This window comes from Paenibacillus sp. JT22N15 (assembly GCF_059383755.1).
Genome location: NZ_JBXENV010000001.1, coordinates 1 through 57,671, shown reverse-complemented (window position 1 = coordinate 57,671; position 57,671 = coordinate 1). Strand labels below are relative to the sequence as shown.

Annotated in this window: 43 protein-coding genes, 1 tRNA gene and 1 pseudogene (1 of these 45 running past the window's edge); 34 read left to right on the top strand and 11 right to left on the bottom strand. The window is 47.9% G+C overall.

Annotated features, from left to right (window positions below):
• Together AC50X8_RS00225 and AC50X8_RS00220 are read left to right on the top strand one after the other, a co-directional pair.
• Positions 1-1,853: the 3' portion of an endo-1,4-beta-xylanase gene (locus tag AC50X8_RS00225; protein ID WP_494878022.1), read on the top strand. 850 nt of this gene lie to the left of the window's left edge; only the last 1,853 of its 2,703 coding nucleotides appear in the window; its start codon lies beyond the left edge, outside the window; its stop codon occupies positions 1,851-1,853.
• 53 nt (positions 1,854-1,906) lie between these two features.
• Complete coding sequence (locus tag AC50X8_RS00220; protein WP_494878659.1) at positions 1,907-2,911, top strand: endo-1,4-beta-xylanase; 1,005 nt, start codon at positions 1,907-1,909, stop codon at positions 2,909-2,911.
• Between the two features lie 83 nt (positions 2,912-2,994).
• On the opposite strand, the gene AC50X8_RS00215 is transcribed toward AC50X8_RS00220, so the two are convergent.
• The gene (locus AC50X8_RS00215; protein ID WP_494878020.1) at positions 2,995-3,747 is read right to left on the bottom strand and encodes a response regulator transcription factor; all 753 of its coding nucleotides are present in this window, start codon (positions 3,745-3,747) and stop codon (positions 2,995-2,997) included.
• 283 nt (positions 3,748-4,030) lie between these two features.
• Here AC50X8_RS00215 and AC50X8_RS00210 point away from each other — a divergent pair, with 283 nt between their 5' ends.
• The 14 genes from AC50X8_RS00210 (at position 4,031) to AC50X8_RS00145 (ending at position 22,838) form a co-directional block, all read left to right on the top strand.
• Positions 4,031-5,443: an extracellular solute-binding protein gene (locus AC50X8_RS00210; protein ID WP_494878018.1), complete on the top strand. Its 1,413-nt coding sequence runs from the start codon at positions 4,031-4,033 to the stop codon at positions 5,441-5,443.
• A gap of 96 nt (positions 5,444-5,539) precedes the next feature.
• The gene (locus tag AC50X8_RS00205) at positions 5,540-8,428 is read left to right on the top strand and encodes an extracellular solute-binding protein (protein WP_494878016.1); all 2,889 of its coding nucleotides are present in this window, start codon (positions 5,540-5,542) and stop codon (positions 8,426-8,428) included.
• A gap of 16 nt (positions 8,429-8,444) precedes the next feature.
• Positions 8,445-9,404 carry a carbohydrate ABC transporter permease gene (locus tag AC50X8_RS00200; protein ID WP_494878014.1) on the top strand — a complete coding sequence of 320 codons (960 nt, stop codon included), beginning with the start codon at positions 8,445-8,447 and terminating at the stop codon, positions 9,402-9,404.
• A gap of 8 nt (positions 9,405-9,412) precedes the next feature.
• Entirely contained in the window at positions 9,413-10,282 is an 870-nt protein-coding gene (locus tag AC50X8_RS00195) for a carbohydrate ABC transporter permease (RefSeq protein ID WP_056032706.1), read from the top strand.
• 16 nt (positions 10,283-10,298) lie between these two features.
• Positions 10,299-11,762 (top strand): NHL repeat-containing protein, encoded by a 1,464-nt coding sequence (locus AC50X8_RS00190; RefSeq protein WP_056029159.1) that lies wholly within the window; start codon positions 10,299-10,301, stop codon positions 11,760-11,762.
• On the top strand, positions 11,743-12,378 hold the full coding sequence (locus AC50X8_RS00185) for a YIP1 family protein (RefSeq protein ID WP_155972734.1): 636 nt from the start codon (positions 11,743-11,745) through the stop codon (positions 12,376-12,378). The genes AC50X8_RS00190 and AC50X8_RS00185 overlap by 20 nt, the downstream gene beginning before the upstream one ends.
• A gap of 16 nt (positions 12,379-12,394) precedes the next feature.
• The gene (locus tag AC50X8_RS00180; RefSeq protein ID WP_494878011.1) at positions 12,395-14,947 is read left to right on the top strand and encodes a DUF5696 domain-containing protein; all 2,553 of its coding nucleotides are present in this window, start codon (positions 12,395-12,397) and stop codon (positions 14,945-14,947) included.
• Positions 14,944-15,855, top strand: coding sequence for a carbohydrate ABC transporter permease (locus AC50X8_RS00175; protein ID WP_056029153.1), 912 nt, complete (start codon positions 14,944-14,946; stop codon positions 15,853-15,855). The genes AC50X8_RS00180 and AC50X8_RS00175 overlap by 4 nt, the downstream gene beginning before the upstream one ends.
• A gap of 22 nt (positions 15,856-15,877) precedes the next feature.
• Positions 15,878-16,819 carry a carbohydrate ABC transporter permease gene (locus tag AC50X8_RS00170; RefSeq protein ID WP_494858799.1) on the top strand — a complete coding sequence of 314 codons (942 nt, stop codon included), beginning with the start codon at positions 15,878-15,880 and terminating at the stop codon, positions 16,817-16,819.
• A 172-nt stretch (positions 16,820-16,991) separates the two neighbouring features.
• Positions 16,992-17,666 carry a response regulator transcription factor gene (locus tag AC50X8_RS00165; protein WP_494878008.1) on the top strand — a complete coding sequence of 225 codons (675 nt, stop codon included), beginning with the start codon at positions 16,992-16,994 and terminating at the stop codon, positions 17,664-17,666.
• Positions 17,667-17,842: 176 nt separating this feature from the next.
• Positions 17,843-18,760 carry a sensor histidine kinase gene (locus AC50X8_RS00160; RefSeq protein ID WP_494878006.1) on the top strand — a complete coding sequence of 306 codons (918 nt, stop codon included), beginning with the start codon at positions 17,843-17,845 and terminating at the stop codon, positions 18,758-18,760.
• A gap of 47 nt (positions 18,761-18,807) precedes the next feature.
• On the top strand, positions 18,808-20,256 hold the full coding sequence (locus AC50X8_RS00155; RefSeq protein ID WP_494878004.1) for a serine hydrolase domain-containing protein: 1,449 nt from the start codon (positions 18,808-18,810) through the stop codon (positions 20,254-20,256).
• Positions 20,257-20,393: 137 nt separating this feature from the next.
• The gene (locus tag AC50X8_RS00150; RefSeq protein ID WP_155972728.1) at positions 20,394-21,752 is read left to right on the top strand and encodes an FAD-binding oxidoreductase; all 1,359 of its coding nucleotides are present in this window, start codon (positions 20,394-20,396) and stop codon (positions 21,750-21,752) included.
• Between the two features lie 306 nt (positions 21,753-22,058).
• Complete coding sequence (locus AC50X8_RS00145; protein ID WP_063892459.1) at positions 22,059-22,838, top strand: metallophosphoesterase family protein; 780 nt, start codon at positions 22,059-22,061, stop codon at positions 22,836-22,838.
• Between the two features lie 121 nt (positions 22,839-22,959).
• Here AC50X8_RS00145 and AC50X8_RS00140 read toward each other — a convergent pair whose 3' ends face one another.
• From AC50X8_RS00140 to AC50X8_RS00130, 3 genes are all read right to left on the bottom strand, one after another.
• Positions 22,960-24,444 carry an Lsa family ABC-F type ribosomal protection protein gene (locus AC50X8_RS00140; RefSeq protein ID WP_494878001.1) on the bottom strand — a complete coding sequence of 495 codons (1,485 nt, stop codon included), beginning with the start codon at positions 24,442-24,444 and terminating at the stop codon, positions 22,960-22,962.
• A 412-nt stretch (positions 24,445-24,856) separates the two neighbouring features.
• A complete protein-coding gene (locus AC50X8_RS00135) occupies positions 24,857-25,636 on the bottom strand; it encodes a copper amine oxidase N-terminal domain-containing protein (RefSeq protein ID WP_494877999.1) in 780 nt (259 codons plus the stop codon).
• A 193-nt stretch (positions 25,637-25,829) separates the two neighbouring features.
• Positions 25,830-26,123 (bottom strand): hypothetical protein, encoded by a 294-nt coding sequence (locus AC50X8_RS00130; protein ID WP_494877997.1) that lies wholly within the window; start codon positions 26,121-26,123, stop codon positions 25,830-25,832.
• Between the two features lie 110 nt (positions 26,124-26,233).
• Here AC50X8_RS00130 and AC50X8_RS00125 point away from each other — a divergent pair, with 110 nt between their 5' ends.
• The 10 genes and pseudogenes from AC50X8_RS00125 (at position 26,234) to AC50X8_RS00080 (ending at position 42,566) form a co-directional block, all read left to right on the top strand.
• Positions 26,234-27,136 carry an ABC transporter permease gene (locus AC50X8_RS00125; protein WP_494878656.1) on the top strand — a complete coding sequence of 301 codons (903 nt, stop codon included), beginning with the start codon at positions 26,234-26,236 and terminating at the stop codon, positions 27,134-27,136.
• Entirely contained in the window at positions 27,136-28,005 is an 870-nt protein-coding gene (locus AC50X8_RS00120; protein ID WP_056029131.1) for a carbohydrate ABC transporter permease, read from the top strand. The genes AC50X8_RS00125 and AC50X8_RS00120 overlap by 1 nt, the downstream gene beginning before the upstream one ends.
• 89 nt (positions 28,006-28,094) lie before the next feature.
• Positions 28,095-29,639 (top strand): extracellular solute-binding protein, encoded by a 1,545-nt coding sequence (locus AC50X8_RS00115; protein WP_056029130.1) that lies wholly within the window; start codon positions 28,095-28,097, stop codon positions 29,637-29,639.
• Positions 29,640-29,692: 53 nt separating this feature from the next.
• A complete protein-coding gene (locus AC50X8_RS00110) occupies positions 29,693-31,051 on the top strand; it encodes a Gfo/Idh/MocA family protein (protein WP_056029128.1) in 1,359 nt (452 codons plus the stop codon).
• Entirely contained in the window at positions 31,051-33,246 is a 2,196-nt protein-coding gene (locus AC50X8_RS00105) for a glycoside hydrolase family 88/105 protein (protein ID WP_494877995.1), read from the top strand. The genes AC50X8_RS00110 and AC50X8_RS00105 overlap by 1 nt, the downstream gene beginning before the upstream one ends.
• Before the next feature lie 98 nt (positions 33,247-33,344).
• On the top strand, positions 33,345-35,624 hold the full coding sequence (locus tag AC50X8_RS00100) for a helix-turn-helix domain-containing protein (protein WP_056032700.1): 2,280 nt from the start codon (positions 33,345-33,347) through the stop codon (positions 35,622-35,624).
• 45 nt (positions 35,625-35,669) lie between these two features.
• Complete coding sequence (locus AC50X8_RS00095) at positions 35,670-37,745, top strand: glycoside hydrolase family 65 (RefSeq protein WP_494877993.1); 2,076 nt, start codon at positions 35,670-35,672, stop codon at positions 37,743-37,745.
• A gap of 37 nt (positions 37,746-37,782) precedes the next feature.
• The gene (locus tag AC50X8_RS00090) at positions 37,783-38,925 is read left to right on the top strand and encodes an oligogalacturonate lyase family protein (RefSeq protein ID WP_494877991.1); all 1,143 of its coding nucleotides are present in this window, start codon (positions 37,783-37,785) and stop codon (positions 38,923-38,925) included.
• 19 nt (positions 38,926-38,944) lie between these two features.
• Positions 38,945-40,096 carry a glycoside hydrolase family 88/105 protein gene (locus AC50X8_RS00085; RefSeq protein WP_056029120.1) on the top strand — a complete coding sequence of 384 codons (1,152 nt, stop codon included), beginning with the start codon at positions 38,945-38,947 and terminating at the stop codon, positions 40,094-40,096.
• Positions 40,097-40,100: 4 nt separating this feature from the next.
• Positions 40,101-42,566, top strand: a pseudogene (locus AC50X8_RS00080) (glycosyl hydrolase family 95 catalytic domain-containing protein).
• 132 nt (positions 42,567-42,698) lie between these two features.
• Here AC50X8_RS00080 and AC50X8_RS00075 read toward each other — a convergent pair.
• Together AC50X8_RS00075 and AC50X8_RS00070 are read right to left on the bottom strand one after the other, a co-directional pair.
• On the bottom strand, positions 42,699-45,071 hold the full coding sequence (locus AC50X8_RS00075) for an MMPL family transporter (protein WP_056029118.1): 2,373 nt from the start codon (positions 45,069-45,071) through the stop codon (positions 42,699-42,701).
• Between the two features lie 54 nt (positions 45,072-45,125).
• Complete coding sequence (locus tag AC50X8_RS00070) at positions 45,126-45,743, bottom strand: TetR/AcrR family transcriptional regulator (RefSeq protein ID WP_235533021.1); 618 nt, start codon at positions 45,741-45,743, stop codon at positions 45,126-45,128.
• Between the two features lie 425 nt (positions 45,744-46,168).
• Between AC50X8_RS00070 and AC50X8_RS00065 the strand changes: the two genes are divergently transcribed.
• On the top strand, positions 46,169-46,549 hold the full coding sequence (locus AC50X8_RS00065; RefSeq protein WP_056029116.1) for an immunity protein PIM1 family protein: 381 nt from the start codon (positions 46,169-46,171) through the stop codon (positions 46,547-46,549).
• Between the two features lie 134 nt (positions 46,550-46,683).
• Here AC50X8_RS00065 and AC50X8_RS00060 read toward each other — a convergent pair whose 3' ends face one another.
• Positions 46,684-47,574 carry a LysR family transcriptional regulator gene (locus AC50X8_RS00060; protein ID WP_494877988.1) on the bottom strand — a complete coding sequence of 297 codons (891 nt, stop codon included), beginning with the start codon at positions 47,572-47,574 and terminating at the stop codon, positions 46,684-46,686.
• 126 nt (positions 47,575-47,700) lie between these two features.
• On the opposite strand from AC50X8_RS00060, the gene AC50X8_RS00055 reads away from it, so the two are divergent.
• Positions 47,701-48,879 (top strand): MFS transporter, encoded by a 1,179-nt coding sequence (locus tag AC50X8_RS00055; protein ID WP_494877986.1) that lies wholly within the window; start codon positions 47,701-47,703, stop codon positions 48,877-48,879.
• A gap of 32 nt (positions 48,880-48,911) precedes the next feature.
• A tRNA-Ala gene (locus AC50X8_RS00050) sits at positions 48,912-48,987 on the top strand.
• A 362-nt stretch (positions 48,988-49,349) separates the two neighbouring features.
• Here the strand turns inward: AC50X8_RS00050 and AC50X8_RS00045 are convergent.
• Entirely contained in the window at positions 49,350-51,290 is a 1,941-nt protein-coding gene (locus AC50X8_RS00045; protein ID WP_494877984.1) for a S8 family serine peptidase, read from the bottom strand.
• A 646-nt stretch (positions 51,291-51,936) separates the two neighbouring features.
• Here AC50X8_RS00045 and AC50X8_RS00040 point away from each other — a divergent pair.
• A complete protein-coding gene (locus tag AC50X8_RS00040; RefSeq protein WP_056029109.1) occupies positions 51,937-52,497 on the top strand; it encodes an RNA polymerase sigma factor in 561 nt (186 codons plus the stop codon).
• Entirely contained in the window at positions 52,478-53,170 is a 693-nt protein-coding gene (locus AC50X8_RS00035; protein WP_056029107.1) for a DUF4367 domain-containing protein, read from the top strand. The genes AC50X8_RS00040 and AC50X8_RS00035 overlap by 20 nt, the downstream gene beginning before the upstream one ends.
• A 253-nt stretch (positions 53,171-53,423) precedes the next feature.
• On the opposite strand, the gene AC50X8_RS00030 is transcribed toward AC50X8_RS00035, so the two are convergent.
• Both AC50X8_RS00030 and AC50X8_RS00025 read right to left on the bottom strand, forming a co-directional pair.
• Positions 53,424-54,479, bottom strand: a complete 1,056-nt coding sequence (locus AC50X8_RS00030) for an S-layer homology domain-containing protein (protein ID WP_494877982.1) — start codon at positions 54,477-54,479, stop codon at positions 53,424-53,426.
• Complete coding sequence (locus AC50X8_RS00025) at positions 54,434-54,736, bottom strand: hypothetical protein (RefSeq protein ID WP_494877977.1); 303 nt, start codon at positions 54,734-54,736, stop codon at positions 54,434-54,436. The genes AC50X8_RS00030 and AC50X8_RS00025 overlap by 46 nt, the downstream gene beginning before the upstream one ends.
• Here AC50X8_RS00025 and AC50X8_RS00020 point away from each other — a divergent pair.
• Entirely contained in the window at positions 54,723-54,977 is a 255-nt protein-coding gene (locus AC50X8_RS00020) for an S-layer homology domain-containing protein (RefSeq protein ID WP_494877972.1), read from the top strand. The two genes, AC50X8_RS00025 and AC50X8_RS00020, sit on opposite strands and share 14 nt — an antisense overlap.
• A gap of 172 nt (positions 54,978-55,149) precedes the next feature.
• Here AC50X8_RS00020 and AC50X8_RS00015 read toward each other — a convergent pair whose 3' ends face one another.
• Positions 55,150-55,521: an iron chaperone gene (locus AC50X8_RS00015; protein WP_494877970.1), complete on the bottom strand. Its 372-nt coding sequence runs from the start codon at positions 55,519-55,521 to the stop codon at positions 55,150-55,152.
• Between the two features lie 560 nt (positions 55,522-56,081).
• Here AC50X8_RS00015 and AC50X8_RS00010 point away from each other — a divergent pair.
• Both AC50X8_RS00010 and AC50X8_RS00005 read left to right on the top strand, forming a co-directional pair.
• Entirely contained in the window at positions 56,082-57,296 is a 1,215-nt protein-coding gene (locus AC50X8_RS00010; protein ID WP_056029097.1) for a cytochrome P450 family protein, read from the top strand.
• Between the two features lie 29 nt (positions 57,297-57,325).
• Positions 57,326-57,583 carry a ferredoxin gene (locus AC50X8_RS00005; RefSeq protein WP_494877968.1) on the top strand — a complete coding sequence of 86 codons (258 nt, stop codon included), beginning with the start codon at positions 57,326-57,328 and terminating at the stop codon, positions 57,581-57,583.
• Positions 57,584-57,671 lie beyond the last annotated feature (88 nt).

The window sequence follows — 57,671 nt, the reverse complement described above, 5'->3', positions numbered from 1 at the left end:
ATACGCTCATCTGGCATTCCCAAACGCCGGATTGGGTGTTCTACGATGAGAACGGCAACTTAGCCAGCAAGGAATTGCTGTTTGCAAGGATGAAGCGGCATATTGAGACGGTAGTCGGCCGATACAAAGGCAAAATCTACGCTTGGGATGTTGTAAATGAGGTTCTTGAGCCCGGTGACCAGAAGCCGAACGGCCTGCGCAACAGCTTATGGTATCAAATAGCTGGCGAGGAATTTATCGAGAAGGCGTTCGAATATGCGCATGAAGCAGATCCAGCGGCCAAGCTGTTCATTAACGACTACAATACGAATATTCCTGAAAAACGGCAATATTTGCATGATTTGATCAAGCGCCTGCAGGATAAGGGCATCCCTGTGGACGGTGTCGGCCATCAGACACATATTGGCATTGCGGACCCGTCCATTCAGTCTCTTGATGATATGCTTCAGGCTTTCCGGGACCTAGGCATTGAGCAGCAGATCACGGAGCTGGATATGAGTGTCTATACGAATGACACGGATTCCTATGATACGTTTCCGCTTGAGCTGCAGATTAAGCAGGCGAACCGGTACAAGGAAATTTTCGAAGTGTTTAAGAAGCACAAGGACCAGATCACTGCAGTAATCTTCTGGGGCAAGGACGACATTAATACATGGCTCCGTACCTTCTCTGTCACGCGCAATAATTGGCCGCTATTGTTCGATGAACGGCTTCAGGCGAAATTCGCGTATTGGGCACTCGTTGATCCGAGCAAGGTGCCAGTCGAAACGATGCAAGCAACGGCGACAGAGGGAAGCGCGAAGATCGATGGCAAGCTGGAGGAGGCGTGGAATAGAGCACCGCTCATATCCGTGCTGAAGGAAGGCGATGCGATTGCCAAGATTAAGACGCTATGGGATAAAAGGTATCTTTATGTAACGGTAGATGTGTTGGATAAAACGACGAATGGCAGCGATGCGGTCGAGCTTTATATGGACGGCAACAATGGCAAGACAACGTCTTACGAGGCGGACGACAAAAAATATACATTCCGGCGCAGTGGAGCGAATAAGGATAAAACCGTGAATTATATAGCAGTCAAGACGGCTGGCGGCTACCGAATAGAAGCTGCGGTTCCAATAAACGGTCTGGTGCTTGGCAAAGAGCTTGGGATTGATGTGCGAATCGTTGACAAATCCGGCAGCATAGTAACGAAGACATCTTGGAATGACACGACGAATTCGCAGGATGCCGATACGTCCAAATTCGGTGTTTTACAGCTGGTTGAAGGACCTCAATACGCTAAAGCTGTAAAAGGTACGCCAGTCATTGATGGCAGCATTGATGCGGTATGGGCAAATGCAAAATCAATCGTGACCGAACGCTGGGTCAATGGATCAAGTGGATCGAAGGCCAAGGTCAGGACGTTATGGGACGGCCGCCGTTTGTACGTGCTGGCCGAAATAACGGACTCGCTGCTTTCGAAAAAGAGTGCTAATGCGTGGGAGCAGGATTCGGTGGAAATTTTCATCGATCAAAATAATGCAGCGAGCAGCCACTACGAGTCCGATGACGGACAGTACCGGATTAACTTCGTTAATGAGCAGAGTGTCAGTCCGGTTTCACTAAGCGAAAATCTGATCTCAGCTGCGAAGCGGACAGCGAATGGTTATGTAGTGGAAGCATCTATCGCGTGGATCGGAAAGGCTCCAAAAGCCGGAGATCTGATCGGCTTTGACGTACAGGTCAACAATGACGAGGATGGCGACGGGGACCGCGATAGTGTGGCCGTCTGGAATGATCGGTCCGGACAGTCGTACCAGAATACATTCGGCTTTGGGGTCTTGAAACTGACGGGCGTGAACGGAAAGTAGCGTCGTCATATAAAGAAGCGAAAGGTGGCAGAAGAATGGCAGAGAAGAACCATATGAATGCGACGGATAGTCTGGCGGGAAGCTTCAAAAATGATTTTCTGATCGGTGCTGCGGTTAATAGTCACACAATCGTAAGCCAACGCGAGCTGCTGGTGAGGCACTATAACAGTGTAACGGCGGAGAACGAGATGAAATTCGCGAGCGTTCACCCTGCTGAAAATACGTATACCTTCGAGGAGGCTGACCGAATTGCCCAGTTTGCCAGCGAGAATGGCATGAAGCTGCGTGGACATACGTTGGTGTGGCATAATCAGACGCCGGATTGGGTATTCGACGATGGAAACGGCGGTTCGGCAGCTCGGGAAACGCTGCTTGCCCGGATGAAGGCTCACATCGAGACGGTTGTACAGCGTTACCGCGATACGATCTACTGCTGGGATGTCGTCAACGAAGCGGTCACTGACGATGGGGAGGAATGGCTGCGGCCCTCAAGGTGGCTGGAGGGTATTGGCGACGATTATATGGCCCAAGCATTCCGTTTTGCCCATGAAGCCGACCCTGCTGCGCTGTTGTTCTACAACGATTACAACGAGTGCAACCCGGGCAAGCGAGAGAAAATTTATCGGCTCGTCAAATCGCTGCTTGAGCAGGGAGCGCCAGTACACGGCATCGGTCTGCAGGCGCACTGGAATTTAACAGAGCCGTCTTTGGCTGACATTCGCACGGCAATCGAGCGTTATGCATCGCTTGGCTTGAAGCTGCAAATAACGGAGATGGATGTGTCGGTCTTCGCCTTTGACGACCGACGTACGGATTTGGCGGCACCGACAGCCGAAATGCTGCGTCAGCAGGAACTACGTTACCGGCAGTTTTTTGAGCTTTTCCGCGAATATCGGGATGTGCTGACCGGCGTTACCTTCTGGGGAGCAGCAGACGACTATACGTGGCTGGATTATTTCCCGGTAAGAGGACGCAAAAATTGGCCGCTATTGTTTGATACGGAGCAGCGGCCGAAAGGCGCCTATTACGAGGTTGTCAATCTATCTGCTGGATTTTAACGTTACCACACATGCAGCAGGCCAGCTTCCTCATCCAAGGGAAGCTGGCCTGTATTTTTATGCTTGCCATTACAGCGATGAATTTAAGAGATTTGCTTTCTATATTCGTTCGCACTGGCTCCTGTATACGCTTTGAATTTTTTGTAGAACCAATCGATTTCGGTGTAACCGACCTCATTAGCAATTTCATAGATGCGCATATCCGTTTTTTCGAGCAGCAGCTTTGCTTTTTCCATCCGCTGCTGAAGGAGGTATTCATTAAACGACATGTTTTCATGATCCTTGAATTTTTGACCTAAGTAAGCGCAGTTGAAGTGCAATAGGGCTGATATTTTTTTCAACGTAATGTTAAGGTGCAGTTCTTCCTCCACGTATTTTTTCACGACATCGATAATGGACGCAGCATGAGGTTTTCTCTTGAAGGGAAGCGGCGCTGAAGCTGCAAGAGGTGGATCATCTGAAAAGGAATCGAGCTCTTTTTTTACAGCAAGTAAACTTGCCGTTAAATCGCTTGCGAGAACGGGCCGTGAAATGTAATCGCTTACTTGATAAGCCAAAGCTTTCCTCGCCAACTGGAAATCATCGCTGCCCTCCAAGAGGATAATGGGAACACGGCTCTGCTCGCGGATATGCTCGCAGAGCAGCATGCTATCAGCTTGAGTGTTTTTAATATTAATCAGAACAAGGGAAAGTGGCTCCCTATCCAATAAAGCCAGGGCGTCCGAGGAATTGTCCGCATACGCTTGTATGATAAAACCTAAATGGCTCCAGTCAAGCATGTTCTGCGTTCGTTCCCTCGAATGAATCATTGAATCAACAAGCAATATCTTATACACGGTAAGAACCTCACTTTCATAATAGATAGTAGTCTGCGGGTAAATTTCCGCACGAATAAAGTAATTATGTTTCCATTATGTTCAACGTGCGGCTTCGCCACAACGTGCATTTCTTTATCCCTCAACCATTTGTTTACCATTTGAAAACGAGAGAGGCAAAGCGAGAAAGCGATTTCATCCGAATCTATACCTTGGCGGGTAATTGATCTAGATACAGGCAGGTTGTTGCTCAGAAATGTAAGCGCTACACTTTTTATGTAATCCATTTTCAGGGGGGATCCATGTGCAAGTGAGAAAAATGGCAGTCGTTTTTTTAAGTTTAATGTTGATATTCACATTGGCAGCATGCAGCGGAAATTCAGGCGGTGATGCCACTGGAAGCAGCGGCGGTAACGGCAATACGGAAAAAGCAGAGGCAAGCGTAAACGAAGGTTTGGAAACAGCCGATCCAGTTGGAACTAATGAGGCTGGGACGAAAACCGGAGATGAGCTGTCGACGCCAGAGATGGATTTCGACATGGGCGGACGGGTGATCAAAATCGTATCGTGGTGGGATATGACGATATCTGAGGACAATCCAGACAACATTCAGCGCAAGAAAAATCTGGAAGCGCTAATGAAGAAGCATAATTTTAAAGTGGAATACGTCGCTGTTGACTACGGTGAGTACCAGCAGAAAGCTGTCGCATCTTTGGTGGCAGGCGAGCCACTGGGCGATATCGTCAGACTGGGTAAAGCCTATATGATTCCGTCATTGGTCCAACAAGATTTAATTTGGCCGATTGATGAGTATACGAAAAATACGAAGGTATTCAACCAGAAGGTTACAAATGAGTTTATGCAGTATGAAGGCAGAGGCTATGGTTTTACGGATAATCAGTCTGATTTTATGGGTGGCGTTTTCTATAATCGTACTCTGCTGAATCAGCTAGGACTTAAACCGCTTCAGGATTATGTAAATGAAGATAATTGGAATTGGGATACGTTCATTCAAGTTGCCAAAGAGGCCAACAAGGATACGAATAACGATGGGAAGCTGGACAGATGGGGACTTTCACAAGGCGGGCTGATGGAACAGGCACTGTACTCTAATGAAGCAAGTCTTACCCAAGGAGATAAGCAAAATTTAGAAGAACCCAAAACGGTAGAAGCATTTAATTTCATTTCCCGTGTGGCAACCGAGAAGGTTGCAAGAGCTACGGAAGGGGGAGATTGGACAGAGCCTGGCCAATTTTTCCGTCAAGGCAATACGCTGATGTATGCAGGCGCCATTTGGGAGATCGGAGGACTCAACAATGATATGAAGGATTATGACATTGGTTTCGTTCCCTTCCCTAAAGGCCCGAGTGCTTCCGCCTATCATTCTGGAGAAGCTCTCTTCCAGTCTCTGGCGATTCCTAAAAAGGTCGAGCATCCAGAGCAGCTTATGTATATTTGGGAAAAAATGAACGATGTCGATTCAATTTATGATTATCCAGACCAAGCTACGCTGGAGAGCAGCTTTACGAATGAGGATGATATTGAGAACGCGATAAATTCCGGAAAAGGCATGCTTGTTCTCGACCATAATACGTTCCCGAAATTGCCTTATTACGATATTATAGGCGAGCTTACTTCTGGAAACTCGGTATCTACCGTTATCAGCAAGTACAAGGCGAAGGTGCAAGCTGCAATTGACGAAGTATATAAAAAATAGCGATTCCTTTCGAATGTCGAACAGTCCCTAATTAGCCATTCTATTAATGGGGGCTGTTCGGAATATATTATCTCTAGCAGCAGGAGGGGAGAAAAATTGAACAGCAAAGCGAAGAAATACGCAATCGCCATACTTGCTCTAGTTTTATTTTTTTTGTCCATTTGGAGCTATAACCCTCCGAATCAATCTGACATGGGGAGAGTTCAAGCCAAGAGTGCTTTTGAGATGGGAGAGCATTCCTATGCCAAGGGCGGCTATGACGACTATTTGAACAGCTATTCGAATGCCGAGCGTCCGGCTGAGGTTATCCGAATCGAAGGGGAAAGCTTTTCAAAAACGGTTGGAGACGGCTTTGAAATGGCAGATCGGTTTGAAGGCTTGGATGGAAAAGCGGTGATTACGCCAGAGGCTGGAACCATTAGCTGGAATCTGGAGATAGCAGAGCCGGGACTTTACAACGTCAGAATTCATTATTACCCAATAGAGGGAAAAAGCTCTGCGATCGAAAGGCAGCTTGCTATTAATGAGAAAGTGCCATTCAAGGGTGCGGAAATGCTGTTGTTTAACCGACTGTGGGGTAATCTGGAGGATGCTATAAGAAGGGACGATAGAGGAAACGATCTGCGCCCGAGACAGGTTGAGAAGCCGTCGTGGCAGCTCAAGACTTTAACGGATAGCGGCGGTTATTATGACGAGCCCTACTTATTCTATTTTGACAAAGGCCAGCAAACCTTATCGCTGACGTCATCACGGGAGCCAATGGCTATCGATTATATCGAGCTGTATCAGGAGAAAACCGCAAAAGCTTATGCGGAAATCAAAAAAGAATATGAAGCCGCAGGTTTAGCGCCTGTTAAAGATCAATACGTAACGATTCAGGCGGAAGAGGCCGTGCTGAAGTCATCTCCAACCTTAAGCCCGCTTTCCGACAGATCAAGTTCGTCTGTTATCCCGTACGATGTTTCCAAGCTCAGAATCAATACGATTGGCGGACTGAACTGGAAGCTGCCCGGGCAGTGGATAGAGTGGGAAGTAGAGGTGAAGGAGGATGGCCTCTATCAAATTGCCTTGAAGCGCAAGCAGGATCAGCTCCGGGGCGTTTACAGCACGCGCAGCCTGATGATTGACGGGCAGTACCCGTTTAAGGAAATGAAGCAAATCCCGTTTAAATTCGATATGAACTGGCAGATGAATGTACTCGGAGGAGCGCAGCCGTATTTATTCCATCTGACGAAAGGCACGCATCGGATCCGGATGGCGGTTACTCTCGGCGAAATTGCACCGCTGCTGCGGACGGTCGAGTCCAGCGTGCTGCAGCTTAATGAGATGTTCAGGAAAATATTGATCATTACCTCAAATACGCCGGATCCCTATCGCGATTATCAATTGGAGAAGCGGATACCGGAGATGACGAAGGTATTCAAGGAGCAAGCGGCAACGATTCAACGTGTGGCCGATTATTTGGAGTTAGCGACGGGGGAGCGAAGCGACAAAGTAGCTGTTCTGCATACGATGGTTCGTCAATTGGAAGAAATGGTGGACAAACCGGAAACCGTCGCAAGGCGCTTGAATGCATTCAAAATCAATGTCGGCGGTCTTGGAACATGGATTTTGACCGTACGCGAACAACCGCTTACGCTTGATTATTTGGTCGTCTCCTCGCCGGATCGGGAGCTTCCTCAGGCGGAGGCGACAGCAATCGAGCGAATCAAGCACGAGCTTGGCGGCTATATCGCCTCTTATACCGAAGACTATGACAGCATTGGCAATACAGGAGAAAATCTAACCGTCTGGATTACGACAGGACGTGACCAAGCGCAGGTGCTGAAAAGCTTGATTGACGATTCCTTTACAGCGGAAACGAATATTTCGGTGAAGCTCAGGCTCGTCCCGGGCAACATCCTTCTGCCAGCCACTTTAGCCGAAGAGGGGCCGGACGTTGCTATGCAAATTGGCGAAGATGTACCCGTCAACTATGCGATGCGGAACGCCTCGGCGGACTTATCGAGCTTTGCTGATTTCAAGGAGGTAGCGTCCCGATTCCGCGATAGCGCACTGGCACCGTATGCGTACAGCAACGGGGTGTATGCCCTTCCGGAGCAGCAGACGTTCCCGATGCTGTTTTATCGCAAGGATATTTTGGAGGAGCTGGAATTGACGCCGCCTAAAACCTGGCAGGATGTATACAACATGATTTCCGTTCTTCAAAAGCATAATATGGAATTTTATTTACCTATTGAGGCGGCAACAAATAACGCGAACCTCGTTCCGAATGCGACCTTCGCGATGCTGCTGTATCAAAATGGCGGAGCGTTCTATCGGGATGAGGACAAAAAAAGCGCTTTGGATTCCGAGATATCGATGGAAGCCTTCAAGACATGGTCGAAGTTTTATACGAACTATAAGTTTCCGCTGCAGGCGGACTTCCCTAATCGCTTTCGGACGGGTGAGATGCCAGTCGGCATTGCGGATTATACGACCTACAATGCACTGACGGTCATGGCACCGGAAATAAAAGGGCTATGGGACTTTACAATCGTGCCCGGCATGGAGCAGCAGAACGGCTCGATCAATCATGAAGTCGCCAGCCATACAACCGCAGTGATGATGCTTGAGAATGCGAGTGACAAGGCTTCGGCATGGGAATTTATGAAATGGTGGACGGACAAGGAAACCCAAGTGGCATACGGACGCGAGATGGAAGGGCTTATGGGTGAAGCCGCACGTTATCCGACAGCTAATATGGAGGCGCTTCAGCAATTGCCTTGGCCGATTAAGGACTATAAAAATTTGGAGAGCCAGTGGCAGTGGGTGAGAGGAATCCCGCAGGTGCCAGGCGGCTATTTCACGGGCAGGCATCTGGATAATGCCTTCCGAAAAGTTGTCAACGGAAAAGAGAATCCTCGCGAGGCGTTATCCGATTATATTTTGTACATTAACGATGAAATTGCGATCAAACGGAAGGAATTCAACTTACCGTACTAGATTGGGGTGAAAGCCGATGCAAGCTGAAGCAGCAACAGGTAAAGCCGTTCCTAAACTCGTCCAGCCAACGAAGACATCCAAATGGGCACATACGCTAAATGAGTTAAAAAGAAACAAGCATTACTATATTCTAATGAGTCCGTATATGCTCATTTTCTTCTTATTTACGGTCATTCCAGTCGTATTCTCTTTATGTCTAAGCTTCTTTTACTTTAATATGCTCGAATTTCCGCGTTTTGTTGGCTGGCAAAACTATTCAAGGCTGTTTCTTAACGACGATGTATTCATGATTGCCTTGAAAAATACTTTTATGTTCGCGGTCATTACCGGTCCGGTCAGCTATATCGCTTGTTTTCTATTTGCATGGATCATCAATGAGCTGTCACCGAAGATCCGTGCGATCATGACCTTGATTTTTTATGCGCCATCCATTTCCGGAAATGTGTTTTTTATATGGCTGATCGTATTTTCCGGGGATAGCTACGGCTATTTGAATGGGTTTCTGATCAAATATGGATTTATGCTGGAACCGATTTTATGGCTGACCAATGAGAAATATATTTTGCCGATCGTCATTCTCGTCCAGCTATGGCTTAGCCTGGGCACGAGCTTTCTCGCCTTTATCGCGGGCCTGCAAACGATTGATCAGACGTTGATTGAAGCGGGCGCCGTTGATGGCATTAACAATCGCTGGCAGGAATTGTGGTTCATTACGCTGCCTTCCATGCGGCCGCAGCTGTTATTCGGGGCCGTCCTGCAGATTACGGGAGCATTCGCGGTTGCGGACATCTCCATTGCGCTGGCTGGCTTTCCAAGTGTCAACTATGCTGCGCATACGGTGGTTACGCACCTGATGGACTATGGCTCGATTCGCTTTGAGATGGGCTATGCGTCGGCTATTGCGACGGTTCTCTTTGTCATTATGATTGGAACGAATATGCTGACACAGAAAATGCTGCGAAAGGTCGGTGAGTGACGTTGGCCATGAAAATGATCGCGGTTCTGCGAACGCCCAAAAAGCTCAATCGTTCCTTTATAGTCAGCTTTTTGCTATTCGCGCTTCTGGCCTTATTCGGTACGTTTATGGCAATGCCCTTGATTTATGCAGTGAACAATGCGTTTAAGCCGCTTGATGAGCTGTTTATTTTCCCGCCACGCCTAATTGTGCACAACCCGACGCTGGATAACTTTTTTGACCTGGTGGCAATTATGGGCAATTCGTGGGTCCCGCTCACGCGATATATCGCTAATACGGTAATCATTACAATTGTCGGTACGGCCGGGCATATTTTGCTTGCTTCGGCAGCGGCATATCCGCTGGCCAAATACCGATTTTTGGGAGCTAAAACGCTTTTCTCCATTGTCGTGCTGTCCTTGATGTTTTCCGGGCATGTGACGGCCATTCCCAACTATATGGTGATGTCTTGGCTTGGATGGATTAACACGCATGCGTCGATTATTGTGCCATCACTCGCCTTTCCGTTAGGCCTCTTTCTTATGAAGCAATTTATGGAGCAAATACCGGATGCCTTGCTGGAGGCGGCTAAAATTGATGGTGCTAATGAATATCGGATTTACTGGAGCATTGTCATGCCGAATGTGAAGCCTGCATGGTTAACGCTCATGATTTTACAGTTTCCTATGTTATGGGGGACCGATGGAGGCAGCTTTATCTACAGTGAGAATTTAAAGACGCTGCATTATGCTTTGGGTCAAATTACGCAAGGGGGAATTGCCAGAGCAGGAGTTGGAGCGGCAGTCGCGCTGATCTTGATGGTGGTTCCGATCACACTCTTTATCATTTCCCAGAGCAGCGTCATTCAGACGATGGCAACTTCCGGAATGAAAGAGTAGAAGGGAGTCGTGCAGGATGTTGAAAGGCAGATTAAAGACGAAGGTATACCTTTTCATTGCCCTGTGCTGCCTGATAAGCATGGGCATCGGAGGATCGATGGCCAAGGCGGCGGAGGATGCGGGGTCTTACAATTATTCATTTTGGGGCAATACGGTAGCCGCTCCTGCGGCCTACAAAGCAACAAGCTTATGGAACGGCGAGAGCATGGGAATTGGACCGTTAAAGGAACCGAGCGATTTGCACGTTACGGCTGATAAGCAGATTTATTTGCTCGACACAGGCAATCATCGTGTCGTCATTTTGAATCAGCAATTTGAGCTGGTGCGAATGATTACTTCATACGTCCATGAGGGCAAAGAGGAAACGTTCCAGAACCCGCAAGGTCTATTCGTAACGGATGAGAAGCAGGTGTTCGTTGCTGATACGGGAAATCAAAGGGTGGTTCATCTTGATCAGGACGACAAGCTGGTGAAGGTTATCGAAGCGCCGAAGTCCGAGCTGCTGCAGGATGGTTTCAAATTTGAACCTATTAGAGTTGTCGTGGATAAGGCGCAGCGAATTTATGTGATGGCAGCTGGGGTATTTGACGGGTTTATGGAGTTTAATGCGAATGGCGAATTCACATCGTTTATCGGTGCAAACCGTGTGTTTTTCAGCCCAGTCGAGTATTTCTGGAAAATGCTGTCCACCCAAGCCCAGCGGAGCCAGATGGTGATGTTCACGCCGACGGAATTTTCGAATTTGGATATTAACGATGAAGGCTTTCTTTACGCGACAAATAGTCAATCGCAAAACAACGTCAGAAAATTGAATGCGCAGGGGAGCGACATTTTAAGGGAGGAAGGTTATTTTCCTCCGGAAGGAGACATTCGTTTCATGACGGCTGATGGCCCTACCCGATTGGTCGATATCGATGTCGCTGACAGCGAGATGTACGCCATTTTGGATGCCAACAGAGGCCGAATCTTCACTTACAATGGTGACGGACACTTCATGTATGTTTTCGGTGGGCTGGGCAATCAATTGGGTGAATTCCATACACCCGTGGCGATTGAGCGCGTTGGTGATGATTACCTCATATTGGATAAGGCGCTTGGTGAAATCACGGTATTTCAATCGACGGAATACGGCCGCACATTGAATGAAGCGGTCAGGAGTTATTATAAAGGCGATGAAGAGCAGGCCTTTACGTTGTTTCAACAGACGATCAACATGAATGCAAATCTGGAATTCGCTTATGCAGGAATTGGCAAAGCACTGATTCGCCAGGGAGATTATGGCGAGGCCATGAAATATTTTAAACAAAGCATGGATCAACGAGGATATTCGAAGGCATTTCTGCTCTATCGCAAACAAGTGCTTCGAGAGCATTTTACTGCGATTATGACGGGTATTCTTGGACTTGTGTTAGTTGCCTTGCTTATGAAAAAGTATCGAAAAAAGAAAGGGGGACGTCAGGTTGCCTCCATTGAACAGTGAGCTGTATAAGTACCCTTTCTATCTCATTTTGCATCCCTTTAATGGCTATTGGGAGTTGAAATATGACCGCAGCCAAAAGGCGAACATCGTCATTTCTTTTGTGATTCTGTTTTTGCTGGCCTTGACCAATATTATGCAGAGCCAGTACAGCGGGTTTGTGGTCAATCTCGTTAACCCAAATGGAATGAACAGCTTTATGGAGATTTTGTATGTCGTTGTTCCCGTATTGTTTTGGTGCGTGGCCAATTGGTCGCTGACGACGTTAATGGATGGGGAAGGGAAATTTGTCGACATCTTTACTTCAACATGCTTTGCTTTAATTCCGCTCGTTATTGTTCATTTTCCATGGATCTGGTTGAGTAATTTAATTTCGCTGCAGGAGACGACGTTTTATCAATTTTCCAGCAGCATCGCCATGATATGGTGTATGTTTCTGCTCTTTGTCGGCAATATGACGGTTCATCAATATACGCCGTCCAAGACGATTGGGACCATCATTTTGACTATTGCAGCTATGGGATTCATGGCCTTCTTAAGCTTACTGTTCTTTAGTTTAATTCAGCAGATGCTGGCTTTTATATCGGTTATTTATCAAGAAATGGTTTTGAGAAGTTAAGGGAGGAGGCATAGAGATGAATATAGCCAAAAATGCCCTGTTGATCGCATGCTTCCTGGTCGGGATTATCCTTGCAGGCTGCTCCGATACGCCATCTGGCAATCATAGGGAGGAAGAGGGGCAGGCTTTGCCGGTATTTTCGCAGGGGAAGGCCTTGAGCGCTGCTTTCACGGACTCTCGTGTCGCCGGTATGAAGGGAGTAGCTGAAAACGACCAACTGCGGCTATTCGTAGATGATCAGACTGGGGCGATAGCCGTTCTTATCAAACAAACGGGTGAAATATGGAACAGCAATCCGCTTGATCGAGGCTCGGATTCGCTTGCTACGGGAGTAAACAAGGATCTATTGTCCTCTCAAATAAAGATTGATTTTTATAACAGCTTTGGCCAGATTAACTCTATCAATTCCTATACAGATAGTGTTGCCCATAAGCAGATTAATGTCACAGAGATTCCAAATGGGATTAGCGTGTCTTATCAATTTGGTACGACCGCAAAAACGGCAGAGGATTTACCCCAAATGTTAAGCAAGGCCCGTTTCGAGGAATTGTCGGGCAAGCTGGACAAATCGGGGAGAAGGGCATTACTCATCGCTTATACAGAGGATACGGAAAAAGCGGTATATACTAGAAATGACAGCGCATTGAATGGGCTTCAATTGGAGCGGGCGCTCGCTGCATTGGACGAAGCGGGGTATACAGAAGCGGAGCTGCAGGAGGGCATGGCCGAGCTTCATTTTACGCAGGAGAAGCCCGCCGCGCGCATTTTTCAAGCATCGATTGAATATACGCTGGATGCGGATAGCCTAGTTGCCAAAATTCCCGTTTCCAGCATTCGCTATCCCGATGAATATCCCGTAAACACGATTTCACTTCTCAGCTTTTTTGGCGCAGGTGGGACGGATGAGAACGGCTCGATGTTCGTTCCAGACGGCTCAGGCGCACTTATCCACTTTAACAATGGAAAAACCAAATATCCGGCCTATCAGCAGCTTGTCTATGGGGCGGATCAAACGATAGACAGAACCGAGAATGCAGCTAGAGAACAGAAGGTGAGGCTCCCTGTGTTTGGAATTATTCGGGAGGGCGGAGCTTTTCTCGGGATCATTGAGGAGGGCGCATCTGTTGCTACCATCCATGCGGACATTGGAGGCAGGTTGAACAGCTACAACTATGTCTATCCGAATTTCTATGTGATCAATAAGGGCACAGTAAGCCTGGATGGGAATGGGCAGCAGCGTTCTCTCCCGAGGTTTCAAGAAAACCCGATGAAAAGCGATTATACGATCCGCTATGCATTTCTAAGTGGCAAGCAAGCTTCTTACCAAGGAATGGCTCGTTATTATCAGCAATATTTGGAGAAAAATAATGGATTGCTTAAGCACGAAGCAGACGATACGACAGTGGATACTCCCTTCTATTTGCAGCTAGTTGGAAGCATATCCAAGCAGAAGCACTTCGTGGGCATTCCCTATCAGGCACTTGAACCGCTTACGACATTCGAGCAAGCACAAACCATTGTCGAGCAGCTGCAGCAGCGTGAGATAAGCGATATTAAGCTCAAGTATTCGGGCTGGTTCAATGAAGGTCTCGATCATAAAGTCCCGGACCATGTTAGGGTCGATAAGGAGATTGGGGGGAGCAAGGGATTGCAGGAATTGGTTTCGTTTGCCCAGAGCAAAGGGATTTCTTTGTTCCCGGAGGTTGCCATTTTGACTGCGCTTACAGGAGAAGGGTTCGATGAGTCGGATGATGCTTCAAGAACGCTAAGAGAGGTTCCTGCTATGCTTTATCCGCTTGATCTGGCACTGAATCGACGTGATATAACCAAATCGCCGTCCTATGTCATATCCCCACGGCTCGTAGTAGGCTATACGGATTCCTTGCTCAAAGGCATTCGTGATTTGCAGACTGGAGGCCTCTCGCTGCAGGATTTGGCCGATCAATTAAATAGTGATTTCCGTAAAAACAAGCAAATGGATCGAACGGTGTCCGAAGCCATATCGGGCGAAGCGCTGGACAAAATTCGGGATGAAAAGTTGAAGGTGATGGCTAACGGCGGAAACGCCTATGCGCTGCCTTATTTGACCGATATAACGAATGCCCCGTTGTCGAGCAGCGGATTTAAGCTTGAGGATGAAGAAATCCCTTTCTATCAAATGGTCATTCGTGGATTTATCGAATACGCGGGGGCACCGTATAATCTTTCTACTTATACGAATGAAAAGCAATATGTACTGAAAAATTTGGAATATGGAGCGGGCGTTTATTTCGAATGGATTTACGAGCCGAACGATAAAGTGAAGGATAGTGAATACAATCATCTCTATGCTGTCAATTACAAGCTATGGATTGATAAAGCCTCGGAGATCTATCAAGAAGTGAACGCCGTTCTGAGGAACGTTCGAAACGAGCGGATTACCGCGCATGAAAAGCTGGATGAAGGTGTATTTAAGACGGTTTATGGGAATGGAATATACGTAATTGTGAACTATAACCGCACTCAAGTGACGGTTGAAGGCAGGACGGTAGAAGCCGAGAGCTATATTACGGGTGGTGAGCGCTCTTGAAGCTTATAACGAAGCTCGGGTTGAAGCAGCAGACTTATGCGCAGCAGAAGGCTTTTTTAGGTTTTATTTTTGTACTGCCCTGGCTGCTTGGATTTGTTTTTTTCTTTTTTATTCCGATGGTCTCCTCCTTACGCTACAGCTTTAGTTCTATAACGGCTAACTCGGAGGGCCTGAGCATCCAATATATCGGATTTTCAAACTTTGTGGAGGCTTTGACGATCAATACGAGCTTTAATCGCATATTGACGGAAGCGATTGTGGATATGGTCGTAAATGTACCGTTGATCGTTATATTCAGTTTGTTTTTAGCTGTATTGCTGAATCAGAAATTTTTCGGCAGAGCCGTTGCAAGGTCGATCTTTTTTCTGCCTGTCATTTTGGCCTCGGGGGTTATTATGACGCTTGAGAGCACAAGCTTGATTCAAGCTGTCAATGATCAAAATGCGGGCTCCAGCATCATCAATGCCTTTGGCGCTTATGAGCTGGCCGGATTAATGCTTGATGCGGGAGTTAATGAAGACATTGTCTTGTATCTTACAGGGGCAGTCGACCGTATTTACCAGATTGTAAGTCAATCGGGCGTGCAGCTTTTGATCTTTCTAGCGGGCATCCAGACGATATCTCCTCAGCTGTATGAGGCGTCCAAGATGGAGGGAGCTACCGGCTATGAAGCATTTTGGAAGATTACGTTTCCAATGGTCAGCCCGCTCATTCTCGTCAATATGATCTATACGATTATCGATTCGTTCTCAAGGAATGACATGACGGAATTGATTCGGGAGACAGGCTTTACCACCTTTAACTTTGGCCTCAGCTCGGCGATGGCATGGCTCTATTTTCTGGCAATCATGATTATTTTGCTGATCAGCTCGTATTTTGTATCTAAAAGGGTGTTCTACCAAGACTAAAAGGAGCGTGAATGCCTTGATAATGGACCGATTATTATCGCTAGAAAGCTGGAAGCGGTGGCTGTGGTCGTTCGTTCGTTTAACTTTAATCGCAGGATTGTCCTTCGTTATTCTTTATCCCATTCTTCAAAAGATTTCTACAGCGATAAAATCCAAGACAGATCTATACTCACCGATTGTGATATGGATTCCACAAAATTATTCGCTGGATAATATAAAACAGGCGATCGCCATTATGGATTATTGGCAGACGCTGCTGAACACGTTTGCGCTGTCGTCGACAACGACCGTCCTGACGGCTGCCTCCTGTGCGCTCGCGGGCTATGCTTTTGCAAGACTTAAGTTTAAAGGGAGCAAGCTGCTTTTTGGAGGCGTCATTCTAACGATCATGGTTCCGCCTACCACCATACTTATTCCCGTGTATTTAAACTTGAAGGACTTTACCCTGATGGGCTTGATTCCTTTATTGACCGGAAAATCTGTGAATTTGCTGAACACGTATTGGCCGTTTATTTTAACCTCCATAACGGCCAATTCCTTGAGAGCAGGGCTGTATATTTTTATTTTTCGCCAATTTTTCAGAGGGGTGCCCAAGGAGGTGGAGGAGGCCGCTTATATGGATGGTGCAGGTGTCGGGCAGACGTTTTTACGCATTATGCTGCCTAATGCGCTGCCGGCAATTGTGACCGTGTTGCTGTTCTCGTTCGTATGGCAGTGGAACGACAGCTTCTTTACGACAACCTACTTGACGTCAAGCAAAGTGATGTCTACCCAATTGGCTTCTTTGCCTTATAATTTATCCATCTTTCTTCAAGACGGCGCATCCTCGAAAGCTGACCCGTTTTACTTAAGCATGGTACAGGATACGGGGATTTTGCTCGCGATTTTGCCGCTAATTATTCTTTATTTGTTTGTGCAGCGCTATTTTGTCGAAAGTATTGAGCGGACAGGACTTGTTGGATAAGAGATGCACCAAATGAAAGGCAAGCACCTAGGGAGAGCGGCTCATTGCTGGATATCCCGCTAGGTGCTTTTCTATTCTATTGATCAATAGGGCATTCACCACGCTTGGGATTCCAAGCCTTTTTTGCTATGCTGAAAATAGCTGATTTGAAATGAGGAAGTAGGGAAAACCAATGAACAAAATTCTGATAATCGATGATGAAGCCGATCTTCGAAAGCTGCTGACGGATTATTTTGAAATGAATGGATATTTCGTTATGACCGCGGAGAACGGCTCGGAGGCGTTGCAGCGAATGGAAAGTCAACCGGACCTTGTTTTGCTGGATATCAATATGCCTGAGCTGAATGGTTTTGAATTATGCCGAAAAATCCGAAGTTTTGTGTCCTGTCCCATTTTATTTTTAACCGCTCGCGTCGAGGAGGCCGATAAAATAGCAGGTTTTCAGGCAGGGGGAGATGATTATATTGTCAAGCCGTTCAGCATTCATGAATTGGGCGCAAGGGTAGAGGCGCATTTACGCAGGGAAATACGAACGCAAAATAAAACATCGATTATGCTGAGTGAAAATTTGGTCATTGATTATTCGGCTCGTACGCTTTATTTTCATGGAGTACAAATTTCCCTGGCCAAAAAAGAGTTTGATATTATAGAGCTTTTATCGATGAATCCCGGCATGGTATTTGATAAAGAGCGTATTTTTGAGAAAATATGGGGATTTGGCAATGAAGGCAACAGCAGCGTGATAGCAGAACATATCCGGCGAATTCGTTTTAAATTAAAAGAGCATGGCTGTGAAAACACGATAGCTACCGTCTGGGGAGTAGGTTACAAATGGCAAAAATCATAGGCTGGCTGCAACTGAAAAATATGACCTTGCTGCAGTCTTTCATCTTTTTGTGCTGCCTTACGTTAATCACGGTGATGGCCGTCATCACCTTGGAGTTTGAATGGGCGGAAAGAATCCGGCTGCGGTATGCTGACGATTCCTCTGTAATTGGTTGGGTGCTGCCTTCTCTCGTTACGATGGTCCTGCTAACGGTTGCCGCAGGAATAGTTTTGATGGCTATCCTCTTCTATAGATGGAAACTGAAAGAGCCGCTTGGAATGCTGATGAAGGCATCGGAGAAAATTTCGGCAAACGATTTGGGGTTTCATCTTTCTTATGATAGCAAGGATGAGATGGGCGAGCTCTGCCGAGTATTTGAAAACATGCGCGGCCAATTGGAGAGAAATTATAAAGCTCTTTGGCGATCGGCAGAGGAACGCCAACAACTCAACGCTATTTTTGCCCATGACCTGAGAACGCCGCTTTCTGTCCTAAAAGGCTATTCCGATTTTCTGACCACCTATTTGCCCGCAAAAAAGATATCCGAGGAAAAGCTTCTGGAGATGGTTCAAACGATGAAGGTTCATATTGTTCGTCTTGAAAACTACACGGAAGCGATGAATTCGATTCAGAGGTTGGAGGATATGCCGGTAAATAGCCGTGAGACAGATATGCATCATCTAACCTCCTTGCTGAATGAGAGCGCCAGACAAATTGCCGGACAGTATGCTAAGTCGTTCGACTCGTCCATTGCTGTGGATTCGAACAAAATAGCTGTCGATAGCGACTTGGTCATGCAGGTTTTTGAGAATTTGCTGGCTAATGCAGCGCGCTATGCTTCCAGCCGTGTAAAAGTGCATTATCGCTTCTGCAGGGGCTTTTTCACCATCACGGTTACGGATGACGGCACTGGTTTTTCCGATGAGGCACTTCAGAAGGCTAAGCTTCCTTTTTATCGCGGAGAGATTGGGGATGCTCATGCGCATCATGGATTAGGACTATATATTTGTAAAGTATTGTGTGAAAAGCATGAGGGAGGTCTGCATGTAGAAAATGGATCAGACGGTGGCGGAAAAGTAATGGCAAGTTTCTTTGCAGAGTTGATAAATAGTTGAAAATTATGCATTAGCATTTCCTTATCACAGGAATAAGGAGTGCTGAAATGTTAGTCTTGCAAAAGAAATTATTATTATGCTTGGGCTGCTTGCTGATGACCCTGTCAATCTTTGCTGCACCAGCTTCCGCTATTGAAGCCCGAAATAAGGAAGAAATACTCCGAAAAATGGATGACTATGTTATAAAAAACATGAAAAACAATCATATTTCGGGTATATCGCTTGCCATAACCCATAACGAAGATGTGTTTTATACAAGAGGTTATGGTGAGTTTTCAGATGGTCCGGCTATAACCGGCAGTACCCCCTTTCCCATCGCCTCATTAAGCAAGTCTTTTACGGCGCTGGCCGTTCTGCAGCTGGTGGAACAAGGACTCATCGAGCTTGACGCGCCATACGCATCCTACTTTCCGGACCTTTTGCCAGAGGATGAGCGTGTCCGGGACATTACGATCCGGCATTTGCTAAATCAGACAAGCGGTCTTACTGACAAAGTAGAGCCCGACATGACCCGCTTCCCTCAATATCAGTCGTTGGAAGAGATAAATAGATCATTAATCACGGTTAAGCTTGCCAACGATCCAGGAAAAACCTTTAGCTACCACAATCCTAATTATCAGTATTTAGCCCTGCTTGTGGAGAAAGTAAGCGGACAAAGCTTCTCTGTTTATTTGAAAGAAAATGTGTTTGATCCCTTGGGGATGAGTCATACCTTCAACGTCAGCAGCACACGGCAACTCATTGAGAATCCTGCCATACCGCGGGGGCATTATCTATTGTTTGGCTATCCAGTAAGCAAGGCTGAGCCCTCTTGGTTTATTGACGGTCCTGCCGGCATTGTTTCAACTGCAGAAGACATGGCAAAATGGATGCTCGCTCAATATCATTCCCGTCTTCTTGCACCGGAGCTTATGAAGCAATTCCATACAGCTGGGCAGAGCGGCCCTTATGGAATGGGGTGGCTTGCAGAAGAAGATGAGCTTGGGGGCCGAACGATTTCCCATAGCGGAATTTTTTGGACATATAAAGCGGAAGAAACGATAGATTTGGATCAACAGCTTGGCATCACGGTTATGTTTGATTCGGGTTTAAATGCTTTTGTTAACTACTCCGCTTTTGTCGACGGGATTGCACGGATTATTAAGGGTGAGAAAGCTGAAGCTTCTGTCTTTAACAGCAGAACCATGGAGGCGGTTATGGTGCTGCTGGTAATTGGAACGGCCCTTTGGGGAGGCTATGCAATCAGCCGAATCAATAGGCGCAAGAAGAGTTTAACAGCTGGGAAATTGATTATTTCATCGGTCGGGAGGCTGCTGCCTGTCTTGATTCTTCTATCCCTGCCCCAGCTAGCTGCATTTATTGGTGCTGGGCGTGTTCTGCCTTGGATTGGATTATGGACCACCATGTCATCTCTAATTATATGGCTTGCTGTATTATCGCTGGTAAATTTAACGAATCTGGTATGCCGTTACCGATTGTATTTCCAGACTAGATAGGGGGATTCCAGGCCTTTTTCCGAGTGAATTTATTTCAGTATATTAGCCCATTCCCTATGCGAATGTCCTTCATACGATATACGGTGCCTTATGTTGGATAGCAGTGTTAATCATCTACTCAAAGGGAGATGCGGTTATTGAGATCAAAAACGAAGCTTACCGGGCGCGTTATTTTTAAAGGCGATACGGGTTATGAAGCGGCACGTAAAAATTGGGATCCCCATACGGACAAATTTCCTAAAGTGTTTGTTTTTGCTCAAAGAACACGAGATGTGGCCAATGCGATAAAATGGGCCCGTGAGAATAAGGTACCCATTCGTCCAAGAAGTGGCAGACATTCTCTTGAAGTCAATCTTTCACAGGTCAACGGAGGAATTGTCATTGATGTAAGCGACATGAAGAAAATTAAATTAAATAAAAAATGTGGAACGGCTGTTGTCCAGACGGGCAATAGAGTGGGAAGAATCGCAAACACGCTTGCACGGCAAGGCTTTATAGCTCCTTTTGGCGACAGCCCTTCCGTTGGCATTGGCGGAATCACACTCGGTGGGGGAATCGGGCCGCTCCAAAGGTCGATTGGCCTTATCAGCGATAATCTTCTCGAACTCGAAATGGTTGACGCGAAGGGCAGAATTATTCGTGCCAACAAAAAGTGCAATTCAGATCTGCTATGGGCTTCCCGCGGGGGCGGAGGCGGCAACTTTGGCGTATACACCAAATACAAATTTAAAGTACATCGCGCGCCAGCTAAGGCGACCGTATATCGGATCACCTGGCCATGGCATCAATTCGAAGCGGTACTCAAAGCCTGGCAAAAATGGGCGCCTTTCGTCAATAACAAGCTAGGCAGCGAATTATCGATCGGCCCGAAAAAGGGCGGCAATGTCTCCATGGAAGGCCTATTCCTCGGATCAAAAACGGAGGCCATCCGCCTATTAAAGCCCGTTACGAGCGTCGGAACGCCAACGAGCACCATCATCCGGTTGTTGCCGTACACGGAAGCCGTGAAGTTTTTATTGCCTCCCGATCCAGTGCTGACGCAAAGGTACAGTAATCAATTCTCTTCTGGTTTCGGAAGGAAACCGTTCCCTGATAAGGCGATAAGGTCCATGCGCAAATTTTTGGAAAACGTAGAGGGGGAGTTCGCGGGATTCTTTTTCCTCAACTGGGGCGGGGCTGTAAGCCGTAAAGCGCCTCGATCAACGGCATTTTACTGGCGTAAAGCGAAGTTCTATGTCGAGTGGAACAGTTCATGGATCAAGAAATCGGAAGCCGCTAAAAATATCGCCATCGTTCGCAGGACACGCCGGAAGCTGCAGCCTTATATCGTAGGGTCCTATATAAACGTTCCTGACCAAGGAATAAAAAATTCCGGGCCGGTATACTATGGAGCGAACTATCCTAGACTGCGGAGAATAAAAGCTAAATATGACCCTAAAAATGTGTTTAGAAATCCCCAAAGTATTACTCCGGCTCGCAGAGCAACGGTTAAATAACTATTTTTCCGGTTAGCTGGCTCAGTGATTTTCCTAAAATTAAAAACTCCTTCGTTGTAGGCATGCAGACAACGAAGGAGAATAAATATATGGATGCACTGGCTGGCTCCCACAAGCTCTTGACGGATGGACGAGCTTGTGGGAGCCAGCCAGTGTCGTAACAAGTTCTTCAATTTTCAAAGTAAACCCTATATTTAGTGATGTTTTTGAGAAAGGTTTTACGTGTTATCCTATACAGGATAATATATCCAAATTTAAATGGATCGCTTTGGTGAAATCTAACCATTCGTATAAGGGAGAAAACTTATGAATGTTGATCGAACATTGGTAATCAGCGATATTCATGGTTGTTACCGCGAGTTTATAGAACTCTTGGAAAAAGTCGATTATCATTCAGTAAACGATAGATTGATTCTTCTGGGGGATTATGTAAGCAGAGGGCCAGAAAGCAAAAAGGTAGTTGACCTAGTCATGCATTTAGTCCAAGAGCAGGGGGCAATTGCATTACAAGGCAACCATGACCATCGTTTTGTTAGGGTGATAGAAAATCAGGCGAGTGAAAAAGAAATCATTACATTTTTTGAAAAAGGCGGCAGCGAAACTTTACAAAGTTACGGTAAGACCACCAAAAGCAATGGTTTAGATCATTTGAAGGAAGTTAGAGACGTGATTATGGGGGAGCTTTCTTCTCATATGGACTTTCTGAAAAATCTTCCTTGCCTTTACGAAGATAATGATTACATCTATGTGCATGCAGGTTTAAATCCTTCAGTATCCCAATTATCTGAGCAGAATGTTCATGACTTGCTTTATATCAAGGAGGAGTTTTACAGGAACAAAACCCGTATGGAAAAGGTTGTTGTCTTTGGCCATACGATTACAAAGGATATTCACGGTTCCTGTGAGATCTGGCTGGGCGGAGACAAAATAGGTATTGACGGTGGTTGTTCCTTTGGAGGACAGCTCAATTGCCTAGAGCTGGTCCATGGAAAAGTCGGCCGATTTTACAGCACGAAAGCTGTAGGTGTGCAAAAGATACTGCCATTTGCAACAACAAGGCTAACTCAACCAGCGCGCACCGATTGAGTATCGGCACGCGCTGACTGAGCTGGATTTTTAGTTGTCTAACCGATAGGGGAAGATTTTTTTCTTTAGAGCCGAGCCAGCATCAGCCTAACACCAAGCAGCAGGATCTGTTCCAGCTTGGCTAGCCGTTCAATTCCACGACCTTCGTTGCAACATGCTTGCAAAACTCGCTGTCATGCTCTACAAAAAGGATGGTCGGCGAATGCTCCTGCAGCAGTTCCTCGATCTGCATCCGGGAAATGATGTCAATAAAATTGAGCGGTTCGTCCCAAATGTACAGGTGAGCGGGCTCGCAAAGGCTTTTTGCAATCAGTACCTTCTTCTTTTGGCCGCCGCTGAAGGAGGCTATGTCCTTATCGAATTGGACACGAGAAAAATCAAGCTTCCTTAAAATCGCTTTGAACAAGCTCTCGTCGATTCCTTGGCTTTCGGCGTAAGCTGACAAATGGCCTCGCAAATGCGCAGTGTCCTGCGATACATAGGAAATTTTCAACTGGCTTCCTTTGCGGAGCGTCCCGGAGAAGGGGATTTCCTCGCCATAAATCAGCTTAAGGAGACTTGATTTTCCGGAGCCGTTCGGGCCAGTAAGCGCAATGCGATCACCTTGCTCGATTGTGAAGCTGACGTCGCGGCAAACCGTCTTCTCGCCGTACTGAATCGAGACGTGATCCAGCTCAATTAGCTGGGACTTGTGATAAGCCAATTGCGAAATTTTAAGGCTTTCCGAGCTTTCAACATTTTTCAGAAGCTGGGATTTTTCGTCGATCGCCGATTGCTGCCTGTGCTCAAGCGATTTGGACCGCTTCATCATTTTCGCGGCCTTGTGCCCGATGTATCCTTTATCGACCTTGGAGCCAGAATTACGGGTGCCATTTTTCGTTTTTTCCACCTCATGCGACCAGCTGCTCGTTCGTTTTGCCGCTTCGTTCAGCCGCTTGACGTCCTTGCGCAGCTTCTCGTTCTCGGCCATCTCAAAGTGGTCCTGACGTTGTTTGTTTTCCCACCAATCGGAAAAATGTCCCCTCTGAATTTCAATGCTGGTTTTGTTGATCGACAGAATATGGTCCACGCAGTTGTCAAGAAATGCCCGGTCATGGGATACGAGAATAAAGCCGTTCTTGGCTTTCAAATAATCGCTGACCAGCTTTCTGGCATGGATGTCCAGATGGTTCGTCGGCTCATCGATGAGCAGAAAGCTGTTTTCCTTTAGAAACAGGGCCGCTAGCTGCACTTTCGTTTGTTCGCCGTTCGATAAAGTATCGAAGGGCCTGTATAAAACGTCCTCCGACACCTTGAGCAGGGAAAGCTCGCGCAGGAGCTCCCAATGCTGATAGTCCGGGCATATGTGGTCGATGATATCCACCGTATTATTTTCCTTATTTTCGATAGGGAATGGAAAATATTCAAAGCTGACATCGGCAGAAATAGTGCCATTGTATTCATAGTTGCCGAGCAGGAGGTTAAGAAAGGTCGTTTTTCCCCGGCCATTCCTTCCCGTAAAGCCCAGTTTCCAGTCGGTATCGATTTGAAAGCTAACCTGATCGAAGATGTTATCGTAGCTGCCTTCATAGGCAAATGTAAGATTCGTCACTTTAATTAAGGACATGACAAATTCCCCCTTTTGAAAAAATAAAAAGAGCTACAAGAAAGTTACCCTTCTTGTAGCTCAAAAAAATACAGCAAATTTAGCCCATTACGGGCCAAATAAGCCTATATATTTGAGTGAAAAGAATAAGTAACTTTCTTGCACGCAAAGAACAAAACATGATGTTTTATTCTTCAAACGTTCAGCAAGAAAGTCTACATTATCCTCTTCAGCTCCTATCGTTAAGTTTAGTGAATTTTAACATATCCTTTGTTTGGTTGCAACTCTGCAGCGGGAGTTTGGGGGTAACTCTAAGAGTGGAGTCGCGCTGGTTCTCGTACGAAAGAGAGATGCATAGGCACTCCATGATTCGTTTCGTACAGGAATATAAGGCTCCTGAAAAGGTTGCTAATCAGCTAAAGGGCTTAGATAATCAAGCTTCCGTATTTTTATCGATGATAATTGCGCTGGAGGTTTCTTTATCCCATGTTACATTGGTGTTCAGTGCTTCGCTAAGAAACCTTAGTGGTACAAAAACTCGGTTGCTTTTAACCTTACCGGCCACGTCGAGCGTAACGGCTTTCCCATTAATCGTAGCGATTTTACTGCCTAGCGTCAGTTTGACCACGATACCGTCACGCGTAACGGTCACCGTTTTCGAAACATTATCATAAGTAACTACGGCGTCCAGCGACTCGGAGATTGCGCGAAACGGAACAAACGTGCGTCCGCTCTCAACAACGGGAGATACTTCAGTACTTAGCGTTTTGCCATTTACATAAACCTTTACACTTTTTTTGCCGAGCTTTATTTTTATCTTACTAAGTTTCTTATATTCTTCAATATTGGTAGGATCCTGCGAGACAACCTCGGCTTGCACTTCTTCTGCAGCTTTTAGTTCTCCATCCTTCTCCAATGTATTGACCAGTGTAGCTAAACTAGTATCAGCATTCACATCAATGTTATATTTTGTTTTAAGCAGCTCGGCAATTCGATCGCCTGCGGGTTTATCTTTGACGTTGCCATACGCATTTTGAAGACCTTTCGAGCCATCGTTCTTTCCGTCGCCATAAACGGAATCGCTCACAGTAGCACCTTTTGCTTCGACTTTAATAGTTGCTTCGTTTTTGCCTTGATTTCCAGGTGCGGCAAAAGCAGTGGTTGCCATTAGGCTAAGTGAGACTACACCAGCCAAAATTACTGATTTTTTCATTTTATTACCTCCGTGAGTATGTAGTGTGTGCAACAGCTACAACTATTCGGAGGGCATAAAGCTTTTTTGAGGGTACACTGAAATATTTAAGGTGATCTATGATTAAGATTCGCCATTTACAAATCATTCAACTACAGCAAATTCCCGCTTTAAACCGTTAAACAAGCCAGAAAAAAAGGATAGGGATAGCTGTCTATCCGCGAAGACTGCTGAGAAAATCTCGGCAGTCTTCTTTGAGTCCAGCAAGCATAGGGACGATGAGGAATTGTCGCAAGGCGTCAACAAACCAATCCGCCACAGCATCAACAAATCCGCTGAAGCCTTGCTGCTGCGGCTTTTTTTCATGCCGGAGGAAGCGCATCTGAACGGTGGGGCAGCCGCAATTGTTCATCAACCTATCGCGGTCTGAGTGCGCTATTCGTCCAATTTGGGCGAGATCGCGGATTTGTGTGTGCCATGTTGAATTGATCAATTGTTTAAACTTCACTTGAACAGGTAAGATGGCGTTACAAGAAGCGAAGGAGGTTCACGATGGCAAATACGCAGGATCATTTGGAGCCTGGCTCCACTCGCGTATTGACTGGAGGATTCAACTTGATGGAGAATCGTTATCTCGTTAATATGCGAAAGTATTGGATGCTTTACGTCATGATAGTGCCTGGCATCATCTATTATCTCGTATTTAAATATTTACCGCTGGCCGGCAGCGTGATCGCGTTTCAAGATTATCAGATTTTCAAAGGCATCCTGTCCAGCTCGTGGGTTGGGCTCGACAACTTCAAATTTATTTTCACGTATGAAGACTTCTATTTAGTATTAAGGAATACGGCGACAATCGCCTTTTATCAACTTGTTTTTGGATTCCCGGCACCGATTATTTTAGCTCTTCTCTTTAATGAAGTCAGGCTGATGCTTGCCAAACGGGTCATGCAAAGTTTATTTTATCTCCCGCACTTTCTATCCTGGGTCGTCGTTGGGGGCATCGTATTCGAATTGCTGTCCAGTCAGGGCGTCTTCAATATGCTTCGCGGATGGTTCGGGCAGGAAACGATTCTGTTCATGCAGGAGCAGCGATATTTTCGAGCTATCGTCGTTATCTCCGGCATTTGGAAGGATGTGGGCTGGGGAACGATTATCTACTTGGCCGCGATTGCAGGCATTAATCCAAGCTTATATGAAGCGGCTGTGATGGACGGGGCAAACCGGTGGAAGCAGACGATCCATATTACGCTGCCTACCATGTTCCCGACGATACTGGTACTGTTCCTATTGAATATTGGGAATTTTTTGGAGCTTGGCTTTGATCAGATTTATAATTTATTGACGCCGATGACGTATTCGGTCGGTGATATCATCGAGACGTACGTATACCGGGCAGGCGTGCTGCAAGGGCAGTACAGCGTCACGACAGCGATCGGATTATTCCAGTCGGTCATCGGATTCGTGTTATTGTGGATATTTAACCGCATGGCTCGAAAAACAGAACAGGGGTTGTGGTGATGAGAAAGACTACAGGAGATCAATTATTCCAGTTTTTCAATTACGCGTTTCTAATCGCTGCGGCTGCCACGATGCTGCTTCCGCTCCTTCAACTGCTGGCCGTCTCCTTCAGCTCGCCGATCGCGGCGGATTCCAAGCAGGTGTTTCTGTTCCCCGTTGAATTCACGACGGCATCCTGGTCACATATTTTGCAGAACACTGGACTGTGGAGATCGTTCGGTATCACCGTTTATATAACGGTAGCTGGAACTTTGCTGAGCATGCTATTCTCGGTGCTGACGGCTTACCCGTTATCGCATAAGCAATTTCTTATCCGTAAGCCGATCATGCTCGGTATTATCATTACCATGATCTTCAATGCGCCGATGATCCCGTTCTTTCTAACGGTGCGCGAGCTGGGTATGATGAACTCGCTATGGTCGCTCATTTTGCCAGGGGTGATCGGTACGTTCAACATGATTATTATTCGTACCTTCTTTACAGGTATTCCGAAAGAGCTTGATGATTCCGCACGGATCGACGGCTGTAATGAGGCCGGCATCTTATTCCGAATTTATTTGCCGCTCTCGAAGCCGGTAATTGCCACCGTAAGCCTGTTTTATGCGGTAGGCTATTGGAATACCTTCCAGCGGGCGGTGCTGTTCATCCGCGATCCGGAGAAATGGCCGCTGCAAACGAAGCTTCGCGCTTATTTGACCTCTCCTGAGGAGCTTGCCGCAGTCAATCTGGTTTTGGGTGACTACGATTTTAATACGACAACGTTGAAAGCGGCTACAATTTTATTCGCGACGATCCCGATTGTTCTCGTATATCCTTATTTGCAAAAATATTTTGTGAAAGGCTCTATGCTGGGCTCCTTGAAAGAATGATGGGTTTTAGGGCGGAAGAAAAGAAGGTATGAAGCCGAATTTCCGGCTTGATATATAGCATTAATTCCATTAAAAGGGGAACTGAACACATGATGAAACATGTTTTTGGAAAGTCGGCCAGAGTATCCGCTTTAGTATCGCTGCTGGTCGTTTCGATTCTCTCGGGCTGTTCCAATAATGGAGAGAAGCCTGCAGCTTCCGTGAATGATGCGGAGAAGAATACGCCCGTTACGGTGAAAGTATTCAAAAGCCATATGGGCGTAGGAACCATTCCGGGCAAAGATAATGAGCATGTGAAATATGTGGAGGAGAAGACGGGGGTCGTATACGAACTGCTGACGACGGCACCAGGCTCGGAGCCAACGGAATTTCTGAATTTGATGATTGCGTCCGATGATCTGCCGGACATTCTCCGTCCGATTGGAGGCATCGAGCAGACGTTAATCAAGCAGGGCGGCGCTCTGCCACTCGATGATTTGCTGCCGAAGTATGCACCAAATGTATGGAAGAACATTCCGGAAGAAGCATGGGATATCGTACGGTCAGCTTCCCCAGACGGCCATATTTATTATGTGCCTAAGGTGTTTCTCGTACCCGAGCGGGCGCCGATGATTCGTCAGGACTGGCTGGATAAGGTGGGATTGTCTATGCCGAAAACAACAGAGGAGTATAAAGAGGTTCTGCGGGCATTCCGGGACAAAGACCCGAACGGCAATGGCAAGGCGGATGAGCTGCCTACGTCGGGCCGCGAGTTTGGCAAGTGGATGGACCACCTGTTCGGCATGTATGGTGTCGCGATGTGGGAAGGCGTACCGGAATGGGATATCTATGAAGGAGAGATTCAATACGCTGGCGTTACGAAAAATATGAAGGCTGCTATCGCATATATTCGTGAGTTATATGAAGAGAAGCTATTAGACAATGAGACGTTTCTGAACAAAGGCGATGTTTGGCAGGCCAAAATCAACAATAACCTGGTCGGCAGCTGGTATCACCTTCCAGCCAATCTCCGCGAACGCTATACTGCGATGCTCAAAGGAGCGCCCGATGCTTACGTAGTCGGCATGCCGGTACCTAAGGCCGAAGGTTTTGAAGGCTTTGTGACGCAGAAGAGCATGGGCGAGCCGGAGTGGATGATTCCGACTGCTGCAAAGGATAAAGCCGAATATTCTCTTAAGCTGCTCGATTTTTTCTATGACCAAAGCAACGATGAATTTATTCGCTTTGGCATAGAGGGCCAGCAGCATGAAGTCGTAAACGGCAAGAAGGTCATATTGCCGCCAGAGGACAGCCGGCCTATCGCGCTTGGGATGCGCAATCTGACGACCAAGGAAGATATGGATGTAAGGATCAAGGAGACGATTCCAGAAGACATGCAGAAGATGGTGCAGGATGTCTTCGCGGTCAGCACGTCCGATGCGCGTCGAATCGCCGGCGACGGATTGCCGAATACGGTGTACGAAGGCTTCCCGGATATCCAATCTCATAAGCTTTTTCAAGAATATCTGACGAAAATCGTCATTGGCGAATGGCCAATAGAGAAATTTGAAGAGTTCGTGGAGCGTTGGAATAAAGCCGGAGGCGAGGCCGTCACCAAGCGCGTCCAAGAATGGTATGCCAAAGTGAAGGAATAAGCGGTATGCGGAAGTCTTCATGATCGCGTAAATGCAAGAAAGGACTGGATAAGATGAGAAAACGATACGCCATTTGCGGCGTGAGCGGACGTGCGCTGGGCATGTTCGCCAAGCCTATCCTGACCACTTTCGCTGGAGGCTGCGAGCTTGTCGGCCTGCTTGACCGAGATCCCAAGCGCTTTGAGCTGTACCGTTCGAGATATCCGGAGCATGCCGACATAAGAACCTACGGCGAGAACGAGTTTGATCGAATGGTCGCTGAAACGAAGCCTGACGTGATTATCGTTGCAGGCCGCGACGACACGCATGCGCAGTACCTGATTGCCGCTCTAAAGCATGATCTGGATGCCATTACAGAGAAACCAATGGTGACAACGGGAGAAGACAGCAAGCGCGTTATTGAAGCAGAGAAGGCGAGCAAGGGCTCGGTTATCGTGACCTTCAATTACCGCTATGCCCCGATTCATACGAAGATTAAGGAGATTGTGCAGGAAGGGAAGCTTGGCAGAATAACATCGATTGACTTGAACTGGTACTTGGATACGTATCACGGCTCGAGCTACTTCAAAAGGTGGAACCGGGAACGCAAGCTGTCGGGCGGTTTGTCCGTACACAAGAGCACACATCATTTCGATTTGGTCAACTGGTGGATTGATCAGAAGCCGGTAGAAGTATTTTCCTTTGGTGCTTTGAATTATTATGGCGCCCAAGGCGAGGCGAATCCGAGGAAGGAGGACGGCAGATTTTGCAGCACCTGCTCTCATACCGAGGACTGCTCGTATTACTCGCGGTGGAATGCCCGCAGCCGGAATCTTAAAGTGCCGGATGATCATCTCGGGTCTCTTGATACAGGGAAGACATCGGCGTTTCCCTATTCGGATTACCGTCCGGACCGCTGCATTTTCGATTCAGAAATAGAAATTGAAGATACGTACGCCGCGACCGTGAAATACAGCGGCGGCGCGCTGCTCAGTTATTCCGTCAACTTCTCGCTGCCTTATGAAGGTTATCGGCTAGCCATTAACGGGACGAAAGGAAGGCTCGAGACGGTGGAATATCATATGCCTGGCAGAACGCCATTCCCTACGCCTGTCCAAACGATCGACTACTTTCCATTGTTCGGCTCAAAGGAAACGATACATGTCGTGCACCGGGAAGGCGGACATGGCGGGGGCGATCCGCTGCTGCTGGAAGACTTATTCATGGGCGAGGACCGTAGACGGCCGTTCCGCATCTTATCGGGTGCGGTTGACGGCGCTTATTCGGTGGCGACGGGCGAAGCGGTCTGGCGCTCGGTAAAGGAGCATCGCCTGGTTACGATCGAGGAAGTGCTGGAAAGCGGTACCGGCAGCCCTGGCAGCGAATTGCAGGAGCGTCCAAAGAGCCTAAACGGCCAGAGAGGAGGAGGGTAATGGCAGCTAACCTAAGCGGGTATTTCGATTCGATGGAAAGCATGGCCGCGCAGACGGAGGGCGGAAGCATTCCGCATGTGCTTAAGGTTATCGCGCAGCGGTATGTCGGCGATAATCCGCCTCATGGCCCTGTGTACCGGGTGACTCGGGCCAGCGCGGTCCGCAAGGGAGCGGACCACTTATATGAATTTCCGCTGAGAAGCATGTTTAAGGAAATGGAAGCAGGCCTGCGGGTTTACGCTTGGGCAAAGCTCTGGATCGATCAGCCGCAGGAGTTCATCTTCCATCTTCGCTGCTACGGGCAAGTGAAGCTGCATCACAATGGGGATCAGCGCTTTGGCTCGTCACCGGAGGAGGAGATGTCCGAAGCGGATCCGACTTCAGTCGTACTGCCGATAAAGCTAAAGATAAATCTGCTGCGGGGATGGAATCACTTTGTTCTGGAGCTGGGGGTGGGACAGGAAGGAAACTGCGGAGCGGCGTTCGGAACAGGCAGCCGCAAAAATAAGCCTTTTCACTTTCTGGCTCCATCCGATGAGCGGGACGGGGAGGAAGGCTGGATCTATACGGCGCCGTCGGCCCATCCGCTTAATCGCATCCCGGGCACTAATCAGACGGAAGCAGCTACTGGAGCGGAATGGCTGCCTGCACGAGAAGAGGGAAAAGGGAGGTTGGATCTTTTATATGGCATGCAGCCTGGCTATTCCGCTTATGCATGGACGACGATCGCCAACCGTACCGTCTCTAAGCAGCCAGTCACGATCTCAGGAACCGCATACGGTCCATTACAGTTTATATGGCAGGGAAAAGAAGTATACGCGGTTCGAGAAGCGGGAGACTTCTCCCTCGAATTGGGTGCAGACCCGGGGAGCGGCGACCTAATCGCCCATTGCCGATGCGATGGGCAAGGATGGGGTTTTCAGCTTGAGGACATTGCATCGCCTAACGTTGAACTGGTTCTCGGGCGGCGCGTGCATGGCTATAAAGGTAAATGGCTGCTGCTGGGTCCGCTCTCACCGGAAGCGAATATGGATTCGGCCGATTATCTGGCACCGGGCAAGGTGTCGGCCGACCGCTTCACGAACGTTTTCTGGACGACGGATCAGCCGGGAGCGCATGTACGCCCATTTCTCGAAAATGAGCTTTACGGCCGTTGGAATTATCCGCTTGGCGTTACGCTGTCAGGACTGCTAGGTTCAAGCCGGCTGCTTGAGCGTGAAGATTTGGCGGATTACGTTGCGGGCCATGTCGAGTTCGCGACATCGACTTATGCCTACTCGCTGTGGGACCGCGAGCGCTTCGGAGCAGCAGGCTTAAACAACCAGCTGTCGCATATCGACAGTCTTGATGACTGCGGCTCCTTTGGGGCGCTAGCCATTATGGCAGAACGCGACCGCTTGATTGAAGGCTCGCGTGCGGTGGCGGATGATATTGCCCATTATATTATGAACGTGCAGGACCGCATGGAAGACGGAGCGCTGTATCGCAAAGTCGGCGTCTCCCCGAGTATGCATAACACGATGTGGTGCGACGATATGTACATGAGCGTTCCTTTCCTATGCAGGTATGCCGAGCTTACCGGCGATGCGAGCTATATGGATGAAGCCGCGGGGCAGCTTCTGCTTTATAAGAAGTATTTGTACATGGCGGATCGGCAGGTCATGTCTCATGTGTATGATGTTCGCAATAGCAAGCCGTCTGGGACGGTCTGGGGCAGGGGCAACGGCTGGGTATTTTTCTCGCTGGCCGTATTGCTCGAAGTATTGCCAAGGACGCATGAGAGCTACCCGTCCATACTCGCTTTCTATCGGGATTTGGCCGAAGGATACCGCAGGCTGCAGGGCAAGCATGGCCTATGGCATCAAGTATTGGTCGATGCGGAGTCATATGAGGAATCCTCGTGTACCTCGATGTTCATTTACGGCTTTGCGCTCGGGATTCGCCATAGCTGGCTCGAAAATCCGGAGCCGTACATCAGGGCGGCGCTGACCGGCTGGCAGGGATTATGCGAGCGGGCCATCGACAAACGAGGGAATCTGTACGGGGTATGCAAAGGCTCCAGCTGGTCCTATTCCCATGCTTACTATAAGCATGATTTAGGCTGGAATTTGAATGATACGCATGGTATCGGCATCGTACTGCTTGCCGGCATTGAAACGCAGCGAATGAAAGAATGGTTGAAAGAAAAGGCTTGAGGGGCTTTGGAGTGTGAGTAAGAAGATCGGGCTGAGTATGTTGCGAGAGCAGGATCACGTTATAATAGAAGGATCCTCGGCATAAGGTGGGATTTATCGTGACGCAGTCTATCAAGAAATGGTTGAAATATAATCTGGCACATACCCAAGTTAGGCTCGTGCTGATTTTGACCGTTTCCGTCTTTCTCATTATTCTGGCTGTAAGCTTGACCTCGTACAACACGTCTAAATCGGTGATGCAGGAAGAGCTCAGCGAATTGCAGCGCCAAATGCTGAAGCTCGATATGAACGTGATCGACGAGTTGATCAGCGAGAGCGACAAGGTCGCGATTCAAGTCGCTTTGAATGATAATGTTTACAAGTTTTTGACCAGCAAATCACAGGGCTCATATACGAATATTACGGAGGCCTACCAGTTTCTATCGACATTAATCAGCAATTCCAAATATATTAAAAGCATTTATGTTTATGATCTTACCCGGGAAAGCTTCCTGGCAATTCCGCAGGGCTTCAGCTCCAATAGGCTGACATTCGACGATTCCGACTGGACCGGCGTAGCTTCTGAATTCGGAGAGAGGACGACGCTCATTAAGAAAAGGATGGTGCCTGAAGGGGCAGGAGCTAAAGGCTCAAGCGTTACGCTGTTCCGTAAGATCATGATTCAAGGAGAGTTCAAAGGAATCGTAGCTGTCAATCTTAAAAATGACGAGTTATTCGCGAAGCTGAATCCGCCAATCATGAACAATTTGAACCGGATGCGCTATATTATTGACGAGCATGACGAGCTGCTCTACTCCGTTTCGAACTATGAGTTTAATCAAGAGTCGGTAAACCATGCGATTGAGTCGTTGAAAGAGGACGATGGCGGGGATATCACCATTCAGAATCGCCAATTGCTTATTAATCAGCTCAAATCGCCTGTAACGGGATGGAGCTATGTGTCTATTGTTGAGCAGGACAGCCTGCTGGCTAAGTCCAAGCGGGTGGCGAAGGTGGTTCTTTTAGTATCCATTGCGGCTCTCGGGCTTGGTGGGTTAACGATTTTCTATATTAATGCGGCGGCTTTCCGTCCCGTGCGCAGGCTCAAGCAGCTGTTCAGCAGGTATGACCGCAAAAAGAGCGGATCGGAGGGCATGGATCTAGAGAAGCTTGCTGGTGAATTGCTTACCAATCATGCGCATCTGGCTCAGCTTGTCCGGGAGTCGATGTCGGAGGCTGCCTCGAAGCTGCTTACTGATATTTATTCCGGCAATCTTAGCGGGAAGCGGGACATTGAAGAGAAATGGAACCGTTATTTTGGCGAATGGACGGAGGCGCCGGTGACGGTGGCCGTTCTATCGATTGACCGTTATGAGGAATGGTCTCGCACATTTACCGGCGGCGATCATTCCCTGTTAAAATTCGCATTGGCCAATATTGTGGCTGAACTGTTCGAGCCGCAGTGGCGAATCGTATGCGCCGATTTCGGAACGGATAAGACAGCCATCTTGCTGCAGCCGCGTGTAGAAGGGCAGCGATGCGAGAGCAAGCTGGCTGAATCGCTAGAGGTAGTGTCACGCTTATTGAAATTCAGCGTATCGGCTGGGGTCAGCAACACGCAGACGGATATTGCAAAATTAAAGCAAGTGATGCTGGAAGCGGAGAATGCGCTTACATACCGGCTGTACCAAGGCTATGGACAGGTCATCACGTTCCAAGAGGTGTCCGGGCATGAAGTGAACGAACCGCTGCAGTTTGAAAGCGCGCTGGATGAATTGATTGGCGCTATAGAAATGGGCGATGAGCCGAGTTCTCTGGAAGCAGTCGTTCGAATGACCGATAATATCCGCTGTCAATACGGGTACCCATCGGTGGCCGTATCCTTCCTGCAGTCGGCCATCGAGAGGATCGAGCAAATACGCCCAGCCTCGGAAGGCTCTTATTTTCAAACGTATGTTCGAATAGATACCCTTCGCTTGGAGGATATCAAAGATAAACTGGAGAGCAGGGCTGCCGTGCTGGCGCAGCGCTTCCGCCGTTTGGCCGAGAGCAAGGACTTTATCATGTGCCAACGGATGGTCGACTACTTGAAGCAAAATCTTAACGAGCCCATAGGCATACCGGAGGTAGCTGAGGCGATTGGCGTTAGCAGCAGTCTTGCCAGCCAGCTGTTCAAACAAGAAACGGGAGAAACGATCTATAACTATTTGACTCGTCTTCGTATCGAGCGGGCGAGTGAGCTGCTGTTAAAGACGGATGACCGTATTTCGGATATCGGGCTGATGGTTGGCTATCAACATGAGAATAGCTTTATTCGCAGCTTTCGCAAATTCAAGGATATTACCCCGGGCAAGTACCGGGATATGATGAGAACCCGGATGGATTTCCCGTTCGAATGATTATAGGCTGCGCAGCCTCTGGGTTCTAGCAAATAGGAGGAGCCAATGGACAGACGACAGATCGTGGAACGCCATCAACCGGAGTTGAATAAATGGGACCCGGTATCCCCGTTTTCCGTAGGCAATGGCGAGTTTGCCTTCAGCGCCGATATTACCGGCCTGCAGACTTTTCCGAATCAATATGAGGTGCCGCTGGGCACGCAGTCCAATTGGGGATGGCATTATACAGGCGGCCCGGGACGATTCATCGAGAGTGATGCCGCGTACCAGGCCTACGATACGTACGGCAGGGAGGTGGGGTATGCGATGAAACCGGGCGACAAGCCAGAGGCATACCACTGGTTGCGACAAAACCCCCATCGCCTTCAGCTTGGCCGCATTTCGTTTCGATTTTTATTAGATACGGGTGAAGAAGCTGAAGCTGGGGATATAACGAATATGACCCAAAAAATGAATCTATGGACAGGCATTTTGACAAGCGAATTCGCAGTGAGCGGCGTGCCGGTTCATGTTATGACCGCTTGCCATCCGACGATTGACACCATTGGGGTAAGCGTCGATTCGCCGCTAATTGAACAGGGAAGGCTGCAGGTTTTCATCCGTTTTCCAGCGCCTGATATGATATCTACCACATGGGCCAAGGCTGTATTTCCGGATCTGGACAATGACGGCAGGCATCTTACGGAGCTAGGCGAGACGGGCGTTAACGGGGCAACTATCGTGAGAATCATGGACGAGGACCGCTATGAGGTCAGTTGGTCTTGGAGCGCCGGGAGCCTGGAGCGGACCGGTGTTCACGAATTTACGCTGCTGCCGGACCCGGGCGGAGAATTGCTGGAATTCTCCATCGGCTTCGCGCAGGAGTCGGCGCAGACGGAAGAGGTCGAAGCGATCAAGTCCGCAAGCGCGCGTCATTGGGAATCGTTCTGGATGAGCGGCGCGGCAATCGACTTCTCCGGAAGCGCCGATCCAAGAGCCTATGAGCTGGAGAGACGCGTCGTATTGTCGCAATTTTTGCTTGCGCTGCACAGTGGAGGCTCGCTGCCGCCGCAAGAAACAGGCCTGATGTACAATAGCTGGTTTGGCAAGTCGCATCTGGAGATGCATTGGTGGCATGCGGCTCATTTTCCATTGTGGGGCAGAGAGAATTATTTGCTGAACAGCATGGATTGGTACGCGCAAATCTTACCGGTCGCGCGCGAATTGGCGCAGTCTCAAGGCTATGAAGGGGCGCGTTGGCCCAAGATGGTAGGCTTCGACGGCAAGCCATGCCCATCGCCGGTTGCAAACGGGCTAATCTGGCAGCAGCCGCATCCAATGACGCTTGCCGAGCTCTGCTATCAGGCGGATCCGTCGAGCGATACTCTGGAGCGGTTCCGCAGCATCGTGTTCGAAGCGGCTGATTTCATGGTTTCCTTCGCTCACTGGAATGAAGAGAAGCGAGTTTATGATCTGGGGCCGCCCCTTATTCCGGCACAGGAATGCCATTCTATGCAGGACAGCAAAAATCCGCCTTACGAGCTGGAGTACTGGAAGTATGGCTTGGATATTGCGATTCGTTGGGCGGAACGCATGCAGCAGCCTGTGAACCCGCTTTGGGCAGAGGTTGCCGGTTCGTTAGCTGAGCCTCCGCAGGCGGAGGGCGTATACCTTGCCCATGAGCAGTGCCTTGAAACATTTCTGACGAAAAATCGCGACCATCCGTCCATGCTGGGAGCACTCGGCGTTTTGCCGGGCGCGTTAATCGACCGCAAGGTCATGCTGAATACACTGCTGAAGGTGAAGGAAGTATGGATCTGGGAATCGGCATGGGGCTGGGATTTCCCGATGTGTGCAATGACGGCAGCAAGACTCGGAGAAGCGGATCTCGCCGTTGATTTCCTTTTAATGGATGCGTCCAAAAATACGTACCTAACCAACGGTCATAATTATCAGCGTCCTGGCTTATCCGCTTACCTGCCGGGCAACGGCGGGCTGCTGACCGCCGTTGCCATGATGGCTGCTGGCTGGAAGGAAAACGAAGCCGGACAATCGGCGGCTAGTCCGGCTGCCCTCAATCCGGGCTTCCCACAGGATGGAAGCTGGTCGGTGAAATGGGAAGGGCTGAAGCCCTGGCTGTAGAGGCTTCTAAAGCTTTCAATATTCAGGAGGCGAGAGCATGTCTGCAAAAGGAACCGTGTGGCCCTCGGAACGGAAGACGGAAACTGATCGGCTAACAGGCCTTGAAGTAACGCAATTAACCAATTATAAGGCGCATAGCTATCATTTATATTTTACGGAAAACGGTTGGTATGACGGAGAACAACGGCTGTTGTTCATCTCGGACAGGGAAAATTGTGCGAACCTGTACAGCTTGCATGTGGAGAGCGGTTTGATAACCCAGCTGACGGATTACAACGATGTGGATCAATTGGATGCTTGTCTGCTGCCTGACGGGAGCGCGGCGTTCGTGAAAATGGGACGAAGCCTTATTCGTCTGGACCTTGAATCGCTTGAAGAGAAGCTGATCTACGAAGCACCGAAGGGCTATCATCTGGGCAATGCGAACGCGACAGCCGACGGCCGGTTCATTATGACCTGCGTACAGGAGGATCTGTCGTATCGCATCCGGCTCGATCTAGGCAACGGCTATGTCGGCCATCGGGAGTTGATGGAGGCCGCGCCCCACAGCATGATCGTACGTATTGATGCGCAGATCGGCGGCGGAGAGAAGGTATATGAAGCGAACCGATTCATTACCCATATCAATACATCCCCAAAGGAGCCTTGGCTGATGACCTTTTGCCACGAAGGCCCATGGCATTTGGTAGACCATCGTATCTGGGGGCTGGACCTGCGCACGGGTCATGCTTGGAAGATCAGGGAGCGTCTGGAGGAAGGCGAGAAGGTTGGGCATGAATTTTTTTATCCGGATGGCGTAACGGTTGGCTATCATGGATTCCGAGTGGACGGTACCAATTTTTTTGGCAATATTCGTTATGACAATACAGGCATGGAAGAGACGGAGTTCGGCTTCGATACTTGGCATGGCTATGCGGACGGATTGGGGCAAGCGATCGTTGATGGGAAGGGAGCGGTCAAGACGCTTAGCCTATGGCGCAAGATCGACGGCGCGTACGAAGGCCCGCGAATCCTGTGCGAGCTGCGCTGCAGCTTTCATTCGCAGAAGGTGCACGCCCACCCGCGTTTCAATGCGGACGGAAAAAGGCTGCTCTTCACAAGCGATAAGAACGGATATGGCAATTTGTATGTAGTCGACATTCCAGAAGATTTTAGTTCTTTACCGCTGCTGGAAAAGTAACCAAAAGGAGGAGAAGCTGATGAATGCTGCAACTGAAATCCTTAATGCAGAACGTATATCCGTTAGGGTCGCCAGAACGATTTTGTCCCAAAGCGAAGATGGCTATCACCCGAATATTGCTAATAAGTGGGGCTATGTGGCCGGGATGGCACTGACGGCGATCGGGAGGCTCGGCGATTGGACCGAAGAATCTGAATACGAAGCAACAGTGAAGCGTCATATAGATGTTTTCATCCAAGAGGACGGCTCCATTCGCGGCTATACGCTGGAGGATTACAATCTCGACCATATTAACAAAGGAAAAAACCTGCTGAGACTATGGAGAAATGGAGGAGATTCAAAGTATGAACAGGCCGCCCGGCTTCTCATTACTCAATTGATTGGGCAGCCCCGTACAGATGAAGGCGGATATTGGCATAAAAAAATATATCCCTTCCAAATGTGGCTGGATGGTCTATACATGTCTTCTCCGTTTATGGCGGAATTTGCCAACACCTTTGGCGAGAGCGGTTGGTTCGATGAAGCGGCGCATCAGCTGCTGTTGATCGAACGGCGCACGCGCAACCCCCAAACGGGATTGCTGCATCACGCATGGGACGAGAGCAGGGAACAGCGCTGGTGCGATGCCGCCACGGGCCGCTCCCGGCATGTGTGGGGACGCGGGATGGGCTGGTACGCCATGGCGCTCGTAGACTCGCTTGAGCATTTTCCCGTTCATCATCCGAAACGCGGCCAGCTGATGGGGATTTTTGAGCGGATGGCGAATGCCTTGCTGCGCGTTCAGGATCAGGAGAGCGGCGTGTGGTACCAGTTGCTGGACTGCAACGGCCGCCAAGGAAACTATTTGGAGTCGTCGGGCTCGTGTATGTTGACGTATGCGCTGGCTAAGGGCATTCGGCTCGGTTATTTGGCTGAGATTGACAGGCAGGCAGTGGAGCTCGCATATGATGGAATTCTTGAGCGCTTCGTAACCGAGGATGAGCATGGCGTTCATCTCCACAGCATTTGTAACGGGGCAGGCTTGGGCGGGCGCAAGTATCGCGACGGCTCCTATGAATATTATATGAGCGAGCAGGTCGTCAGCGATGTACTGATGGGCGTTGCCCCGCTTCTGCTGGCGAGCGTTGAGCTGGAGCGGCTTCGCAGGCAGTCGGATACTGCCATTATTTAACGAGATGGCAGGAAGAGGATCAAACGAAGGAGGAAGGATACGGATGCGGCAGCAAAAAGACAAACGAAGCGCCGATAAGCTTTTGATGAGTTATCCCGCGTCATGGTGGCGGAATATGTGGCGCGAAGCGCTTCCCTCGGGCAACGGCGTCATTGGCGCATCCGTATTCGGCGGCGTACAGGAGGAGACGGTGCTGCTTAACCATGCCCGCTTATGGCATTGGGGGCGCAAGGATAAGCTGCCGGATGTAAGCGATACCCTAGCCCAGACCCGCAGTCTGATGGACGCAGAGCGATATGCAGAGGCAAGCTGGCAGCTCGCGGATGCTTTAAAGGAGCGCGGTTACGGGACGAAGCTCGCTTCCAGATTTCCGCTGGCTGCGATCCGGCTAGTCATGCCCTGCAGCAATGCCTTTCGCGGGTACAGCAGGATGCTTGAGATGGACACCGGAGAAATAACGGTAGGCTGGACGGACGGGCCGAGCCAGTATCGTCGGAGGCTGTTCGTTTCGCGCGCTGACGATTCGGTTGTCTATGAGCTTGGAGGATATGAGGAAGCGGGCGTATCGGGTGAGATCGGTCTTGATCTTCACCCGAGTGATCGCTGGGCGGATACGCCGGAATTCAAGGAGCTCGAGCAATCGATTGAAACGGGAGCAGGCGATGCTTACGTCTGGTTTGCCGGAACGAATGACGATGGAACAGATTTCGGAGCGGTCATGTTGGTCATTCCGGAGGGCGGCAGCATGGAAGCGGCGGGAAGCGTCATCCGCTTCGAGGGAGCGAGGCGGCTGCTGGTGCTTGTGAAGCTGTTCGTCCTGGGCGAGCGCTCCAAGGAATGGGAGCGGCTGAAGCAGGAACTGGCCGAGCTTGTTGTCGATTCCTCCTACGAAATACTGCTTGAGCGCCATATCGCCCTGCATCGGCCGTTATACCATTCAGCCTCGCTGGAGCTCAATGACGCGGAAGATGATTTGCGATCTAATGAGCGGCTGCTGTTGGATGCGTATGAGGGGGAGGCGCCGCCGGCACTTGTTCGCAAGATGTGGGCCTATGGCCGTTATTTGTTCTTAAGCGGTACCTCATCTGCGGAAGAGGCGGAGCCTTTCGGCCTGTATGGGCTGTGGGGAGGCGATTATAGGCTGGTATGGTGCCATAACATGGCGAACGAGAACATCTAGATGATGTATTGGCATGCGCATGTTGGAGGTCTGGGCGAACTGGTCCCTTCCTTATTCCGTTACTATGAGGGATTAATGGAAGACTTTCGTGAAAATGCAAGCAAGCTGTACGGCTGCCGCGGTATTTATATCCCAGCAGGCTCCACGCCGGGCATCGGCGTTCCTAATCAGATAGTGCCTGTCATTCTGAATTGGATCGGCGCAGCTGGTTGGCTGGCCCGGCACTATTATGAGCATTTCCATTTTACCGGAGATGTTCAATTTCTGCAGGAGACAGCGCTGCCGTTCATGCTCGAGGCGTTGCTTTTTTACGAGGACTTTTTGGTTACGGACGCGGACGGCTTTTACAAAATATATCCCTCCGTATCGCCGGAAAATACTCCGCTCAACTTCATGCCGGCTGATGGCAAACCGCTTGCGCACCCGATGCCTACGGCGATCAATGCGACGATGGATGTCGCCATTCTGAAAGAGCTTTTGCAGCACCTAATAGCAGCGAATCGGAAGGTGGGCGGCGATCCGGAGGCAGAGAAGGAATGGAGCCGCATGCTGAAGCGATTACCCGCGTATCGGCTGAATAAGGATGGCGCGGTCAGAGAGTGGCTCCATCCTGCTTTTCAGGATCGGTATGCGCACCGTCATCTATCTCATCTGTACCCCGTTTTCCCTGGGCAGGAATTAACGCAAGAGAGTGATCCTACCTTGTTCGGCGCGTTTGAAAAGGCTGTGCAGCGGCGCGAGATTGGAGCCCAAAGCGGGTGGTCGCTAGCTCATATGTCTGCTATTTATGCTCGTTTTGGAGATGGGGACAGCTCCTTGAATTGTCTGGATATCCTCTCCAGATCGAGTCTGCTGCCTAATCTGTTCACGCTCCATAACGACTGGCGGGGAATGGGCTTATCGATGCAAATGCCTACGGCTCCGGTGCAATTGGATGCCAATATGGGGTGGGTGAATGCTGTGCAGGAGCAGCTGCTTCAGGTATCCGACAAACTCATTAAATTGCTGCCGGCGCTGCCGAAGCGTTGGAAGCGGGGGCGTCTGGCCGATTGGAGATTCCACACAGGCAAAGTGGCGCTATCTTGGAATCAAGAAACGGGTTCGTTCAGAGCAGAGTTGACGGCAGATAGGGATACCGACATAATCGTCAAGCTGCCGGATTGGGCGGGAGCCTGCAGCATAACCGGCGGAGAAGTCCAGCCTTCGCCGCTAGGTCCCGCGTACTTTACGTTGCGAATGAAGAGTGGGGCGCCATCGGTTGTTTTTGAATCCGAATCATTAAATCAATAAAGCAAAAGAACCACATCCTATGACGTGGTTCTTTTGCTTTATTGGCGGAATGCCGTGGGGAGGGTGTGGCGCAAGCTTCACCCTCCTTTTATAAACGAAATTTCAATATAGATAGAGTGAAAATGTTGAACGTTATGCGGGCTTGTTCGCCTTCTTTTTGCTGTCGATGCTGCCCTGAGCATTCAGTGCGGTAATCAGCTTGTCACCCTCGACATCGAGGTTAGGCAGAATGCGGTCTAACCATTTTGGCAGCCACCAAGCTTTATCTCCGAAGACAGCCATGACGGCTGGGACCAGTGTCATACGGACAATGAAAGCATCGATAAGGATGCCTATAGCCAGCGCGAAGCCGATCTGTTTGATCATGGCATCAGGTGCGAAAATGAATCCGGCAAAGACGGATACCATAATGACAGCAGCGGCTAGAACGATGCGGCTTGCTAGATCATAGCCGTGAACGACACTGTCGGTTCCTCTATGACCATGCACGTAAGACTCACGCATAGAGCTTACTAGGAAGACCTGATAATCCATCGCCAGTCCGTAAAGAATACCAGTGACAAGAATAGGCATAAAGCTGAGCAGCGGGCCGCCTGTGTCAAAGCCGAAGAGTGAATGCATCCATCCCCACTGGTAAACGGCTGTAGTAAGGCCGAACGTCGCAAGTATGCTGAGAATAAATCCGACCGTCGCTTTGATGGGAACGATGATCGAGCGAAACACAAGCAGCAGAATAATAATAGACAGAATGACGATGATGCCGACATACAGAGGGAACGCCTCCGACAGCTTAGACGACATATCAATATTAATAGCGGTGAACCCAGTAACTCCCAGCTTAATATCCGTATTTTGCGCAATGCTTGATTCTGGGGCGCGCAGATCGTTTACTAGATCCTTCGTTGCCAAGTCTGTTGGTCCTGTTTTGGGAATAAGGCTAATAATCGCCATATTGCCCGTTTTATTCACACCCATCAGTGTGACGAGTGAAACATTGTCATGCTTTTGAAGCTCTTGGACGAGATTGCCGAGTTTTTCAGGAGTAAATGTATCGGAGGCATTTTGCGGCTCGCCCACCAGAAGCAGGGGACCGTTGAAGCCTTCTCCGAATCCTTTGGAAATCGCGTCATAACTTTGCCTTGCAGCCGTATCGAGGTTTGCCGAGGCGCCAGAGGGAATCCCGAGCTCCATTTTTGTAACCGGAATCGCTGCCGTGCCTAGAACGATGATCACTCCGATAATAATAAGCCAGCGGTATTTCACCGTTCCCTTAACCCAGCGAATCGAGAAGCCATGCTTAGCTTTCTGGTCAGAGCTGTTGTTTTTCATACGGACTTTAGGCGAGCAAATACGTTCACCTACGAATCCAAGCAGAGCAGGCAGCAGGGTCAGGGCTAGCAGTACAGTGACGAAAACCGTCACACCAGCGACCATTGCCATCGTAGACAAGAACTCAATGCCAATAACGAGCATGCCGAACAAAGCAATAATAACCGTTAAGCCTGCAAAAAATACCGCGCTGCCAGCTGTACCTACAGCTCTGCTCGCAGCTTCACGCGCACTTAAGCCTTGGTCTAAAATCATGCGGCGCTGACGATTCACAATAAACAGGGAATAGTCGATACCGACAGCGAGTCCAATCATGATCGCCAAAATAGGTGTTATGTCATTGATCGAAATGAATTTTGAGAGGGCATACGCGCCTCCAATGCTGATCGCTACGCCAAAAAGAGCGGTAAGCAGCGGCAGACCCGCAGCAACAACAGAGCCAAGCGTAATAATGAGCACAACGGCTGCAACGAGAAGCCCGATTGCTTCTGTCGAGCCTATGGCTGGCGTGCTCTTAAGCGAATCACTAGGTATAGCTGTAATGCCGGAATTGTTCTGCTCAACAGCTGCGACGGCGTTGATTACAGCGTCTGGTACGGATTTGGGCAGTGAAGCCTGCTGCTCGGTGAATTGGAACTGGAACAGGGCGAGACTGCCATCAGATGAGAGCATCACTCCTATTACCGGAACGCCATCTACCATCAAAGGGCCATAAGGAGGTATTTCAGCGGCGCTTGGCTGGTTCGTTTGTGTTCCTTGGGCTGCTTGTGTTTCTTGGCTCGCCCCTGCAGCCGCGGCGCCCATTTGGCTGCTGTCAGCAGCCGAAAGACCAGCTTCCGCAGCCAATTTGGCAGGATTAATGACATAGTCTACATTATAAACGTCATTAACAGCCTTCTGGATTAAAGCTAAACGTTCTGGTGTATCCAAACGTTCACCAACTGGTACCGTAAAGGCAATACTGGCTTGTCCGCCAGAAGCTTCGGGAAGCTCTTTCGTTAGTTGATCGAGTACCTTCTGCGATTCTGTACCGGCAATTTTCATTTCTGAGCTGGAATGGATGCCGTTGACTGCGAGCATAGCGATTACGACGCCAAGGATGGCGATCCAGCCGATGAGGAACTGCCATGGCTTGTCATAAGCGGATTTTCCTAACTTGTACAAAAATGTTGACATGTGATGTTAATCTCCTTTATATCATGATGAATGGTGGTTAGTGGTCAGTAGTGGCTAGAAGCCCTTTCGCAAATACTCAAACATCGAATTTAAATATTGATCGAATGGGATCGCAGCTGTCGGTTCTGCTTCTGTCTCGCCCAGAAGCAGGACGTTCAGACTGCCGTCAAGTATTGGTACAAACGCTCCATAAACGGCGCCGACTAGAAGATGGGTATAACCGTCCTTATAACGTCCGCGGGCGAATGGTTCCAATGCTTCCTGAGCTGCCATTTGCAAACGGCGGAACACACCCAAGATATACGGCTCAAGTGTAGGGTACTGCTTCGAAAGGGAGATGAATTTGCGTATTTTAAGCAGAAACTCAGCAGTAAACTGCATCTGCATCAGGCTGTACAACACATCAAGCGGTGTTGCTCCTTGTGGCAAGCCCGCAAGTAATTTCTCATATTCCTCTACACTCGTTGTTGGGACAGCGACGGCAGCAACGGCTTCTTCTTTGCAGGAAAAATAGTTGGCGAACGTGCGTCTCGAATATCCGGCCTGCTGCACGACGTCGTCGACTACGAAGCCATCCAAACCTTTTTCAAGCGCGAGCTCGAATGCGGCTTCGGCCAGGGCAGAGGCGGTGGCTTCTTTTTTCCTATCACGCAAGGTTTGTTTAGCAATCAATGACTACACCTCCTTTGTAAATTCGTATACATGGAAAAAGCGTATTTTATACAACTGTCATAAATATTATTGCCCAATATGCAAAAATGCACAATGGGCAAGTTTTTCGAAATTGTGAACGTTACTTAGAGAATTGTAGTGATTTTCTCTAGGAAGCAACTATTGCAAATTTTATAAATATTGACAGATAATCTTATACTCGCTACCTGCCAAATGTATGGAGCACGACCTTAGGTGTGTTCCTTTGAATATAGTATTTAGGTTAATATATATTAAGTAAGTAAAGTGTTTTGCGAGAAGGTTTATTCAAAATCGATTTTTAATTGCGTTACTATAGTTAAGCTGATACTTGTTTTGCCGTTATTTTATGTTGTTGCAATCTCACATGAGCGCTTGAAAGAACTTTAATTAGGAGGCGGATTTTGGTGAGTCAATCACAATTGGACATATTGCTAGAGGGTTTGGAGGCAGGGAGCCTGCTTACGGAACAAACATTTTCTGAACTGGATGCTGACCAATATTTAGATATACGTGATGCGAACGATGACGAATGGATTACGGCTTCAAAGCGATGGGAGCTCGATGCTGATGGTTCTGATGTGGAAGAGAGTGAACAAATACATGCGGGGCGAGAACAAGCGTTCAAGCAAGCATTCCGCTTGACAGGGAACCATGATCTCGCCGGGTATATAAGCGATGATATTCGTTTGATCTGTATGGCTTTAAGGCAGGACGGGGGCGAAGATCCGGTTATTAAACATATGCTATCGTCCTATTTGCAAGGCCAATTGCCTTTATTAAGCTAGATGCTGGAGATGGAATAATCGTGATGTGCCGAATCGTAACCGTTTCATTTAAGGTAGCTAGAACAAGGGACAACCCTTGTGCACAGCTGTCTTTTTTGTTTGCATCATTGCGGCTGCCTGAAGGCATAGTCGCTCTAGCCATTTTTTCCATGAAAAAAATCAATCAGCCCATCCGTTAATTGTTGATGCGAGCGGCTAATAAAGCGATCCGTACAATACATCAGCTCCATATGGCGCACAGGTGTAGGACCTTTAAAGGGTATAGCTACAATGTCCAGGCGTTCTGGAAATTGACGAAGCAAGCCTTTCGGCTGTATAGTAGCGCCTATCCCAGCAGAAACTAATTGCAGCAAGGAATGGGCCGAACTGGTTTCCATAACGGTAGCTAATTCAAAGCCTTCTTTGATGCAAACCTCATCCACTAAATCACGGCCGAGAAAGCCTTTCGGATACATAACTAATGCATGCTGCACCAGCTCTTGCAGCGTAATTTCCTTCTGTTTAGCAAGCTCGCTTGCTGCATGAACGAAGAGATAATAAGGCTCCGAGCCAAGCGGGACTTGGACTAATCTTTTATCAGGCAGGCCTTGCAAGCCAATTCCGATATCGACTTTATGGTTAAGCACTTCTTCTTGTACATGGATAGTCGAGAAAACCTGCAGCTGGATGTGAGGATACTTCGCCTTAAAAGGAACGAACAGCGGGACGAGTTGAAAATCCAAATCCGAGGGCAGCACGGCCAGACGGACGGTGCCGCCTTCTCCAGATAGAAGCTCCTTTATCGCATTTTTGGCATCCCGTTCTGCTTGTAGCATCTTAACTCCGTAATGCGACAGGAGCTTGCCGGCTTCCGTTGCCACAACCTTTTTACCGATGCGGTCAAAAAGCGGCGTGCCGAGCTCAGCTTCAAGGATGCGAATTTGCTGGCTTAATGTAGGCTGTGAGATGCCAAGCCTTTCGGCAGCCTTCGTAAAATGAAGCAGTTCAAATACGGCCATAAAGTATTGGATATTTCGATTGTCCATGCAGAGGCTCCTTTGAATAATAGTTTTTTACTATCATAATAATATAAATTATAGGATTGATCAATGAAACGTGGCGCCATATACTTGATGAAGAGTTACAAAGCTAAATAGAGAGAGGCAGCACCTATGAAAAAATATTTTTTACTGTTAGCTATATTTATTGCAGCTTTAAATCTAAGACCGATTATTACATCGGTTGCCCCTTTGCTTCGTACGATGCAAAATGATCTGGCCATGAGTGGACTGACCGCAAGTCTACTAACGACATTACCTGTCTTATGCATGGGGATTTTTGCTCCAGCGGCAACCACATTACGTGATCGAGTAGGGCTTGAACGAACTATTTTCTTTGCATTATTTCTCATTACAGGGGCAACCGCTTTGCGGGGGATTGTTAGCTCCGTCTTTATATTGGTTGTAAGTGCGTTAGTTGGCGGAATCGGAATCAGCTTGGCAGGGCCGCTGCTGTCGGGCTTTATTAAAAAGTATTTCCCCACAAAGCCCGGCATTGTAAGTGTTTATTCTGCTTCGATGACCGTAGGGGCAGCCATTGCCTCTGCATTTGCCATACCTTTATACAATCGCAGCAATCACAGCTTAACGCTGACTTTGTCATGCTGGGCTATTTTCGGCGTGGCGGCCTTAATCGTTTGGTCGGCTTTTCTTGGAAACAGGGGGAGTAAGGAGAACAAGGGGAGCAAAGAAGGCTTAGTGCGATCTAGTTCGAAGCTGCCAATCCGCAATAAAAAAGCGGTTATGTTGACCATATTTTTTGGATTAATGGCCAGTGTCTTTTATTCGGTTACGGCGTGGATTTCACCGATTGCCCTCAACTTCGGGTACAGCGCAGCCAGCGCGGCTATGCTCCTTACCGTCTTTACGATTATTCAAATTCCGGTATCGTTAACGATTCCTTTTCTTGTAGCTAGGTCTGGGAAACGGAGATTTTATCTGATCCTTTGCAGTGTGTCTGAGCTAATCGGGATTGTTATGCTGCTATTCCATCTGCCGATGCTGCCAGCTGTAATATTGCTGGGCATTGGGGCGGGCGGGTTGTTTCCACTGGCGCTTATGCTGCCGATTGTCGAGACGGATACGCCAGAGGAAGCAGGAGCATGGTCGGCAATGTCTCAGTGTGGCGGCTACATCATAGGAGCAATGGGGCCATTATTAATTGGGGCGATTTATGATCGTAGTGGGAGCTTTATGGCTGCGCTACTTGCGATGCTTGCTGTTATAGTGGTGATGATTGGGGTGCAGGTGGTTATTACGGGGGGGAAGAGTGAGGGAGAGGTAAGTGCCTGAATATACTGAGTACCAGCATAAAGATTTAATAAGGGGCCTTAGCTCGGCTGGAAGAGCGCGTCGATGGCAGCGATGGGGTCAAGAGTTCGATCCCCCTAGGCTCCACCATAATATAAATGTCAAAGTGGTACGACAATTCACCGAATGTTCAAGTTGCTATTGAAGGTTTTGGCAGATGGTGAGTTGGGAGAACAAATCGACCACGTATCGGTTAAAAACACGCTAAAAACGATGCGTAATCCGGGTAGCTATAAGGCAGGCATCCTAATAGAAAGTAATAGCCATCGCATCTTGATCCTTTTTTTATAAGTAAATTGTGAATTTGTAAATATTTTATTTAAGACAATTGATTTTTTAAAATAGGAGTTTACTTACAGAGCAGAAGTAGGGGGTCATCGAAGATAATAATAGAGAGGTTGGGAATTAATATGCCCCTACCTCTCTATTATTAAATCAAGTTTTTAATCTTTTTAGTAAGGACCGAGCACAGTCCAAACATCGTAGAGATTACTATTCAGATCGGGACGTTGATTTTGCGTCCACCATTTGGCTTTATACTTCACTCCGTTATAAGAAACAATGTCATCTTGAACATAAATGGAGGAAGCGCTCCATGGAGTAAAGGAAGCGTCAACTTGAACTGTCACCGAGTTATTTTCCGTAGACAAATTACTAAAGCCATCCCTAGCCTTGACAGTAAATGTATATGAACCACTTGTTAATCCACTAATCGTAGCGGAGTTGCTAGTCGTTCTTGCTATAGCAAATGGATCGTTATTCACATAAATGTCATAACCGATCAATCCAACATTGTCCGTAGAAGCTGTCCAATTCAAGGTAACTGTGTCAGTGATAGTACTAACAACTAGATTGGTTGGTGCTAGTGGTGCTTCTGTGTCGTTAGGCACGGCACCTGGCGTAGGTAAATTTGATATAATTTGTTTCAAATTGGGTAGGGTGCCGATTCTATCATTAGCCATATCGGAAGTCGGGGTATTGAACGGTAACCATCTCAGTATTCTACGAATTTCAGCTGGCGAATACGGCTCGCCGAAATTAGCCTTAGCAATCCCTTGCAGTTGTAGAATCGCGCCTACAACGACAGGTGAAGCGGAAGATGTTCCATTGAAATAGTCGGTATAACCAGTTGTCGAAGCAGTACTTGTTGCACCTAAGGTAGCAACGTTCTCACCAATACCGAAAACGTCGATTCGATTGCCATGGCTACTAAAGTCGAGTCTGTAGTGAGGCGCAGTTGATGATCCCGCTCCTACAAGTATTGCTCCAGAATCTTTGAAATCTGGGAGATCCCGATTGTAGATGTATTTATTATCCCAATGCTGGTACTGATCGAGATCAGCACCACCGTTGGCTCCCGCTTCTACAACGACAATACCTAAGCTTGTTGCATATTGGATGGCATCAAACTCTGCTGGCTGTGTTTCGATAGGTAACCAAGGACCGCCAAAACCGATCTGTATTTCAAGCAGAATAACGTCACCCGGAGATAATACTTGTGTGGCCGCTAAAATGGCTTCTGCTGCGCCACCTGAACGAACTAAAGAGGATACAATGGGCGTTGCTTTGTTAGCTAGCCCGATATTGCCGATAGCATTGTCAACCGCGGATACAACCCCGAGTACAGCCGTACCGTGACTACCATCTCCATCATTAATGCCACCTGGCAAAAGCTGTATGTTATGAGCAGCTAGATCTTCATGATTTAATGCCCAACTCCACTCGATATCGGCCCACTGGGTGCCTTTACCATCGCCACCTTCAAATTGCCAAGCATACGGAGCGTTAATACCTAGAGGATCTGCTTGCGCATATCTTTGAAATGAGAAGCGTGGATTGTTATCTGGAAGGACAGTTGTTGTGTTTGGAAAAGGTGCATTGGCTAATTCTGGTTTTTTGCTTAAATACGCTTCCTCAACGAGCGACAAGCTTCGCAACTTTTGTAACAACTGTTCGACGTCAGCGCCAGCAGGAATCTTGGAATAATAATAGCGATCAAATACGGATTCAAACGGACTATCAGTAATGCCTTTGTTAGCTGACGGTAAGAATTGCTGCGAGATTAGCGGGTCAAACGCTAATTCTGGGACAGCTGATAGCGGCGATACTTCTTGTTGCAATTGAAGTTTTCCTTCTTTACTTGGAAGGAAGGCTTGTTGTTTAAGTTTGACAACAATTTTTTCTTCGAATATTGAAGTTGCAGGGTTTGAGAATGATGTATTCGTCGGAAAGGACTGTCCACTCTCTGAAGCGTATGCTCCATTTGACAAAGTACCTAATGATAAAAGCAAGGTCGAGGCTAGAGCGACGGACAACGTTTTTTTTAATTGGGAATAAGTATGTATAATAGTAATCTCTCCTTTGTAATCGTTCTTTATTTTAGTTCCAAGCACTACCGTTTAGAAATTAAAAGTAATCAAAAAGCTGAACGCTAGTAATAAAGAGTAGACGAGTGCGATAGGTTACGTTCTGATTAAATGCGAATACAAGTCTATCATCCCCTTTTATTCAATATATTTAACTTTTTGTTTCTATCTGGATGAATAGACTAACAATTTACAGTGTAAGTTAAGGCGAATATTGGATCAAATCTGAGGTAAGCGTAAACAAAGACAGTAATATACAGATATCAGCTTGAAACTTCTATTTACTCTCTTTCCCATAGGTTCAGTAGGAGATAATGTCGAATAATTCCCACTTTAATGTAATTTATTGTTGTGAGCTGAGTCTAAACTCCTAATTTTGAAAAAGAAACCGACTAATCCGGTAGAGCACGTCGCTGGCAGCGAAGAGGTCATCTAGAGAAAATAGTGTTAGTATAAACGGATATTGGGGTTCTTTTAAACCAAAGATGAAGTCGAAAAGCCGCATCAACAGGCATACTGTTCATGTGGCCTTTATCGTTTGAAATTCAAGCTAGAAGGAGTTTGGGGAATTAAGCTTAAATTCGCGAAATCTTTATTGGACTGTCAGATTTAAAGCGCAGTGCAGCGAAAAATGCGCTCAGGCCGTCTAATAGGTGGAGGTGATAATTCAGTGATGCCGGCCGGCTCGAATAACAAGGAAAATTTCCCGAAAGATCCCTCTCAAGCTCTAGAGCAGCTGATGGAAAGCTTTGGCTCGACGATCATGCGCACCGCTTATTTTTATACCGGCGATCAGCATTTTGCCGAGGATATCAGTCAGGAGGTATTTCTTCGCGCTTATCGCAACTGGAACTCGTTTCGTGGAGATAGCGCGGTTAAAACCTGGTTGACGACGATCGCTATCAACGTTTGCCGGGACAAGATGGGCGTGCGGATGTTTACGGAACAGCCGACCGATCCCAGCCGGATGGAGCGGGGACGGATATTCAACGTGGAAGAAGAAGCGCTTAAAAGATTGCAGAAAAGCGAGATTTTGCGGCATATGCTGCGTCTGCCTCTGCCGTATCAGGAGGCTTTGTATTTATATTATTATCTGGACTTGGACACACGGGAAATTGCGAAAGCGACGTCGTCGCCCGAGGGCACCGTGAGAAACAGACTGCACCGGGCGCGCGAGGCGTTGGCTCGGGAAATGCGCAAGGAGGAGACAACCGATGACGGACATGGAGCGTAATTTACGACAACATTTGCAAAAGGAGTCGGATGATATGTTGTTTTCTAAAATGGAATTGAGCGATAGCGTTAAACAGAAGATCAGGAAACAAGCCGCCGCGGAGCAGAGGAGCCGCCGCCGATTCGTTCTCCCGAAAGCCTGGCTTGCAGGATCGGCAGCGCTGGTCGCGGCAGTCGTCATAGTGACGGCATTGCCGATGCTGCAAGAGCCCGCCGCAGTCCCGACCCCAGCGGATCATTCGCCCGGAATTGTACTGCCCGGAAACGGAGGAGCCACAGGTTCGGAGTTGTCCCAATTGATTACAACTCCGTTAGGAACGGCGGAGGCAGCGAAAGCAGCTTTCGGTTCCGGTGTGCTTGTTCCTCAAGTCGCCCCGGAAGGCTTCAAGCTGGCTGAGATCGTCGGCGTGGGAATGAAGGACCAACCGCTCAGAGATTTAAACTTCACATATGGCTCGGGTGATAAGACGGTGACGTTCAGCGCGAGCCGCATGCCGGCGGCGTTCCCGACGGACCTGTTCACACAGACCAAAGTGGGCGGAGCGGACGGCTTTATTTTCGAGCAAGCCGAGTTCACGGAGCTGTTCTGGGTGGTTGACGGCATTCAGTATGGCGTGTCCGGTCCGATTTCGGGCGACGAGGCCATGAAGGTAGCCGAATCGGTGGAGCCTTAATGAGTTGATGCGTGTATATCGTGAATGAATGGAACGCCCCACCCGTCGAATGCTAGATAAATTGGGGTAATGTAATATCCCCATAGGAGACGTGCAGATGAGATTAGCCGTTTTCAACTATAACAAAGAGAAACTGCCCAGACCCGGCCACAGCCAGGTTTGGGCAGTTTCTCTTTGTTAGTTGAATGTCTTCAGAAGGCGTTTCGCCGTCCCATTAAAAGCCGGGGAAAAGTCCGCGGCTCTCATTATGCCATTACTCATTAATTAACATTGCTTGCTGTAAGAATCTTGTTACAATTGCAGCAGTTTGTGCACGTGATAGGTGACTTGCTGCTGTAAGATGTTGATTATGGCCTTGCATGATATTGTTTATGACCATAAGTGCTACGGCTTTCTTCGCCCAACCAGAAACTTGTTGACTGTCCTCAAACGAACTTAATGCATGGTTCGCTTCGGCATCCGTCACGGTCGACGCAAGCGAAGTGATCGCCATCGTTCTAGATAAGATCACAGCTCCTTCTTGCCTTGTAATCGTCTGATCTGGTCTGAACGTATTATCCTCAAAACCTTGAACAAGTTGATAAGCTAAAGCCGTTTGTACAACAGATGCATACCAATCTGAGGACTTCACATCCTGTGGCAAGTTAATTTTCTCAACTGACTTCAAGCCCAAGGCTCTAACAACAATCGCGAGAAACTCTGCACGGGTGATATCTTGATCAGGTTGAAAGGTTGTTGCTGTAACACCATCAACAATGAGGCGCGAAGCCATATTATTGACATCATTTTGACTCCAATGTCCTTGCACATCGGCGAATTTCTTCGAGTTCCATATAATTGAATAGGTACTAATCGTTAAGCTATTCATTACGGCATGTAGTTTGCCGTCTTTTGTAAAGACATTTGTTGGGATGTGGGATATTGTTCCATCTTCATTTAATACAACGGCAGTTGTTATTTGAGTGGGATCGATTAAACTCGGCAATACAATCTCACGTGACACATAACGATCGAATCGATCGATCTTAATGGTACGATCTCCATACATAGCTATAATTTCAAAATTAATCGCTGGAGCAGCCAAAGTCACATTTTGGATTGTAGCGGCAGAATCAAGCAACTTCTTATCACCGTTAAAATCACCAACTGCTAGTGAAAAAAACTGATTCGAAAATGTAGAAATCGTTTCCTCTCGAAATGTGCCCGTTTGATCACCAAAGAGAATATGAAGTGAATATTCTGACGGACCATTATTAGCAACCGCTATATCAGCCCATCCATCACGATTAAAATCACCTGTAGCAAGCACGCTTGGTTCGTTGATGCCCCATATTCGTCACCAGTGGTAAATGTTCCATCCCCTTGTCCATACAAAATATATACTTTCTTCGTTCCCTTGTTAGCTATAGCCAGATCGATCTTGTCATCATCATTAAAATGACCTGAAACGATGGAATTGGGTGAGGAGATTCGATTATCATCAACTGAATGATCTTCTATCTGAAATTCCCCATTGCCGTCTCCAAGCAACACGCTTAGATGGTTTGATCCAGTGATCATAGCCAAGGCGATGAAAATCACTGAATTAAAAGACAAACTTGCTGCCAAGTCGACAGATGAGATCATTCATCCGTACAAAGATGCAGCAGCAGCCTCCGATTGGGCGCTGAACAGCATCGCAGACTCCTTGCAGGCTGGTATCGTTACTGGAATGCCGGGTGCAAGGCTTGCACCGAAGCAGGACATTACAAGAGCTGAAGTTGCCTTAATCGTTCAACGACTGCTTCAAAAATCTGATCTTATTTAATACATGTTTTTGAAAGAGGGTTATCAACAACAGAAATGTGAACTGCACCCCGTCAAGTAGACCGAACAATAAATAAAAGTTGTTAAGCGGCATCAGCCCTGAATTGCATTGGACATTTATTTTGCTTGCAAACGTACCCGAGACGAACCCGTATCAGAGGTTGCCTTATTTTTCATTTCCGCCAAAAAGTCGAACAATCCGCCTTATCCAAAATATTAAACTCAATCATTTTCTCAAGTAATGAGTAATCAACAGGACTATCCCATTTGATACGCATCAACTGACTGGTGTGATCATAGCCAGCTTGCACAATGGCATCAGAAAAATGATTAATGCCTGCCTTTTCAGGGGCCACAGCCATATGTTGCTTAGCTATGCTAAAGCCAATAATGAAGGTGTCGTGATCGGTAAACATAGGCTGATTCCAAGCGATTTTTGGCATTAAATTTGGAAATTTCGCAGCTATCCAAGCCAAAACCTCTTCGGTTCTAGCCCGATGGATCGGGTTATCTATATTCGCTAAATATTCTGCAAAAACTTCCATGTTTTTACCTCCGGGCTCAAACCCCAGTAATGTTCTAGCTTCTCCCAAACAACAAAAGGAATAAACAAATTTAGACTAAGTATATCAATGAAAGAATCAACTTTCCAGAGCAGCAGATTTACAGGCGGAGGACGCTAATCAATGCTACTTTTCCAGATGGGCCTGTTATGGCAGGGCCAATGGTAGCGATATTAGGGAATGTTTTCAGAAGATTCTTTCTGGCCACCCGTCCTTGCCAAAATAACAAGAGGAATTCCATGAAACTTATGGGGCCTATTGGGGAAAACCGCTTGGTATCTGCCTAAATGGCTTGACCGTATTAAAATATTAGCCAGTTAATAAGTGATGATTCCTGTTTTGAACTTTTGAATAGGAGTCATCTTTTTTCAATTCCCATTATCATTCTTTGAGGTCTTCGTTAAAATGAACTGGTAGTATAGTTAAAAATTACCCGTTTTAATAGGTTTGTTACATTAGTTCCAACGAATCATTGATAAGAAATGAACGAATAGTATAAAATTGAATTGTAAATAAATTCTAATTGCCTAAGGAGACTCCCAATGACAACAAATCAGCATAAGGAACCCGCCCAGTCGAAAATCGATTATTTGAACGAAGCGTTTATTCGAAATCCTCATCCCATCTATGCAGAGGTACGCGAGCAAGAATCAGTATCCCGTTTTCTTTTGCCCAGTGGTCACTATGCGTGGATTGTTACGGCGTATGAGGACGTTGCAGCAGTATTAAGCGATTCGCGATTTGTGACCAACCATCCGGTAGAGGAAGGAGTAGAACTTCCGTCCCATGTGGAGATTATTTCCCGAAACCTAAGCAATGTGGATGCAACCGATCACCGCAGACTTAGGCGTTTGGTGCAAAAAGCCTTTACCCCAAGAATGGTGGATCAGCTTAGGGGGCGAATTGAGGAGCTGACCAATGATCTTCTTGATCAAGTTCAGGCAAAGGGAGAAATGAATTTGATTGAGGATTTTGCATTCCCTTTGCCGATCAAAGTGATTTGCGAAATGCTAGGGGTTCCGATTGAGGATCAGGATAAATTCAGTGATTGGTCGAGCGCCATCATGGAAGGTTTTAATAATCCGAAGCATGCCGAACGCAGCGAGCAAGCGTTGATTGCATTCATCGATTATTTGCAGCACTTAATTGCTAGAAGACGAAGCGATCTCAAGCAGGATTTGATCAGCGACCTCATTCGTGTCGAGGAAGATGGGGATATGCTTAGCGAGCATGAGCTGTATGCGATGATATTCGTGCTTATCATAGCCGGCCATGAAACGACGGTGAATTTAATCGGCAACGGCGTGCTGTCATTATTGGAGCATCCAGAGCAGCTGGAGAAGCTGAAAAACGAGCCTGAGCTGATTCATTCGGCGATAGAAGAAATTTTGCGCTATGACGGGCCCGTTGAGGTCAATAATATGAGATTGGCAACGGAAGACGTCGAGCTTCAAGGCAAGCAAATCCGCAAGGGGGAAATGGTGTTTGTTGCGCTAGCTTCGGCGAATCGAGATGACAATCATTTTACGGATCCCAATACGTTCGACATTACACGAAAAGTGAACGACCATCTTGCTTTCGGCAAAGGAATTCATTTCTGCATGGGCGCTCCTTTGGCAAGATTAGAAGGGGAAATTGCCATTAGCACATTGCTTCGGCGTATGCCTGAACTTAGATTGAAAACAAATCGCGAGTCACTGAATTGGCGTCATGGCATCATTATTCGCGGCTTGAAAGAAATTCCGCTCGTGTTTTAAATTAGCCAATTAAGAAAGGAGGACTGATCATGGCCATATACACATGGGTGGATAAAGAGACATGTATCGCTTGTGGTGCTTGCGGTTCTGCGGCTCCAGATATTTTTGATTATGACGGAGATGGGCTTGCTGAGGTGTTCTACGGTGGAGATGGAAATCGTGGTGTTACTGCAATCGAAGATGACGAACTCATGAATGATTTTCAGGATGCGCAGGACGGATGTCCGACCGATTCGATCAAAGCTGCGGATAAACCATTCTCATTGAGCTCCCTCGGTAAAATGTAGTTTTCTCACGAATGCTCGCTTATTCGCAGGATCTCTCCAATAGATAAATCGCTATTCGGATAGAAGAGGGGGTGTACCGTCAAATTCG

Coding starts and splice junctions, on each gene's coding strand:
- AC50X8_RS00180 (WP_494878011.1), top strand. CDS start 12,395: ATGAATATAGCCAAAAATGCCCTGTTGATCGCATGCTTCCTGGTCGGG.
- AC50X8_RS00110 (WP_056029128.1), top strand. CDS start 29,693: ATGAGAAAACGATACGCCATTTGCGGCGTGAGCGGACGTGCGCTGGGC.
- AC50X8_RS00010 (WP_056029097.1), top strand. CDS start 56,082: ATGACAACAAATCAGCATAAGGAACCCGCCCAGTCGAAAATCGATTAT.
- AC50X8_RS00095 (WP_494877993.1), top strand. CDS start 35,670: ATGGACAGACGACAGATCGTGGAACGCCATCAACCGGAGTTGAATAAA.
- AC50X8_RS00035 (WP_056029107.1), top strand. CDS start 52,478: ATGACGGACATGGAGCGTAATTTACGACAACATTTGCAAAAGGAGTCG.
- AC50X8_RS00105 (WP_494877995.1), top strand. CDS start 31,051: ATGGCAGCTAACCTAAGCGGGTATTTCGATTCGATGGAAAGCATGGCC.
- AC50X8_RS00120 (WP_056029131.1), top strand. CDS start 27,136: ATGAGAAAGACTACAGGAGATCAATTATTCCAGTTTTTCAATTACGCG.
- AC50X8_RS00200 (WP_494878014.1), top strand. CDS start 8,445: ATGCAAGCTGAAGCAGCAACAGGTAAAGCCGTTCCTAAACTCGTCCAG.
- AC50X8_RS00115 (WP_056029130.1), top strand. CDS start 28,095: ATGATGAAACATGTTTTTGGAAAGTCGGCCAGAGTATCCGCTTTAGTA.
- AC50X8_RS00145 (WP_063892459.1), top strand. CDS start 22,059: ATGAATGTTGATCGAACATTGGTAATCAGCGATATTCATGGTTGTTAC.
- AC50X8_RS00040 (WP_056029109.1), top strand. CDS start 51,937: ATGCCGGCCGGCTCGAATAACAAGGAAAATTTCCCGAAAGATCCCTCT.
- AC50X8_RS00090 (WP_494877991.1), top strand. CDS start 37,783: ATGTCTGCAAAAGGAACCGTGTGGCCCTCGGAACGGAAGACGGAAACT.
- AC50X8_RS00055 (WP_494877986.1), top strand. CDS start 47,701: ATGAAAAAATATTTTTTACTGTTAGCTATATTTATTGCAGCTTTAAAT.
- AC50X8_RS00075 (WP_056029118.1), bottom strand. CDS start 45,071: ATGTCAACATTTTTGTACAAGTTAGGAAAATCCGCTTATGACAAGCCA.
- AC50X8_RS00165 (WP_494878008.1), top strand. CDS start 16,992: ATGAACAAAATTCTGATAATCGATGATGAAGCCGATCTTCGAAAGCTG.
- AC50X8_RS00195 (WP_056032706.1), top strand. CDS start 9,413: ATGAAAATGATCGCGGTTCTGCGAACGCCCAAAAAGCTCAATCGTTCC.
- AC50X8_RS00060 (WP_494877988.1), bottom strand. CDS start 47,574: ATGGACAATCGAAATATCCAATACTTTATGGCCGTATTTGAACTGCTT.
- AC50X8_RS00005 (WP_494877968.1), top strand. CDS start 57,326: ATGGCCATATACACATGGGTGGATAAAGAGACATGTATCGCTTGTGGT.
- AC50X8_RS00220 (WP_494878659.1), top strand. CDS start 1,907: ATGAATGCGACGGATAGTCTGGCGGGAAGCTTCAAAAATGATTTTCTG.
- AC50X8_RS00140 (WP_494878001.1), bottom strand. CDS start 24,444: ATGTCCTTAATTAAAGTGACGAATCTTACATTTGCCTATGAAGGCAGC.
- AC50X8_RS00190 (WP_056029159.1), top strand. CDS start 10,299: ATGTTGAAAGGCAGATTAAAGACGAAGGTATACCTTTTCATTGCCCTG.
- AC50X8_RS00135 (WP_494877999.1), bottom strand. CDS start 25,636: ATGAAAAAATCAGTAATTTTGGCTGGTGTAGTCTCACTTAGCCTAATG.
- AC50X8_RS00015 (WP_494877970.1), bottom strand. CDS start 55,521: ATGGAAGTTTTTGCAGAATATTTAGCGAATATAGATAACCCGATCCAT.
- AC50X8_RS00125 (WP_494878656.1), top strand. CDS start 26,234: ATGGAGAATCGTTATCTCGTTAATATGCGAAAGTATTGGATGCTTTAC.
- AC50X8_RS00160 (WP_494878006.1), top strand. CDS start 17,843: ATGGTCCTGCTAACGGTTGCCGCAGGAATAGTTTTGATGGCTATCCTC.
- AC50X8_RS00085 (WP_056029120.1), top strand. CDS start 38,945: ATGAATGCTGCAACTGAAATCCTTAATGCAGAACGTATATCCGTTAGG.
- AC50X8_RS00155 (WP_494878004.1), top strand. CDS start 18,808: ATGTTAGTCTTGCAAAAGAAATTATTATTATGCTTGGGCTGCTTGCTG.
- AC50X8_RS00170 (WP_494858799.1), top strand. CDS start 15,878: ATGGACCGATTATTATCGCTAGAAAGCTGGAAGCGGTGGCTGTGGTCG.